At 65.0% G+C, this 46,134-nt stretch carries 39 protein-coding genes; 26 read left to right on the top strand and 13 right to left on the bottom strand.

Translation table 11 applies throughout. The features are described from left to right. The 3 genes from BUA29_RS07085 to BUA29_RS07075 form a co-directional block, all read left to right on the top strand. Window positions 1-183 (top strand): transposase (locus tag BUA29_RS07085; protein ID WP_178137902.1); only part of this gene is annotated, 183 nt, incomplete at its 5' end. Window positions 184-347: 164 nt separating this feature from the next. Next, complete coding sequence (locus BUA29_RS07080; RefSeq protein WP_245770524.1) at window positions 348-3,635, top strand: hybrid sensor histidine kinase/response regulator; 3,288 nt, start codon at window positions 348-350, stop codon at window positions 3,633-3,635. Window positions 3,636-3,692: 57 nt separating this feature from the next. After that, window positions 3,693-4,742: an NAD(P)-dependent alcohol dehydrogenase gene (locus BUA29_RS07075; protein ID WP_072755909.1), complete on the top strand. Its 1,050-nt coding sequence runs from the start codon at window positions 3,693-3,695 to the stop codon at window positions 4,740-4,742. 42 nt (window positions 4,743-4,784) lie between these two features. Here the strand turns inward: BUA29_RS07075 and BUA29_RS11990 are convergent, their stop codons facing one another. From BUA29_RS11990 to BUA29_RS07065, 3 genes are all read right to left on the bottom strand, one after another. After that, complete coding sequence (locus BUA29_RS11990; RefSeq protein WP_143148843.1) at window positions 4,785-5,120, bottom strand: hypothetical protein; 336 nt, start codon at window positions 5,118-5,120, stop codon at window positions 4,785-4,787. Window positions 5,121-5,181: 61 nt separating this feature from the next. Next, a complete protein-coding gene (locus BUA29_RS07070) occupies window positions 5,182-5,847 on the bottom strand; it encodes a response regulator transcription factor (RefSeq protein ID WP_072755908.1) in 666 nt (221 codons plus the stop codon). A 4-nt stretch (window positions 5,848-5,851) separates the two neighbouring features. Further along, window positions 5,852-6,661, bottom strand: coding sequence for a 3-hydroxybutyrate dehydrogenase (locus BUA29_RS07065; protein ID WP_072755907.1), 810 nt, complete (start codon window positions 6,659-6,661; stop codon window positions 5,852-5,854). Window positions 6,662-6,776: 115 nt separating this feature from the next. On the opposite strand from BUA29_RS07065, the gene BUA29_RS07060 reads away from it, so the two are divergent. The 4 genes from BUA29_RS07060 to BUA29_RS07045 all read left to right on the top strand — a co-directional run bounded on the left by BUA29_RS07060 (window position 6,777) and on the right by BUA29_RS07045 (window position 11,207). Further along, on the top strand, window positions 6,777-8,573 hold the full coding sequence (locus BUA29_RS07060) for a 3-hydroxybutyrate oligomer hydrolase family protein (protein WP_072755906.1): 1,797 nt from the start codon (window positions 6,777-6,779) through the stop codon (window positions 8,571-8,573). Between the two features lie 74 nt (window positions 8,574-8,647). Then, window positions 8,648-9,694: a poly(R)-hydroxyalkanoic acid synthase subunit PhaE gene (locus BUA29_RS07055; protein ID WP_072755905.1), complete on the top strand. Its 1,047-nt coding sequence runs from the start codon at window positions 8,648-8,650 to the stop codon at window positions 9,692-9,694. A 3-nt stretch (window positions 9,695-9,697) separates the two neighbouring features. Then, window positions 9,698-10,762, top strand: a complete 1,065-nt coding sequence (gene phaC, locus BUA29_RS07050) for a class III poly(R)-hydroxyalkanoic acid synthase subunit PhaC (protein ID WP_072755904.1) — start codon at window positions 9,698-9,700, stop codon at window positions 10,760-10,762. Beyond that, complete coding sequence (locus tag BUA29_RS07045) at window positions 10,740-11,207, top strand: hypothetical protein (RefSeq protein ID WP_072755903.1); 468 nt, start codon at window positions 10,740-10,742, stop codon at window positions 11,205-11,207. Before phaC ends, BUA29_RS07045 begins: the two co-directional genes overlap by 23 nt. Window positions 11,208-11,240: 33 nt before the next feature. On the opposite strand, the gene BUA29_RS07040 is transcribed toward BUA29_RS07045, so the two are convergent. Next, window positions 11,241-11,690: a c-type cytochrome gene (locus BUA29_RS07040; protein WP_072755902.1), complete on the bottom strand. Its 450-nt coding sequence runs from the start codon at window positions 11,688-11,690 to the stop codon at window positions 11,241-11,243. Between the two features lie 7 nt (window positions 11,691-11,697). Continuing rightward, on the bottom strand, window positions 11,698-12,069 hold the full coding sequence (locus BUA29_RS07035; RefSeq protein WP_072755916.1) for a c-type cytochrome: 372 nt from the start codon (window positions 12,067-12,069) through the stop codon (window positions 11,698-11,700). 345 nt (window positions 12,070-12,414) lie between these two features. Here BUA29_RS07035 and BUA29_RS07030 point away from each other — a divergent pair, with 345 nt between their 5' ends. The 3 genes from BUA29_RS07030 to BUA29_RS07020 are packed head-to-tail and all read left to right on the top strand — an operon-like array spanning window position 12,415 to window position 20,105. After that, window positions 12,415-13,533 (top strand): efflux RND transporter periplasmic adaptor subunit, encoded by a 1,119-nt coding sequence (locus tag BUA29_RS07030; protein ID WP_072755901.1) that lies wholly within the window; start codon window positions 12,415-12,417, stop codon window positions 13,531-13,533. Continuing rightward, on the top strand, window positions 13,530-17,027 hold the full coding sequence (locus tag BUA29_RS07025; RefSeq protein WP_072755900.1) for an efflux RND transporter permease subunit: 3,498 nt from the start codon (window positions 13,530-13,532) through the stop codon (window positions 17,025-17,027). Before BUA29_RS07030 ends, BUA29_RS07025 begins: the two co-directional genes overlap by 4 nt. A 6-nt stretch (window positions 17,028-17,033) precedes the next feature. Next, complete coding sequence (locus tag BUA29_RS07020; protein WP_072755899.1) at window positions 17,034-20,105, top strand: efflux RND transporter permease subunit; 3,072 nt, start codon at window positions 17,034-17,036, stop codon at window positions 20,103-20,105. Window positions 20,106-20,170: 65 nt separating this feature from the next. On the opposite strand, the gene BUA29_RS07015 is transcribed toward BUA29_RS07020, so the two are convergent. From BUA29_RS07015 to ykgO, 5 genes are all read right to left on the bottom strand, one after another. Beyond that, window positions 20,171-21,388 (bottom strand): TraB/GumN family protein, encoded by a 1,218-nt coding sequence (locus BUA29_RS07015; protein WP_072755898.1) that lies wholly within the window; start codon window positions 21,386-21,388, stop codon window positions 20,171-20,173. Then, on the bottom strand, window positions 21,381-22,265 hold the full coding sequence (locus BUA29_RS07010) for a carbon-nitrogen hydrolase (protein WP_072755897.1): 885 nt from the start codon (window positions 22,263-22,265) through the stop codon (window positions 21,381-21,383). Before BUA29_RS07010 ends, BUA29_RS07015 begins: the two co-directional genes overlap by 8 nt. A gap of 33 nt (window positions 22,266-22,298) precedes the next feature. Then, window positions 22,299-23,333 carry an agmatine deiminase family protein gene (locus tag BUA29_RS07005; protein ID WP_072755896.1) on the bottom strand — a complete coding sequence of 345 codons (1,035 nt, stop codon included), beginning with the start codon at window positions 23,331-23,333 and terminating at the stop codon, window positions 22,299-22,301. A 36-nt stretch (window positions 23,334-23,369) separates the two neighbouring features. Next, window positions 23,370-23,714, bottom strand: coding sequence for a hypothetical protein (locus BUA29_RS07000; protein WP_072755895.1), 345 nt, complete (start codon window positions 23,712-23,714; stop codon window positions 23,370-23,372). Between the two features lie 114 nt (window positions 23,715-23,828). Next, window positions 23,829-23,954, bottom strand: a complete 126-nt coding sequence (ykgO, locus tag BUA29_RS06995) for a type B 50S ribosomal protein L36 (RefSeq protein WP_005913193.1) — start codon at window positions 23,952-23,954, stop codon at window positions 23,829-23,831. Between the two features lie 194 nt (window positions 23,955-24,148). On the opposite strand from ykgO, the gene cmk reads away from it, so the two are divergent. The 5 genes from cmk (at window position 24,149) to galU (ending at window position 29,805) form a co-directional block, all read left to right on the top strand. Then, a complete protein-coding gene (gene cmk, locus BUA29_RS06990; RefSeq protein ID WP_072755915.1) occupies window positions 24,149-24,829 on the top strand; it encodes a (d)CMP kinase in 681 nt (226 codons plus the stop codon). A 168-nt stretch (window positions 24,830-24,997) separates the two neighbouring features. After that, a complete protein-coding gene (rpsA, locus tag BUA29_RS06985; RefSeq protein ID WP_072755894.1) occupies window positions 24,998-26,695 on the top strand; it encodes a 30S ribosomal protein S1 in 1,698 nt (565 codons plus the stop codon). A gap of 237 nt (window positions 26,696-26,932) precedes the next feature. Next, on the top strand, window positions 26,933-27,235 hold the full coding sequence (locus BUA29_RS06980; RefSeq protein ID WP_072755914.1) for an integration host factor subunit beta: 303 nt from the start codon (window positions 26,933-26,935) through the stop codon (window positions 27,233-27,235). A 184-nt stretch (window positions 27,236-27,419) separates the two neighbouring features. Continuing rightward, window positions 27,420-28,598 carry a lipopolysaccharide assembly protein LapB gene (lapB, locus tag BUA29_RS06975; protein WP_072755893.1) on the top strand — a complete coding sequence of 393 codons (1,179 nt, stop codon included), beginning with the start codon at window positions 27,420-27,422 and terminating at the stop codon, window positions 28,596-28,598. A 301-nt stretch (window positions 28,599-28,899) separates the two neighbouring features. After that, complete coding sequence (gene galU / locus BUA29_RS06970) at window positions 28,900-29,805, top strand: UTP--glucose-1-phosphate uridylyltransferase GalU (protein WP_072755892.1); 906 nt, start codon at window positions 28,900-28,902, stop codon at window positions 29,803-29,805. Window positions 29,806-29,871: 66 nt separating this feature from the next. On the opposite strand, the gene BUA29_RS06965 is transcribed toward galU, so the two are convergent. The 3 genes from BUA29_RS06965 to BUA29_RS06955 all read right to left on the bottom strand — a co-directional run bounded on the left by BUA29_RS06965 (window position 29,872) and on the right by BUA29_RS06955 (window position 34,236). Beyond that, window positions 29,872-31,077, bottom strand: a complete 1,206-nt coding sequence (locus BUA29_RS06965; protein ID WP_072755891.1) for an acetyl-CoA C-acyltransferase — start codon at window positions 31,075-31,077, stop codon at window positions 29,872-29,874. A 141-nt stretch (window positions 31,078-31,218) separates the two neighbouring features. Continuing rightward, window positions 31,219-33,588, bottom strand: a complete 2,370-nt coding sequence (locus BUA29_RS06960) for a 3-hydroxyacyl-CoA dehydrogenase/enoyl-CoA hydratase family protein (RefSeq protein WP_072755913.1) — start codon at window positions 33,586-33,588, stop codon at window positions 31,219-31,221. Between the two features lie 21 nt (window positions 33,589-33,609). Further along, a complete protein-coding gene (locus BUA29_RS06955) occupies window positions 33,610-34,236 on the bottom strand; it encodes a TetR/AcrR family transcriptional regulator (RefSeq protein ID WP_072755890.1) in 627 nt (208 codons plus the stop codon). Window positions 34,237-34,454: 218 nt separating this feature from the next. Between BUA29_RS06955 and ndk the strand changes: the two genes are divergently transcribed. The 11 genes from ndk to BUA29_RS06895 form a co-directional block, all read left to right on the top strand. Next, the gene (gene ndk, locus BUA29_RS06950) at window positions 34,455-34,880 is read left to right on the top strand and encodes a nucleoside-diphosphate kinase (protein WP_072755889.1); all 426 of its coding nucleotides are present in this window, start codon (window positions 34,455-34,457) and stop codon (window positions 34,878-34,880) included. A gap of 13 nt (window positions 34,881-34,893) precedes the next feature. Then, window positions 34,894-36,120: a dual-specificity RNA methyltransferase RlmN gene (gene rlmN / locus BUA29_RS06945; protein WP_084602388.1), complete on the top strand. Its 1,227-nt coding sequence runs from the start codon at window positions 34,894-34,896 to the stop codon at window positions 36,118-36,120. Continuing rightward, a complete protein-coding gene (locus BUA29_RS06940; protein ID WP_072755888.1) occupies window positions 36,110-36,937 on the top strand; it encodes a tetratricopeptide repeat protein in 828 nt (275 codons plus the stop codon). The genes rlmN and BUA29_RS06940 overlap by 11 nt, the downstream gene beginning before the upstream one ends. Continuing rightward, on the top strand, window positions 36,934-37,779 hold the full coding sequence (locus BUA29_RS06935) for a helix-turn-helix domain-containing protein (RefSeq protein ID WP_072755887.1): 846 nt from the start codon (window positions 36,934-36,936) through the stop codon (window positions 37,777-37,779). Before BUA29_RS06940 ends, BUA29_RS06935 begins: the two co-directional genes overlap by 4 nt. Window positions 37,780-37,870: 91 nt before the next feature. After that, window positions 37,871-38,518 (top strand): YfgM family protein, encoded by a 648-nt coding sequence (locus BUA29_RS06930; protein ID WP_072755886.1) that lies wholly within the window; start codon window positions 37,871-37,873, stop codon window positions 38,516-38,518. Further along, window positions 38,518-39,702, top strand: coding sequence for an outer membrane protein assembly factor BamB (gene bamB / locus BUA29_RS06925; RefSeq protein ID WP_072755885.1), 1,185 nt, complete (start codon window positions 38,518-38,520; stop codon window positions 39,700-39,702). Before BUA29_RS06930 ends, bamB begins: the two co-directional genes overlap by 1 nt. A 114-nt stretch (window positions 39,703-39,816) precedes the next feature. After that, window positions 39,817-41,217 (top strand): ribosome biogenesis GTPase Der, encoded by a 1,401-nt coding sequence (der, locus tag BUA29_RS06920; protein ID WP_072755884.1) that lies wholly within the window; start codon window positions 39,817-39,819, stop codon window positions 41,215-41,217. 386 nt (window positions 41,218-41,603) lie between these two features. Next, complete coding sequence (folD, locus tag BUA29_RS06910; RefSeq protein ID WP_072755882.1) at window positions 41,604-42,467, top strand: bifunctional methylenetetrahydrofolate dehydrogenase/methenyltetrahydrofolate cyclohydrolase FolD; 864 nt, start codon at window positions 41,604-41,606, stop codon at window positions 42,465-42,467. A 172-nt stretch (window positions 42,468-42,639) separates the two neighbouring features. Next, complete coding sequence (gene guaB / locus BUA29_RS06905) at window positions 42,640-44,100, top strand: IMP dehydrogenase (RefSeq protein WP_072755911.1); 1,461 nt, start codon at window positions 42,640-42,642, stop codon at window positions 44,098-44,100. A gap of 68 nt (window positions 44,101-44,168) precedes the next feature. After that, window positions 44,169-45,743 (top strand): glutamine-hydrolyzing GMP synthase, encoded by a 1,575-nt coding sequence (gene guaA / locus BUA29_RS06900; RefSeq protein ID WP_072755881.1) that lies wholly within the window; start codon window positions 44,169-44,171, stop codon window positions 45,741-45,743. A gap of 189 nt (window positions 45,744-45,932) precedes the next feature. Then, a partial coding sequence (locus BUA29_RS06895; RefSeq protein WP_072755880.1) for a FitA-like ribbon-helix-helix domain-containing protein occupies window positions 45,933-46,134 on the top strand: 202 nt, incomplete at its 3' end.

The following is a 46,134-nucleotide window of genomic DNA, read 5'->3' as shown; positions in this document are numbered from 1 at the left end:
TATGCGATCAGCCTGCGGACGCGCGCCTGGATCGAAACGCACTTCGGATGGCTCAAGGCGGCTGCTGGAATGCGTCAGGTCAAGCAGCGCGGCCTTACGAAGGTCGAGGCGCTGTTTCAGCTGGCGATGGCGGCGAGCAACCTCGTCCGCCTGCCGAAGCTGATCGCCGCGGGGGCCGCGTGATGGCGGCCCCGGCGGGGAAGGTGCGCCCGGAAGCCCGAAATCGGGCTTATTCAGAGCGCGGGACGCGCTTGCGAAGCGCCTGAGCAGCGAGAAATCCGCGCTGCCGACCGAGTCGGGGGCTTCGCCGGGTCGAATTTCAACAGGCTGCTAGCGCCCTGCTGTGGTTGGCGCTGCTGTTTGCGGTTGCGCTTCATGGTGAGCGTCATCCGGGCGTCCTGGCGCGCCATTGGCAGCACGTTTATGCGCTGTCATTGGCGGTGCACTGCACGTCCTGGACGTTCTATGGCACGGTGACCCAGGCCGCCCGCTATGGTTGGCCGCTGCCGCCGACTTTTGTCGGCGCCATCCTGTTCTACCTGCTGATGGTGCGCTTCATGGTGCGGCTGGTTCGGCTGGCGCATGAAACCAACGCCACATCCCTGGCCGATCTGATCGCCACTCGACTTGGCAAGGACCCCTGGTTAGCCGCAACAGTCACGCTGGTCGCGGCGCTCGGGTTGATCCCATATATCGCCTTGCAGTTGCAAGCCATCACCATGAGCCTGGCAACCCTCACCGGAGGTGCCATTGGCAGTGTGGGGCGGATGGAACCCCCATGGCGGGATGGCGCGCTCGTGGTGGCGCTGGCGATGGCCGCCTTTGCCATCCTGTTCGGGACGCGTCGGGTCAGTGCCGCCGGACACAATCGAGGTCTGGTGCTGGCGCTGGCCTTTGAGTCGGTGTTCAAGCTGGTGGCCATGCTGGCGCTGGGGGCTTATGTCTGGTTGAAGCTGGATGTTGCAGAGGTGCCGATTCCGGCCCAGGCATCTGGCGGCGGCTTCATGCCGCTGGCGTTGCTGGGTGCGTTGGCCATGTTCGTCATGCCCCACCAATTTCACGTCGGTGTAGTGGAATGCCGAAGCGAGCGTGATATTGGCACTGCCCGTTGGCAGTTTCCGCTGTATCTGCTGCTGATTGCACTGCCAACCTTGCCGCTTGCGAAAGCGGGGCTTGCAGTGCTGGGCGATACCGTCCCGACTGACATGTATGCATTGGCCTTGCCGCTGTCGCAGGGCCACAGGGCACTGGCGCTGCTGGTCTTTCTCGGTGGGCTGAGCGCAGCTACGGGGATGGTCATTGTCAGTACCCTGACGCTGAGCCTGATGATCGGCAACCACTGGTTCGCCCCTGGATTGCTGCGCAGTACGTGGGGACAAGGACAGGCCAGTGACCGCAGTGGCGAGCTGCTACGCCTGCGGCGTGTCGGAATCGTGCTGCTGATGCTGCTGGGGTGGGCCTATAGCCGCCTGTTGAGCAGCAATCAGGCGTTAGCGGATGTCGGGGCGGTGTCGTTTTCGGCATTGGCAACATTGGCACCGGCGTTGGCGTTTGCAGTCTGGCGCCCGGCCACGCCGGCGTCGGCTGCCACGGCGGGTGTGCTGGCCGGCTTTGCCGGCTGGGTCTGGGTGATGCTGGTGCCCTTGCTGGCCACGGTGTCTGGTCATGCCCCGGACTGGCTGGTGGATGGACCTGGAGGCCTGACCTGGCTGGCGCCTGATGCCATGTTCGGGCTGACCGGCTGGAGCCGACTGGCGCGTGCGGTCGGGGTCAGTCTCTTCCTCGGTACCGTCGTTACCCTGGCCTGGGCCAGCCTGCGCCGGCCTGTCACGCAGCGGGCACAAGGTGATATCGACCGGCAGACTCTGCGTGCGGCCGCGCTGCGGTTCCTGCCGGTGACTCGTGTCGATTCCCTGCTGCAGGAAGCCCCATCCGAAGGCCCGGTTCCGGCCCAGGTGGTGGCGCGGATGGAGCGTGAGCTGGCAGCGGTACTCGGAACGGCGTCGGCCCGGTTGCTGCTGGATGCTGCGCGGCGTGCGTCCACCGGGGCCGATCTGGAGACAGTGGCCGCAATCGTCGGTGAGGCGTCGCAGGATCTGCGTTTCAACCAGCGTGTGCTGGAGGCCGCATTGGAAAACATGAGCCAGGGCATCAGCGTGGTCGATGCCCAGTTGCGCCTGGTGGCCTGGAACCGACGGTATGAGGAACTGTTTGACTACCCGCCGGGAATGCTACGGGTGGGGTTGCCCATTGAGCAGGCGGCACGCTGGGCGCTGCGCAAGGTGGCCGGTGTCGCGCCTGAGCATGAACTCGAGGCGCTGCAGCGCCGGCTTGCGCATATGCGGGCCGGTACGCCGCATTTGTCAGAACGGGTCTTTCCGGATGGAAGCATCGTCGAGATCCGCGGCAACCCCATGCCTGGTGGCGGGTTTGTGGCGACGTTCACCGATGTCACAGCGTTTCGACAGGCAGAGGCCAGTCTGTTACGCATCAATGAAACCTTAGAGCAGCGCGTGGCTGAGCGAACGGCGCTGCTGGAGAGCGCCAAGCGCGAAGCCGAACTGGCCAACGAGGCCAAAAGCCGATTCTTGGCGGCGATCGGTCATGATCTGATGCAGCCGTTGCACGCGGCGCATTTGTTTGCAGACGCCTTGCAGCAGCGCGGTGATGCCAAGCAGCGCGAACTGGCCGGGCAGATTGGTGCCGCACTGGATGCCACCATCGATCTTCTTGGCACCTTGCTCGATATGTCGCGTCTGGAAGCTGGCGGGCTGGTGCCTGAACCACGTGAGCTTCCACTGGCAGACGTGTTGGAACCGTTGGTGGCGCAGTTTCGAGTCCTGGCGGAAGAGAAAGGCCTGCAGCTGCACACAGTCGCGACACGGCAGTGGGTGTTCACCGATCCGCAGTTGCTACGGCGGGTGCTCCAGAACTTTCTTGCCAATGCGGTGCGCTATACCCCGCATGGGCGAATCCTGCTTGGTGTGCGCAGATGCGGTGACCGGCTGCGCATCGAGGTGCATGACACGGGCCCGGGCATCGATCCAGATCAGCAGGATCTTCTCTTCGAAGAGTTCCGGCGAGGTGAAGGTGCTCCTGGGCAGGGATTGGGGCTTGGGCTTGCGATTGCGCGCAGGATCGCCGGTCTGCTGGATAGCCCGCTCCACTTGCATTCACAGCCGGGGCGCGGGAGCTGTTTCTCAATTTCGGTGCCGCGGGTCGCAGTGGCCAACATTCCGTCGTTGCCACAGCGGCCTTTAGCCGGGCTGCAGGTGCTTGTGGTTGACAATGAGCCTGCTGCCCGCGAGGCGCTCTGTCAGCTGCTTGAGGGGTGGGGGTGTCTGCCGCAGGCGGTGGCCACGGGCCAGGATGCAGAACGATTGCTGTCGGGTAGGACGTTTGATGTCTGGCTGTTCGACTACCACCTCGATGATGGCGATGATGGGGTTGCCTTGTACACACGTCTGGCGGCGCACTATCCCGCTGCACCGTGCGTCGTGCTCAGTGCCGATCAGACCGATGTGGTCCGGCAGGCTGTCCATGAAGCCGGTCTTGCGCTGTTGGCCAAGCCGCTTCGACCCCTGGCGCTGAAATCCGTGCTCGATCGCTTGCGGGTGTCGCGCTCGCAGCGCTGATGGACGCGTCGTCTGGATCGGTGCAGACTTGCGCACGCTCATTCGAGGAGTGTCGTCATGACTGCTGTCAAAGCCCGCGGCGCTTATGCCGCTGATCAACCCGTCGTTCCGCTCACCATTCAGCGCCGTACACCTGGCCCCTGCGATGTCCAGATCGAGATCGCCTACTGCGGGATCTGCCACTCGGATCTGCACACGATTCGCTCAGAGTGGCCCGGCACTCTGTATCCCTGCGTGCCAGGTCACGAGATCGTCGGCTATGTGAGTGCGGTCGGTCAGAACGTCACCCGATTCAAGCCGGGCGACATCGTCGGTGTCGGCTGCATGGTCGGCAGTTGTCGGCAATGCGATGCATGCACGCATGGGCTTGAGCAGTATTGCGAGCACGGCATGATCGGAACCTACAACGGCCCGACGGCGGATCCGCCGGGGCATACTTTGGGTGGCTATTCCCAGCGCATTGTGGTGGATCAGGAGTTTGTCCTCCAGATTCGCCATCCGAAGGACATGCTGCCCGCGGTGGCACCGCTGCTGTGCGCTGGCATTACCACCTATTCACCGCTGCGGCATTGGCAGGTGGGGCCCGGCAAGAAAGTCGGAGTCGTGGGGATCGGCGGGCTTGGCCATATGGCCGTGAAGTTGGCGCATGCGATGGGCGCGCATGTGGTGGCCTTCACTACACAGGAATCCAAACGAGCCCAGGCGCATGCGCTGGGGGCGGATGACGTGGTGATTTCGAGTGATCCGGCGCAACGTGCCGCCCATCGCGGCAGCTTTGACTTCATTCTCGACACCGTGGCTGCACCGCATGTGCTCGATGACTACATCGGGCTGCTCAAGCGCGATGGCACGCTGTGTCTGGTCGGGGCGCCTGCCAGCCCGCACCCGAGTCCTTCGGTGTCGGGCCTGATCTTTGGCCGCAAGGCGATTGCCGGTTCCCTGATCGGCGGTATTGCCGAGACGCAGGAAATGCTCGATTTCTGCGCACAGCACGGGATCGTGGCGGATATCGAGCTGGTGCATGCCGATCAGATCGAGATGGCCTACGAGCGGATGCTGCGCGGTGATGTCAAGTACCGTTTCGTGATCGATGCGGCCACTTTTTGAGTCAGCCGTGAACTGGCGGGGGTGTTGTCATGAGCACCCTCGTCAGCCACCTGCGTTTCTCCACAGCATCTGTGGATGAGTTTCGGATAACGATGTGGACAACGCGCTGCGCGCCTTGCGTGGCGCGGCTGTCAAGCGGTTTGGTGATTTTTTCGCCAGGCCTCTGGGGCGGTTGTTGGCGATGGGCGACGCGTTCTCCACAGCATCTGTGGATGAGTTTCGGATAACGATGTGGACAACGTGCTGCGCGCCTTGCGTGATGCGGGTGTCAAGAGGTGTGGCGAAAAAATCGCCAGCCAGTTTTGGGGTGAGATAGCCTGATTCCGACGCGTTTCTCCACAGCATCTGTGGATGAGTTTCGGATAACGATGTGGACAACGTGCTGCGCGCCTTGCATGATGCGGCTGTCAAGAGGTGTGGCGAAAAAATCGCCAATGCTTCATGGCTCGGTGCGTCGGCTCGGATCCGGCAGCATCAATGCCCGCAGCACACCACTGGCTTGCGTGCGATTGCGTACGCCCAGCCGCTCGAAAATCGCGGTCAGGTGCGCCTTGACGGTGCGTTCCTGCACACCCAGGCGATCGGCGATCTGCTTGTTGAGTAGGCCCTCGGCTACCAGTGTGAGGACCCGGAACTGCTGCGGCGACAGGCTGGCTAACCGCGCTGCCAGTTCGGTGTCGGCCGGTGTGCTCTGGGCACGCGCGACACTGGCGCGCAGTGCCGGCGGCAGCCAGGTCTCGCAGGCCAGGACGGCCAGAATCGCCGCCCGTAGTTCATCCAGCCCGGCGCTCTTGGGCAGATAGCCGGCGGCACCGTGGTCGAGTGCGCGACGGACCACCCGTGGATCGTCATTGGCCGACACCACCACCACGGCCACGCCCGGGAACTGTGCACGGATCGCGGCAAGCCCGGCCAGGCCATGGTTGTCCGGCATGTGTAGATCAAGCAGGACGAGATCGATTTGAGGATGCTGCTCAAGCAGGCTGAGTGCCTGCTCCAGCGTGCCTGCTTCCAGCACATCCACCCCAGACAGTGCGTCGCGTGCGGTCTGACGCAGCGCGGCGCGGAACAGCGGGTGGTCGTCGGCAATCAGCAGGCAGGGCATGGCGTCATTGTGCAGTCCAGCCGCCGTCCACGGGCAGGGCGGCACCGGTGATGTTGTGCGCTTCACGGCGGCACAGGAATACGGCTAGCGCAGCGATTTCTTCCGGCAGGGTCATCCGCAGGCTGGGTTGCTTCTCTGCCAGCAGGGCGCGGATGCCATCGTCACGGCTGCCGCCGCCACGACGTGCTTCGATTTGCGGTTCGATCAGTGGTGTTTCCACCCATCCCGGGCAGATGCAGTTGACGGTGATGCCACCGCGGGCACGATCGCTTTCTGCCGCATATTCCAAGGCGGCGACCTTGCTCAGACCCACCAACCCGAACTTGCTGGCCACGTAAGGGGCTTTGTCGCGTGACGCCACCAGTCCATGCACGGATGCAATGTTGATGACCCGGCCATAGCCGCGTGCAGCCATGGCTGGCAGTGCCAGACGCATGGTGTGAAAGGCTGCCGACAGGTTGATGGCGAGGATGTCGTTCCATTTCTCCACCGGCATGTGCGCCAGCGGCACGGCGTGCTGGATGCCGGCATTGTTGACCAGGATATCGACGCCACCGTCCGACCAGTCGGCCAGCGCCGTCATCATTGCTGCGATGTCGGTCGGGTCGCGCAGATCGGCAGAGAAATGTTGGGTGCCGCCATTGCCGGCAGTATCGACCGCCTTGATTGCGGCGGAAATCTGTTCGTGACTGCCCAGCCCATTGATTGCGACCCGCGCACCGGCAGCCGCCAATGCCTGTGCAATCGCCAGGCCAATCCCGGACGTGCTGCCAGTGACCAGGGCAGTTCGGCCATGCAGGAAACGATCACTCATAAGGGTTCTCCGCGTTGGCGTGAATCCCAATACGCTAGCAGTCCGGCCTGCAGACTGGGGGGCGATCAGACCAAAGTACGATGCCTGCGGTTGCCACACACGCTATGGTCGGTGCATGCAAACTGTCAGACTCTGCGCCCTGATCGCGCTGATCCTGCTGCTGAGCGCCTGCGCCAGCATGTCCACCGCATCTCGGGAGGTGCCTGCCGTGTTCACTGCCGTGCGTGTGACCGAGCATCGGGGTCAGGACGATCTATTGACTGGCGGCCTGGGGCTGGCCGGCCTGCAGTCAATGCTGCCGCCTGCATTTGCTGATCCGGCCAACCCGACACCCGCAGAGCTGCGCCGGCGTGCGTTGTGGAGCAACTGGCGTGGCATCGCTGATCTCGCACCCGGCGGCGGATATGGCGCGGTGTACGGTTCGCTGGCGCCGGTGCCGGGCCGCGAGTTCAGTGCCTATGCCCGCCTGCCGGGGCGGCAGCAGCCGCATCGTGTGCTGGTGCAGGTGCCCGATACATTCGACACCCGCAAACGCTGCGTGGTGGTCACGGCGTCTTCCGGCTCACGTGGCATTTATGGCGCCATCGCGGTGGCCGGTGCCTGGGGGCTGCCGAAAGGCTGTGCAGTGGCCTATACCGACAAGGGGGCCGGCACCGATTATTTCGATCTGGACGCTGGTATCGGATTTGCTGCTGATGGTCGGCAGGCCACAGCCGATTCGGCGGCATTGGCCTTTGTCCCGACCCCGGCAAGCGGGCAGGGGGTGGCCTTCAAGCATGCGCACTCGCTGGATAACCCCGAGGCGGACTGGGGCCAGCATGTGCGTCAGGCTGCGGAGTTCGCACTGAAGATGCTGGAAGAGGCGTTCCCTGGCCAGGCCCCTTTCACGTTCGACAATACCCGCATCATCGCCGTCGGCATTTCCAATGGCGGTGGTGCGGTGTTGCGTGCGGCCGAAGACACGACCCCGTGGCTGGATGCGGTGGTTGCCGGCGAACCCAGCGTGCTGGCCGCGGCTGCCGGTGCCCGTCCGTTGTATGACTACGCCACCGAGGCTGCGCTTTGGATGCCCTGTGCCCTGCCAGCACTGGGGCTGCCACCGGCACCCGGAAGCGACCTGCGCTGCGCCGCCATGGCCGCGCGCGGCTTGCTTTCCGGCATGACCCCTGTGCAGTGGCAGCAGGACGCATTGGCGCGACTGCATGCAGCCGGCTGGACGGATGCCGCCTTGCGGGCGGGCGCGATCAGTGTCGGCTTTGATTTGTGGCGAACGGTGGCGGTGGCCTATGCCTCGGCCTATGGGCGTTACCCGCACGATGCCCATCCCTGCGGGTATCGCTACGCCGCGCTGAATCCCGATTTCAGTCCGCGTGCGGCCAGTGCGGTGGAACGGGCCGCCTGGTGGGCCGATGCCAGCGGCATCCCACCGGGGGGCGGGGTGGGGATCGTCGATCCGCAGCCGCTGGCTGATCTCGGCCTGACCGGTCTGCAATGCCTGCGTGCGCTGTGGGACGGGCAAAGCGCTGATGCCAGGCGGGTCCGGGATGGTATCGAGGCAACCCGGGCACGGCCGCCACGCCCAGGTCTGCCGGTGGTGGTGGTTCACGGCACCGATGACGGGCTGGTACCACCCGCCTTTTCCAGCGCCCCGTATGTGGCGATGGCGCGCCAGTCTGGACGCACGGTGAGGTATTGGCAGGTGCACCATGCGCAGCATTTCGATGCCTTCCTCGGGCTGCCGCAGCTGTCCTCTGCCTATGTGCCGCTGCTGCCATATGTGTATGCCGCGCTGGATCGGGTCGATGCCTGGTTGGACCACCGCGCCGCACTGCCCGATGATGCGGAGATCACCCCGACCTTGCGCGCACCAGGCGCGGTATTGAGCGCGGACAACCTCGCCATCCCACGCTGAACCCGGGTGTCTGATCGGGCTGTCATGGTCATGCCGCACCGGCATTGCTAGCATGCCGGGGCAATGGAGGCGACATGAGTACCCAAGACACCGACCCGATGGCGCTGGCGCGCCAGTACTGGACCCTCTGGCGCGATGCATTGCAGGCCGCGTTGCCCGGCCAGGATGCCAATGCCGCGACGGCAGGGCTTGAGCAGGCCCTCAATACCTGGCGGGCGCAACTCGATGCCCTGATGGCTGCACAACCGGCACTGGCTGCGTTGCGTCTGCCGTTGGCCGACTGGCTGGTCAAGATGCAGCAGGTGGCGCTCAGGGTCGGCAGTGGCGCGCATTCCACCCAGGACGTGGTGCAGGCCTGGCGCGAGATCGTGGGGGACAACCCGTTTGCCGCGATGATGCAGGGCATGCCGGGGTCTGGTTTGGACATGGCCGGACAGTGGAGCGCGCTGGCAGCACCGTGGACGCAGGCAATGCGTGAGCAGGCCGGGCTAACCCTGGGGCTGCCAGCGTTCGGTTTTACTCGTGAGCATCAGGCCCGCTGGCAGGCGTTGGGCCGTGCACAGTTGCGTGTCCAGGCGGCGCAGGAGGCATGGCTTGCGTTGCTGGGCCGGATTTCCCAGCAGGCCTTCCGTCGGTTCGAGGCAAAACTCAGTGAACATGAGGCGCCGGGTCAGCAGCTGACCAGCGTGCGGGCGCTGTTTGATGTCTGGGTGGATGCCGCCGAAGACGCCTGGAACGATGCCGCGTTGTCACTGGAGTTCCGGCAGGTATTGGGCGAGCTGATCAATGCCCAGATGCAGCTACGCAGTGCGGCGCAGGCGATTGGCGAGGCGCTGGCCACGCTTTTGGGCGTGCCCGGACGGACCGAGCTGGACAGTGCCTACCGCAAGATCGCCGATCTCGAACGCCGCTTGCGTCAGGGTGCCGGCACCGCTGCTTCCGCGCCTGCCGCCCCGGCCGAGGGCGCGCAGCCGGCCCGGTCCAAATCGCGGACAACGGCTGCCCGCGCCAACAAGACCCCTTCCAGCAAACGGGCTGCACCCGCCAAGGCCAAACGGCCGAGTGAGTCTGCCGCCCGCACCCGATCCTCCAAGGCCACGCCCAAAACCAGGAAGCGCTGACCTATGCCCAGCCCGCTTGCCATCACTCCCGAAACGCTGACGGAGGAGGCCCTCCGGCTGCAACGCAAACTGCTTGCGTCGATCAGCACCCTGCGCGAGCTTCAGGACGTGCAGGTGGGTGCCACCCCGCGCGAAGAGGTCTGGCGCGATGGCAAGGTCGTGCTGTATCGCTTCCGCGGCAAACAGCCGCCGACCGCACGTGTGCCGCTGCTGATCTGCTACGCGCTGGTCAACCGCCCCTACATGGTCGATTTGCAGGATGACCGCTCGCTGGTCAAAGGCCTGCTGGCACGCGGCGAAGACGTCTATGTGATCGACTGGGGGTACCCGGATCGCTCCGACCGCTATCTGACGCTGGACGACTATGTCGAGCGCTTCCTCGGCGGGGCGATCGACCATCTCTGTGCTCACCATCAGGTTCCCGCGATCAACCTGCTGGGCATCTGCCAGGGCGGGGTGTTCTCGCTGTGTCATGCGGCGCTGCGTCCCGAGCGGGTGCGTAATCTGATCACCATGGTCACGCCGGTGGATTTCCACACCCCGGACAACATGCTGTCGAACTGGAACCGCGCGGTTGACGTGGATCTTCTGGTTGACACCCTGGGGAACGTGCCGGCCGACCTGATGAACTTCACCTACCTGATGCTCAAGCCCTGGCGGCTGTTCGTGCAGAAGTACGTGGGGATGCTGGAGCAGCTGGACGATCGCAAGGCGATGGGGGATTTCCTGCGCATGGAGCAGTGGATCTTCGACTCGCCCGACCAAGCTGGTGAGGCATTCCGCCAGTTCAGCAAGCAGTTTTTCCAGGAAAACCGACTGGTCAAAGGCGGCGCGAAGATCGGTAGGCGAGAGGTGCATCTGGGCATGTTGGAGATGCCCATCCTCAACATCTATGCCGAGCAGGATCACTTGGTGCCGCCCGATGCTTCACGCGCACTGCGCAGGCTGTGCGGAAGCAGTGATTACACCGAGCTTTCGTTCAAGGGCGGTCACATCGGCATTTACGTGTCCTCGCGTGCCCAGCGCGAGGTGCCCGACACCATCCATGCCTGGCTGGCGAAACGCTGACGCCTGGCCGCGCCCGCTGGTGTGGCTGGCGCAGGGGCTGGGCATGGTGTGGGCGCTGCCGGTGAGCGTGCTGGGACTTGCGGTGGGGGCGCTGGCACTGACGGCGGGTGCCCAGGTGTACGTCAGCCGCCGGGCGCATGCGCTGGTGTTTTCCCGGGTGCCTTGGGGGCCGGGCGGGGCCCTGACCCTGGGAAATGTGATTCTGGATACCGGCGAGTGTCTTACCCGCCTATGCCATACCTATGCCCATGCCGCTGGGCATACACAGGATCCGCCCATCGTGCTGGCCGACCACGAACGCGCCCATGTCTACCAGACCATGCTACTGGGGCCGCTGATGCCGGTGCTGTATTGGCTGTCCGGCGGCGTGTCGGTGCACAACCCGTTCGAGCAAGCAGCTGACCGCTACGCCCTGAGTGGGCGTGGCTGGTGGCCATGGGCGTGACCTGCCACGGCACGCCGTGGACAGGTTGTGCGATCAATCGACGGCGTGCAGGTCGCGCAGCCGGGGCGGCACGCTCTGGAAATACGCGGCCAGGTCGGCGATCTGCTGGTCGCTCAAGGCCTTGGCCTGGGCTGCCATCACGTCGGCGGTGCCACCGGCGCGAGTGCCGTTGCGATAGGCCTGCAGGGCGTGTTCGATGTAGTCGGCATACTGGCCGCCGATCATCGGATACATGCCGTCGATTGGAGCATTGCCCTCGGCACCATGGCAGGAGGTGCAGGCCGCGATGCCGTTGCCGCCCTTGGTGGCCAGCTCCATGCCGGCCTGGGCGTTGCCCTTGGGCAGGCCGGCGGACGAGGAGGTGGTGGCCGGGGCGTGTTCGCCCTCGGCGGCCGTGGACGGCGTGGTTTCGGACGGGCCACCGCAGGCACTGACGGCCAGCGTGCAGGCCAGGGCCAGCAGAATCGGGGAACGCTTGGTCATGGTCGGCTCACTTCAGGCTGGACAGGTAGGCGGCGATGTCGGCGATATCCTGCTCGGAGAAGCTCTGCGCCTGCGCCTGCATGGTCGGATGCTTGCGGTTGCCGTTGCGGTATTCGTTCAGGGCATTGCGCAGGTAGGTTTCCGACTGCCCCCCGATCATCGGCACGTGATAACTGGGATAGGCATTCTTGTAACCGGTGATGCCGTGGCAGCCACGGCAGGTGTAGGTCAACCCCTTGCCACGCACCGGGTCCCCCTTGAGCGCGGCGGGGCTGCTGTCCGGCGTCGGGCTGGCAGCAGCAGGGGCAGGATCCTGGGCGATGGCGGTGGCAGCCACCATCAGCAGGGCGAGGCTTGCGGCAATCGACAGCGGTCGCATCATCGGGCGGTTCCCGTAGTCAGGTGTGTTGGGCGAACGGGCCCTCAGCGGGCGTTCATGTGGCGAGTATAACGACGAATGTTGCCTGTCACATGCGTCAGGGGGGCGCTTGCATCCAGCCGGCGGGAACGCCGGTATGCCACATCTGGTGCATACGCATCACTCGCTTGCGCTTCCTGCCTGTTTGGCTATCCGCCACTAACGGCAATCGTCCGTGTTGTTCGGAGAGTGCGGGTGCGGCAGGCTGGAATGCCGGCCTGTCAACCATGACCTTCGGCGGATGCGGGGTTGATGGAGTGGTGCAATACTTGACTACAACACCATCATCTGGTTTACGCATTCATCATGCATCGCCTTGTTCGCTCGATCCCGCATTCAGTTCGTCCCTTGCCGGTTATTCCGGCCTTGCTGGTGCTGGCGCTGCTGCCGGGCCTGTCGGCCTGCCGCGCCAGCGGCGGCCCGGACGCCCAGCCCGATGCGGCCAAGGCGCAGGCGCCGGAGGCGGTGCCTGTGGAGGTGGTCAACGCCCAGCGGCGGTCGATTTCGGCCAGTTACCACGGTAGTGCGCCGCTGGAGGCCCGCGCTGAGGCGCAGGTGGTGGCCAAGACGTCCGGTATCGCCTTGCAGGTGCTGGCCGATGTCGGTCAGCACGTGGCAGCGGGGCAGACCCTGGTCGTGATCGACCGTGATCGTGCCAAGTTGCAGGTCGCTCAGGCCGAGGCCCAGGTGCGCAAGCTGGAGGCGAACTACAACCGTGCCCTTCAGCTGGCTGAGCAGAAGATGGTCAGCGCCAGCGATTTGGATCAGTTGCGGTTCGATCTCGATAACGCCCGCGCAACTTTGCGTCTGGCCAAGCTCGAGCTGTCGTATGGCGAGGTGAAATCACCGATTTCCGGGGTCGTGGCCAGTCGTGAGATCAAGCCTGGCAACTTCGTGCAGATCAATACGCCGATCTTCACCGTGGTCGATACGTCGCGCCTGGAGGCCACGTTGAACGTGCCTGAGCGCGAAATCGCCACACTCAAGCCGGGCCAGAAAGTGGAGCTGACGGTCGATCCGCTGCCAGGCAAGACGTTCATTGGTCGTATTGACCGGGTGTCGCCGGTGGTCGATGCCGGCAGCGGGACGTTTCGGGTGGTGTGTGCATTCGAGTCCGAGGGCGGCCTGCAGCCGGGCATGTTCGGACGGATGCGCATCGATTACGACCAGCGTGCCGATGCCTTGGTGATTCCGCGGGCAGCCCTGCTGGAAGACAGCGGCCAGCCTGCGGTGTACGTGGTGCGCGACGGCAAGGCGCACCGGGTCACGCTGGAGCTTGGCTATGAGGATGGGCCCTGGGTCGAGGTGCGCAAGGGGCTCAAGGATGGCGACCAAGTGGTAGTCGCCGGCAAGGCGGCGCTGCGTGAAGGCAGTGCGGTGCGGGTGCTTCGATCCACGGCGGTGACAGCGCAGGCAGCCCAATGAGCACACCCTCATCGCACGTGTCGCCGCCCCGGCCCGACCGGGCCGGCAGTCTGGCCGAGTTTTCGACCCGCCGTCGCGTCACCATTGCCATGTTGACGCTGACGCTGGTGCTGTTCGGGTTGATCTCGCTGGGTAGCTTGAAAGTGAGCCTCTTGCCCGAGCTCAGTTATCCCACCCTGACGGTGCGCATCGACTACCCCGGTGCCGCGCCCGCCGAGGTGGAGACGTTGATCTCGCAACCCGCGGAAGAAGCGCTGGGCGTGGTCAAGGGTTTGCGCAAGCTCAAGTCGATTTCCCGCACCGGTCAGGCCGACGTGGTGCTGGAGTTTGCCTGGGGCACCAACATGGACCAGGCCAGCCTGGACGTGCGCGACAAGATGGAGTCGCTGCAGCTGCCGCTGGATGCCAAGCCGCCGGTTTTGCTGCGCTTCAATCCCTCCACCCAGCCGATCATGCGGCTGGCACTGACGCCGCGCCAGTCAGGCGAGGGGGCGGATGCTTTGCGCCAGTTGATGGAACTGCGTCGCTACGCCGACGAGGATCTCAAACGCCGTCTGGAACCCGTGGCGGGTGTTGCGGCCGTCAAGGTGGGCGGTGGTCTCGAGGATGAAATTCAGGTGGACGTGGACCAGCGCAAGCTGGCGCAGCTGGGGCTGTCCATTGACGCCGTGATTCAGCGTCTGCAGCAGGAGAACGTGAACCTCTCCGCCGGTCGACTGGAGGAGGGGACACAGCGGTTTCTGGTGCGCACGGTCAACCAGTTCGCCAGTGTCGATGAAATCCGCAACTTGCTGCTGACCACGCGCCCGGCCACGACTGGCAATGCCGCCACCCAGGCAGCGATGCGGGTGGCCGCCGCCAGTGGCAATGCCAGCGTGATGGCGGCGCTGGCCCAGGGCGGTGGGAACGGCAACGCCGGTGCCGGCCCGCAAGCGCTGCGGCTGGGCGATGTGGCGGAGGTGCGCCAGGGGTACAAGGAGCGCGACACCATCATCCGTCTGAACGGCCGCGAGGCGGTGGAGTTGGCCATCTACAAGGAAGGCGACGCCAACACCGTGGCCACGGCCGATGCCGTGCAGGACAGGCTTGCCAAGATTCGCACGCAGCTGCCGCGGGATGTCGAACTGACCGTCATCGAAGACCAGTCGGTCTTCATTCGCAATGCCATCCGCGACGTGAAAGTGGATGGTGTGATCGGCGGTGTGCTGGCGATCCTGGTGATCTTCCTGTTCCTGCGCGATGGCTGGAGCACCTTTGTGATCAGCCTGTCGCTCCCGGTGTCGATCATCGCCACCTTCTTCGTCATGGGCCAGCTTGGGTTGAGCCTCAACGTGATGTCGCTGGGCGGCCTGGCCCTGGCCACCGGGCTGGTGGTGGACGACTCGATCGTGGTGCTGGAATCGATTGCCAAGGCGCGTGAGCGTGGGCTGGGCATCGTCGAGGCCGCGATCGAAGGGACCCGCGAAGTCAGCATGGCCGTGGTCGCCTCGACCCTGACCACCATCGCCGTGTTCCTGCCGCTGGTGTTCGTGCAGGGCATCGCCGGGCAGCTGTTCCGGGATCAGGCCTTGACCGTGGCGATTGCCATCGCGGTGTCGCTGCTGGTGGCCATGACCTTGATTCCGATGCTGAGCTCGCTCAAGGGCCGGCCACCGCTGGGCTTTCCCGAAGAACCCCCGGTGGTTTCAGCGCCACCCGTGCGCGGCTGGCAGGCCCCGCTGGTTCATGTCGGACGGCGACTGGGGGCGTTGCTGCGCGTTATGGTGTATGCCGTGGTGTGGCTCATCGTGCGTGCCTGGCGGGTCTTGGCGGCCCTGATCGGGCCGCTGATGCACCGGGCCAGCGAGCTGGCGATGCGGCCCTACGCGCGTGCCGAGCAGGCCTACCTGCGGCTATTGCCCAAGGCACTGGCAAGACCGGCGCCGGTGCTGCTGACCGCCGCCCTGGCCTTTGCCGCCACGCTGGCCGTCCTGCCGCTGCTGGGGACCGACCTGATCCCGCAGCTGGCGCAGGACCGCTTCGAGATGACCGCCAAACTGCCGCCTGGCACGCCATTGGCGCAGACCGATGCGCTGATTCAGACGGTGCAGACCACACATGCCCGCGATCCGGGCGTGCGGGTGCTGTACGGCGTATCCGGAACCGGCACCCGGCTGGATGCCAACCCGACCGAGAGCGGCGAAAACATCGGCCGTCTGTCGGTGGTGATGACCGACACCCGCCGCGAGGCACCGCTGATCGAGGCGCTGCGCCGCACCATGGCCGGTTATCCGGATGTGCAGGTCAACTTCAGCCGCCCCGAACTGTTCTCGCTGGCGCCGCCGCTGGAAATCGAAGTCGCCGGCCAAGATCTCGACGCCATCCGTGCGGCCGGCAACCGCCTGGCGGAGATGCTGCGCGCTAATCCGCACTATGCCGACGTCAAGTCGTCGGTGGAGCAGGGGTTTCCGGAAATCCAGATCGTGTTCGACCAGGAGCGTGCTGCGGCGCTGGGTCTGACCACCCGCCAGATCGCTGATGCGGTGACTCGCAAGATCGCCGGTGAAGTGGCCACTCGGTACAGCTTCCGCGACCGCAAGATCGACGTGCTGGTGCGGGTGCGCGAGGCCGATCGCGCCTCGGTGGAGGACATTCGCCGGCTGATCGTCAATCCCGGCAAGGGCGCACCAGTGGAGCTGGCGTCGGTGGCACAGGTGATCGCCACCTCCGGCCCCAGCGAGATCCATCGCGCCGATCATCGGCGGGTGGCGATCGTCTCGGCCAATCTGCGTGATATCGACCTGGGAACCGCGATCAAGGAGGTGCAAAGCATGGTGGCGGCCAATCCGCTTGGCACCGACATCAGCATTGCCATCGGCGGTCAGGGGCAGGAGTTGGGCGAGTCGATCCGCTCGTTGCTGTTTGCGTTCGCGCTTGCGGTGTTCCTGGTGTACCTGGTGATGGCCTCGCAGTTCGAATCGCTGCTGCACCCGTTCGTGATCCTGTTCACCATCCCGCTGGCGCTGGTCGGCGCGGTGGCGGCGCTTTTGCTGACCCGCTCGCCGGTATCGGTGGTGGTGTTCATCGGCTTGATTCTGCTGGTCGGGCTGGTGGTGAAGAACGCCATCATCCTGATCGACAAGGTCAACCAGCTGCGCGAGGCCGGCGTGCCGAAACGGCAGGCGCTGGTGGACGGCGCGCGTTCGCGTCTGCGGCCGATCATGATGACCACGCTGACGGCGGTGTTCGGTTTCCTGCCGCTGGCGCTGGCCATTGGTGATGGCGCTGAAGTGCGCAGTCCGATGGCGGTGACGGTCATTGGTGGCCTGCTGGTGTCCACCCTGCTGACGCTGGTGGTCATCCCGGTGATGTACGACCTGCTGGATCGCAAACCCGACGAGGCGTATGCCGAACGTGGCCGGCGCGTGCGTCGCGATGCGCAGGCGGTAGCCGAGGCGCTGGCGCACGAACAGGATCCGTTGGCCACGCCGGGTGGGCACGGAGCCGGGGGCTAAGCGCCGATGAACATCACCGAGCTGTCCATCCGCCGGCCGGTCACCACCATCATGCTGTTCGTATCGATGGTGGTGATCGGGTTGATCGCCGCATTCCGCCTGCCACTGGAGTCGCAGCCGGAGGTCTCGGCGCCGTTCATCTTCATCCAGCTGCCGTATCCAGGGTCGACCCCGGAAGAGGTCGAACGCACCCTGGTGCGCCCGGTCGAAGAAGCCTTGGCGACCATGACCGGCATCAAGTCGATGCGTTCCAATGCCGGCGCCGAAGGCGGTGGTGTGTTCGTGCAGTTCACCGACTGGGGGCGCAATGTGGCGGTGGCCGCCTCGGAAGCACGGGAACGCATCGATGCCATCCGCGACCAGCTGCCCACCGACTTCAAGCGGTATTTCGTTCGGCGCTGGAGCACGGGGGACCAGGAAGCGATCAGCCTGCGCCTGACCAGCCGCGACGATCTGACCGCACGCGGCGAGCTGATCGAGCAGAGCATCAAGCGCCGTCTGGAACGGCTGCCGGGTGTGGCGCGGGTGGAAGTGGAGGGCGTGCCGGTTCAGGAAGTGGTGGTGGCCATCGACCCCGACCGCCTGACCGCCAACGGCATCGTGCTCAACGAGCTGGTTGCGCGTCTGCAGGCGGCCAATTTTTCCGTCTCCGCCGGGCAAATCACCGACGCCGGCCGGCGTTTGCGCATCCAGCCCAAGGGTGAGCTGACCAGCTTGCAGCAGCTACGCGACCTGCCGGTCAACGCACGTGGTCTGCGGCTGGGCGACATTGCCGAGGTGGCACTGCAGCCGCAGCGCATGAACTACGTGCGCCAGATCGATGGTCGTCCCAGTGTCGGTGTCGATATCTACAAAGAACGGGCCGCCAATCTGGTTGATCTGTCGCGGGCAGTGCGGGCGGAGCTGGCCGAGTTGCAGCGCGACCCGGCGCTGGCCGGGATCAAGATCGACATCGTCGATGACCAGGGCGATGCGGTGGTCAGCTCACTGGCGGCGCTGGCCGAAGCGGGTGCAATCGGTCTGTTGCTGTCGCTGATCGTGCTGTATGCATTTTTGCGGCACTGGCCGTCCACCCTGATGGTCACGACCGCGATCCCGATCTGCTTCATCATGACCTTGGGGTTCATGTACTTCGCCGGCATCACCCTCAACGTGCTGTCGATGATGGGCCTGCTGCTGGCCGTGGGGATGCTGGTGGACAACGCGGTCGTGGTGGTGGAGAGCATCTATCAGGAGCGCGAGAAATATCCGGATAACCCGCGTCTGGCCTCGATCATCGGCACCCGCCACGTGGCAATCGCGCTGTCGGCCGGCACGTTGTGCCACTGCATCGTGTTCCTGCCGATGATGTTTGGCGAGAAAAACGTGCTGACCATCTACCTGACCCAGCTGGCGGTCACCATTTCCGTGTCGCTGCTGGCATCGTGGCTGGTGGCCATCAGCCTGATCCCGATGCTGTCGGCACGGCTGAAGACCCCACCGGCGGTCAAATCGCCCTTCATCACCCGCCTGCAGGCGCGGTACGCCCGTTTTCTGCGCTGGACCCTGCTGCATCGTGGCTGGGCGGTGGCGGGCATTCTGGCCATCAGTGCGGTCAGTCTGATTCCGATCCACTACTCCAAGGGCGATACCGGCGATGATCAGGAGCCGGGCAAGATCGCCCTGTTCTACCAGTGGAAAGGCTCGTATTCCAAAGAAGAAATGGGCCGCACCGTGGCCGCGGTGGAGCGCTATCTCAACGACAACCGGCAGCGGTTTGGCATCCGCCAGCTGTACTCGCGGTATGCCGAGCAGGGCTGGGCCATGACCGAGCTCACCCTCGACAGCAAAGATCCGGCGCGGGCCATGCAGGTTGAGGAAATCCTGCGCAAAGAGCTGCCGCCATCGGCGCGTGCCAACATTGGCATTGGCCGCCAGGGCGGGATGGGTGGCAACGAGAAGGGTATCGAGTTCAGCCTGGTCGGCGATTCCACGCAAACCCTGCGTGATATCGCCGATACCCTGGTTCCGGTGCTTGCGCGTAGCAAGACCCTGCGCGACGTGCGGGTGGACCTGGGCGATGCCAGCAGTGAGCTGAAAGTGCGGGTGGATCGTGAGCGTGCCGCCGCCTACGGGTTTTCCGCTCAGCAGGTGGCGCAGTTCGTCGGGTTGGCCTTGCGTGGCGCGCCGCTGCGCGAGTTTCAGCGCGGCGAGGTGCAGCTTCCGGTGACCGTGCGCTTCAAGGGCGCCGAGCACTTCGGTGCGCAGGATCTGCAATCGTTCATCGTGCGCACGCCGGACGGGCGCAGCGTGCCACTGCTGGCGATGGTGCAGGTGCAGACCACACCGTCTGCCAACACGATCCAGCGCGTCAATCGCCAAACCATGCTCAAGGTGCAGGCCAACCTGGCACCCGGTGCCACGCTTGAGCAGGCCCGCAAAGACATCGAAGCCACCGTGAAGTCGCTCGACCTGCCACCCGGCTATGGCATCACCTTCGAGGGCGGCGGCTTTGGCATGAACATCGACATGAACAAGCAGATGCTGCGCAACGTGGCGATTGCGCTGGTATTGATGTTCATCGTCATGGCCTCGGTGTTTGAGTCGCTGCTGTTTCCGCTGGCGATCATGAGCTGCGTGCTGTTTTCGGTCTTCGGCGTGTTCTGGCTGCTGTGGCTGACCGATACCCCGTTCAACATCATGGCCTTCATCGGCATCCTGGTGCTGATGGGCGTGGTGGTGAACAACGGCATCGTCATGATCGAACACATCAACAACCTGCGCCGGCGCGGCCTGTCGCGTGTCGATGCGTTGGTCGAAGGCAGCCGCGAGCGTTTGCGGCCGATCCTGATGACGATGGGCACGGCGATCCTGGCGATGATCCCGATCGCCCTGTCCAATACCCAGGTGGCCGGCGACGGCCCGCCGTACTACCCGATGGCGCGCGCCATCGCCGGTGGGCTGGCGTTTTCGACCGTCGTGACGCTGCTGTTCCTGCCGACCATCTACGCCCTGCTGGACGATCTGCGCGCCGGCATGGGGCGGCTGATCGCCAAAGCCCGCCAGTCGGGGCGTAGAGATCAGGTCGTTGTCGGGTGAGTGCGCCTAGAGAAGGCCTGACGACGGCTTTTCCCTAGGCGCGGCGTCTGGCGTGAGCACAGGGTCTAACCCAGCAGCTTGCCAAGGATGCGGGCGCCCGCCAGCCATTCGCCGGCCACGGTGCCCAGATTGGTCAGCATGAACACCAGCAGCACCCGCGTCACCCGGTTGCGATACCAGCCCTTCAGTGTTTGCGCGTCATCGCGCAGGGCCAGGAAATCCGGATAGGCGGGCCTGCGCAGATGGGTTTCCACCAGCGCGCTGAACATGCCCGAGGGTAGTCCGGGCCGGAATGGCTTGAACGGGGCGGCAATGGCACCCGCCAGCAGGCTGAACGGGTGCGCGCCGGCCAGCAGGGCGCCGAGCGCGGTCAAGCCGACGGTCCAGCCGACCCATTGCAGTAGCAGAGCGCGTCCAAGCGCCAAGCCGCCGTGGAGATAGCCCCAGACGATGCCGGCCGCAATCAGGGTGGTCAGGGTGAGGGTGATCCAGGGGATACGCCGCTTTGGGGTCACCTCAGACAGTTCCGCCAGCAGCGCCTCGGGGGCACGTGTGTCGTTAGCGAGATAGTGGGCCATGCCTTTGAGGTGGCCGGCACCGACCACCGCCAGCACGCGCCGCGCGCCGTCGTTGCGCTGGCGCAGCTTGGCGGCCATGTACTGATCGCGTTCGTCGATCAGGGTGACATAGAGCGAGGGGGTTTGACGGGCGAACTCGCCAAAACTGGATTCGAGCAGGTCACCTTCTTTCAGGCGCTCGATATCGTCCTCGGACACGTCAGCGCGTTCGAACAGGCCGGTAATGACGCTACTGACCAGTTTGAGCCGGTCCCAGAAGCGCAACCGTTGCAGGATGCGGCGGAAGGTGATGCCGACATCGCGGTCGATCAGTTGCAGCGGCAGCCCGCGTGCGGCTGCTTCGGTGGCAGCCGCCTTGAGTTCCGCACCCGGCTCGATGCCCAGCTGCTCGGCCAGCCGGCGCTGGTAGGCGGCCAGGGCGAGGTTGGCGGCAAACGGCGCGACTTTCTTTTCCCGGATGACCTTGACCAGATCCAGCTCGGCCATGGCATTGGGCTGGGTCAGCGCCTTGTGCCGCTGTGTGTCCAGCTCCACTGCCACTGCATCGAACTGGCCGCTGTCGATGGCCTGACACACCGCATCGACACTGGCACGCGAGACGTGCGCGGTGCCCAGCAGGGTGTAGTGAACGCCGTCGCGTTCGACTTCGATCACAGGCTGGCCGGCAAACCCCGCCGCCGGCATGGGCGTGGCGGTGTCAGTCACGGTAACGCTTCACCAGATCGCCATAGGCATCGATGCGGCGGTCGCGCAGGAACGGCCAGATCCGGCGGACCTGTTCGCTGCGCTGCATGTCCACCTCGGCCAGCAGCAGGGTGGGTGTGGTGCCAGCTTCGGCCAGGAGTTCACCCTGCGGGCCCAGCACGATGGAGTTGCCCCAGAAGTCGATGCCAGCGGTGCCCAGCGGCGAGGGTTCGTGCCCGACCCGGTTGCAAGCCAGCACGGGCAGGCCGTTGGCGACCGCGTGACCGCGATGCGACAACACCCAGGCGTCGCGCTGGCGGGTCTTCTCGTCCTGGGCATCGTCCGGATCCCAACCGATGGCGGTGGGATACAGCAGCAGCTCGGCACCGGCCAGCGCCATCAGGCGTGCGGCTTCCGGATACCACTGATCCCAGCACACCAGCACGCCCAGCCGGCCCACCGAGGTGTCGATCGGGGTAAAGCCCAGATCGCCCGGGGTGAAATAGAACTTCTCGTAGAAGCCGGGATCGTCCGGGATATGCATCTTGCGGTATTTGCCAGCGAGCGTACCGTCACTGTCAAACACCACCGCGGTGTTGTGGTACAGCCCGGCGGCGCGTTTTTCAAACAGCGAGCTGACCAGCACTACGCCGTGGCGCTTGGCCAGCGCCGATAGGCGCGTGGTGCTGGGGCCGGGGATGGGCTCGGCACGGTCGAACTCGGCCACCGACTCGTGCTGGCAGAAGTACGCGCCGTTGTGCAGTTCCTGCAGCAGCACCAGCCGGGCACCGGCGGCCGCGGCCTCGGCGACGCGGGTTTCGATCACTGCGAGGTTGGCGTCGGCATCGCCGTGATTGCGTTCCTGCACCAGCGCGACGGGGAGTGTTTTGAGCGTCATGGCAGCATGTCGATGAAAGGAATACCCGCGGACTCAGACCGCACCTTGCGGCAACTGCATGGTGATGCAGTGCAGGCTGCCGTTCTGCCAGATCAGCGGTCGGCAGGGCACCGGGATGATGTCCCGCCCTGGATAGGCCGCCGCCAGCACCGCAGCGGCCTGGGTGTCGGCTGGGTCACCATAGGCCGGCATCAGCACGGCGCCGTTGATGATCAGGTAGTTGGCATAGCTTGCGGCCAGGCGTCGACCCGCATCCAGAATCGGGCGTGGCCAGGGCAGGGGAAACAGCCGGTATGGCCGGCCATCGCGCGTGCGCAGGGCCGCCAGCTCCGCCGCCATCGCCTGCAGCGGGGCATGATGGCTGTCGGCCGGGTCATCGCAGGCCTGGTACACGATGGCATCGTCTGGCGCGAAGCGGGCCAGGGTGTCGATGTGGGCGTCGGTATCGTCGCCTTCCAGCGCGCCGTGCTCCAGCCACAGCACCCGATCCTGATGCAACCAGGTGCAGAGGGCCTCGGTCAGAGCCTGCCGTGAGGCATCTGGGTGGCGTTCGTGCAGGCACTGCCAGGTGGTGAGCAAGGTGCCGGCACCGTCGGTTTCAATGGCCCCGCCTTCCAGCGCGAAGTCGATGCGCCGGCGCTCGGCATTGCCAAACGCGCCTTGCGCATGCAGCACTTCCACCAGACGGTCGTCGCGGCTGGCCTGGAACTTGCCGCCCCAGGCCGTGAACCGGAAATCCAGCAGACAGAGCCGGCCATCCGCCGCACGCAGGGTGATCGGGCCGGAGTCGCGCAACCAGGTGTCGTCGTAGTCCACGCGCAGGAATTCGACCTGCGAGCGCGCGACGTTGGCCGCATCCAGCAGCGACCGTGCGCGAGTTTCGACAGTCGCATCCGGCACGCAGATGCGCAGGCGCTGGTGCCGGGTCACGGCGGCCGCCAGCGCCACGTAGGTGGTTTCGACCTCATCCAGACGGTCTGCCCAGTCAGTACCGGCGTGCGGCCAGGCAATCAGCACCGCCGACTGGGGCTCCCACTCGGCGGGGAAACGGAAGGAATCTCGAGACATTCGATGTGTGTTGGATCAGTCGGATGGCCGCGGGTATCAGCGGCTGGCTGGCTTCGGGCCGAGCTCGTCCGGGCTGGCCTTGTTGGCCACCGCATCGACCACCCGGTTCTTTTCGAAATACACGGTGAACTGCGGATAGACCCAGCGTTCGATCACCGGCCACGCACGCTTCTGGCCGCCGACCGGCTGCAGACGCTGCGCGGGTGCGCCGTAGCGTGCCTCGACCTGGGGTGCGGTCATCCCGCGTGCCGGCAGATTGGCCGGTTCCTGGCGGATGCGCTGGATCAAAAGCACATCCCCGGTCTGGGTGTCTTGTGCCAGGGCATGGCTGGCAGGCGCCAGCAGGGCGGAAGCGAGGACAAAGCGCAACAGGCGATCCATGACAGTGCTCCGTGACGATGCGGGTGTGGAAGCCGCGATTCTATGTCGATCTGCCCAGGATACGAAAAAGCCGCCTTGCGGCGGCCTTTCCGAACACGACAGGCAGTCGGCGGATCAGCGCTGACGGGCCTTGAAACGCGGGTTGGACTTGCAGATCACGAAGACCTTGCCGCGACGGCGAACCACCTTGCAGTCGCGGTGACGGGTCTTCGCCGACTTCAGGGAGGACAGGACCTTCATGACGAAACCTCGGCAATTGAAAAATGGGTGGAACGCGAAGCCGCGCATTCTAACGGCTTGGCTGCCCTGCAAGCAACACCTCGTATGCGTCCATCTTCTTTTGGCGCTCGGGTTGGTATGGGTGGAGGACGTGTAACGGGGCATTCGCCAAGGGCTGGGTGCGGGATTGGCTGTCGCCGGCCATAATGGCCGACATGAATGCCTCGGTTCCCGTTCTCACCATCGATGGCCCGTCCGGCTCCGGCAAGGGCACGGTCAGCCGCCTCGTTGCTGCCCGCCTGGGTTGGCATTATCTCGATTCCGGTGCGCTGTACCGCGCCGTCGGCATTGCCGCCGGCTGGTCTGACATCGACTTGTCAGACGCGTCTGCCCTGGTGCGCTGCGCGTTCGACACCGATATCGCCTTTCGGGACGATGGCAGCGGCGAGCTGCGGGTGATCGTCAACGGCACCGACGCCACCGATGAGCTGCGAACCGAAACCGCAGGCGCCGCCGCTTCGGCCATTGCCGCCATCCCCGAGGTCAGGGCGGCGCTGAAGGAGCGTCAGCGCGCTTTTCGCAGGCCGCCTGGGTTGGTGGCCGACGGGCGCGACATGGGGACGGTCATCTTCCCGGATGCGCCTTATAAGGTGTTTTTGACCGCCAGCGCCGAGGAGCGTGCGGAAAGGCGCTATAAGCAGTTGAAAGAAAAAGGGGTTTCGGTAACAATGGATGGTCTGCTGCGAGAGATCCTCGCCCGCGACGCCCGCGACGCCAGTCGTGCGGTGGCGCCGTTGCGGCCGGCCAGCGATGCCGTCCTCATCGACACCACCGGGCTGCCCGTCGAGGCGGTGGTCGCCCGGGTGCTGGACCTGGTGTCCCGTCCCACGGCCTGACGGTCGCGGTTCCCTCGTTGGCAGATTCAAGGCCCCGCTGGCACATCCGTGCCTGCGGTTTCCCATCCACCACACATGGCAAAGGTGCGTTCTGCACTGGCGCCAACCCACCCGGTGGGCAGCATCACGGTCTCGTGCGCTGCCTGTGTATTCCACCCGAGATTTTTCATGAACTCCGCAGCTACCGAATCCTTCGCCGAACTGTTCGAAGCCAGCCAGGCTGATCTGGCCAAGCTCAAGCCCGGCGCCATCGTCAAGGGCACCGTGGTCGACATCCGTAACGATGTTGTGGTCATCAATGCTGGGCTGAAGTCGGAAGGCGTCGTGCCGATCGAGCAGTTCCGCAACGAGGCCGGCGAAATCGACGTCAAGATTGGTGACGAGGTCAAGGTCGCGCTCGATGCAATCGAGAACGGCTTTGGCGAAACCGTGCTCTCCCGTGAGAAGGCCAAGCGTGCGATGGTCTGGGACGAGCTCGAGGAAGCCCTCGAGAAGAACGCCACCGTGGTTGGCCGCATCAGCGGCAAGGTCAAGGGTGGTTTCACCGTCGATATCAAGGACGTCCGCGCGTTCCTGCCGGGTTCGCTGGTCGATGTGCGCCCGGTGCGCGATCCGGCCTACCTGGAAGGCAAGGAGCTGGAGTTCAAGCTCATCAAGCTCGACCGCAAGCGCAACAATGTCGTGGTCTCGCGTCGTGCGGTGGTCGAGAGCGAGTATTCCGAGGAGCGCGAGGCGCTGCAGGAGAAGCTGGTCGAAGGCGCCGTGCTCAAGGGCGTGGTCAAGAACCTGACCGATTACGGTGCGTTCGTCGACCTCGGCGGCATCGACGGTCTGCTGCACATTACCGATATGGCGTGGAAGCGCGTGCGCCATCCGTCCGAAGTGGTCGAGGTCGGGCAGGAGCTGGAAGTGCGCGTGCTCAAGTACGACCGCGAGCGCAACCGTGTCTCGCTGGGCCTCAAACAGCTGGGCGAGGATCCGTGGGACAACATCGCCCGCCGCTATCCGCCGAACAGCCGCGTGTTCGGCAAGGTCTCCAACGTCACCGAATACGGTGCGTTCGTCGAGATCGAGCCGGGCGTGGAAGGCCTGGTGCACGTCTCCGAGATGGACTGGACCAACAAGAACGTCAACCCCGCCAAGGTGGTGCAGGTGGGTGACGAAGTCGAGGTCATGATCCTTGATGTGGACGAGGAGCGCCGCCGCATCTCGCTGGGCATGAAGCAGTGCACCCAGAACCCGTGGGAAGTGTTTGCGGCAACCCACAAGAAGGGTGACAAGGTGTCCGGCCAGATCAAGTCGATCACTGACTTCGGCATCTTCATCGGCCTGGAGGGCGGGATCGACGGTCTGGTGCACCTGTCCGATCTCAGCTGGAATTCCAATGCCGAAGACCTCGCCCGCAACTACAAGAAGGGTGACACCTTGGAAGCCGTGGTGCTGGCGGTGGATCCGGAGCGCGAGCGGATCAGCCTGGGCGTGAAGCAGCTTGAGCAGAACCCGCTGGGTCAGTTCGTGGCCGCCCATCCCAAGGGCAGCAAGGTGACCGGCACCGTCAAGGAAGTGGACGCCAAGGGCGCGGTGATCGATCTCGGCGACGGTGTCGAGGGCTATGTCATGGCCCGCGACATCAGCGACGAGCGTGTCGAGGACGCAAGCCAGGTGCTCAAGGTCGGTCAGCAGATCGAGGCCAAGTTCGTTGGCATGGATCGCAAGGGCCGCACCCTGCAGCTGTCGATCAAGGCCAAGGACGAAGCCGAGACCGCCGAGGCCATTGCCGAGTACAACAAGGCCAATGCCGAAGCGGCCAGCGGAACCACCCGGCTGGGTGCGCTGCTGCGTGAGCAGCTGAATAAGGCCGAGTGATCCGCGGTCGTCCGTAGGAAGTAGAAAAGGTCTGAACAACGCCATCTGGGCGTTGTCAGTCCGCCGCCGAGCCCGGGCCGTGCCTGGGCTCGGCACACCCGAATCCGTCGCTTGCGCGGTGGATTCGTGGTCGGCCATCAGAAGCCGACGGGGGATCTTCGACGTATTCGGAGATTCCTGAGCAGCGGCCCGGCATTCAGCCGGGCCGTCTGCATGGATGGACATCAAGCCTTTGTCATGAACAAGTCCGAACTCATCGAACTGCTTGCGCAGCAGCAACCACATCTGAAGGCTGAGGATGTTGACCTTGCGGTCAAGACCCTGCTGCAGATGATGAGCAGCGCGCTGGCTCAGGGGCAGCGCATCGAAGTGCGTGGGTTTGGCAGTTTTTCGCTGCATTACCGCCCGCCGCGGACTGGCCGCAACCCCAAGACCGGGGAGGCGGTGGCGCTGCCGGGCAAGTACGTTCCGCACTTCAAGCCGGGCAAAGAGCTGCGCGAACGCGTGGCGGATGTCGTCCCACTGACAGACAGCGAGTGAGCGCCGGCACCTGCGGGTGCGGGCCGCACGATGGTCGTACCGGGACGGGAAAGTTCGCTACTCTTTAAGGTGCGCGAAAACACCCACGTACGTAAGCGTTTTCGCGGGCCGATGACACTTGGCCTTGGCGCACACGCAGACCGCTGCCGGTATGGCAGCCCCAACCAGAACGTTCAGGCGGGCTATGGAGCTACTCGACCAGTGGATGTGGTTCATCATCGCGGTGCCACTGGCGGCGCTGGCGGGCTGGGTGATCGGGCGCCGGGGTGGTGAACGCCATAGCGGCCATCAGGTCAGCAAACTCTCCACCACCTATTTCCGCGGTCTGAACTATCTGTTGAACGAACAGCCCGACAAGGCGATCGAGCTGTTCCTGCACGTGGCCGAACTCGACCGGGATACGTTCGAAACCCAGGTGGCACTGGGGCATCTGTTCCGTCGTCGGGGCGAGGTCGATCGCGCCATTCGTCTGCATCAGGCCCTGGCACAGCGTCAGGATCTGACTGATACCCAGAAAATCCAGGCGCTGTCGGCACTGGGCGAGGATTACATGCGCGCCGGTCTGCTGGACCGTGCCGAAACCGTGTTCAACGATCTGGCCCAGCTGGATCAGCGCGCCCCGCAGGCATTGCGGCATCTGATCGAGATCTACCAGTCCGAGCGTGACTGGGAGAAAGCCATTGCCAATGCCATCCGGTATGAAGAAGTCACCGGCCAGCCGATGGGCAAGCTGATTGCCCATTTCGAATGTGAACTGGCCGAACGGCATCGGAGTAATGGCGATGTCGAGGCCGCCCGTGCGGCCATCGTGCGCGCCTATGCGGCGGATCCCACGTCAGTGCGGGCGGGCATCGCCGAAGGGCGCCTGGAAGCCGAGGCTGGCAACACCCATGCCGCCATCCGTGCGCTGGAGCGGGCCGCACGCCATGACCCCGACTTTCTGCCGGTGATCCTGCCGATGCTGCTTGCGCAGTACGAGAAAATCGGTGAGCGCACCGGCGCCCGCGCCTTTCTGTCGGCCATGTGCGAACACTATCGCGGGATTGCCCCAGTGCTGGCGTTGGCGCGAATGGTGGAGGCCGAGGAGGGCATTGCCGCTGCCCGTCAGTATCTGGCCGAACAGTTGAAAGATCGCCCCTCGGTGCGTGGAGAGGCGGCGCTGATCGATCTGAGCCTGGCCGCAGGCGCGGATGCACTGGCCACCCTGCACGACCTCAAACACATCACCGACCAACTGTTGGTGCGCAACCCCAGCTACCGCTGCAATCGGTGCGGTTTTGGCGCCCGCAGTCACCACTGGCAATGCCCGAGCTGCAAAGAGTGGGGCTCGGTCAAGCCGCTGCTCAACTATGCGGTGGTCTGATCTGCTGATGGGTGCCGCGCAGGGGCGGTGTACAGTCTCGACATGGGGCCTGCGGTTTCCATCCTATACCGGAGGCCAGCACTGCAACCGGGCTGCTGCGCGTCGATGCATATGATGGCAGGCCGAACGATGCCGGGCTTCTGGCCATACTCGCGCGTCTGCGGCAGGCCGTGGCCGCATATGACTTGCCGACCTTGCGGGACTGCCTGCACGATGCCGTTCCTGACTATGCATCGCAGACCGGGCCGGCAGTGTCGCCGCCAGGGTGTTCCCTTTCATTGCACGTAGAGGATGTCAACGGATGACCGTGTCGTTTCCAAGAATCCGCAAGGCCGTTTTTCCCGTCGCCGGACTCGGTACCCGGTTCCTGCCGGCCACCAAGACCGTGCCCAAGGAGATGCTGCCAATCGTCGATCGGCCGCTGATCCAGTACGCGGTGGACGAGGCCATCGCGGCCGGCTGCGACACGCTGGTGTTTGTCACCAACCGCTACAAGCATGCGGTCGCCGACTACTTCGACAAGGCCTACGAGCTTGAGCAGAAGCTGGAAAGGTCGGGCAAGCAAGAGCAACTGGCACTGGTCCGCAACGTGTTGCCCGAGGGCGTGCGGGCGGTGTTCGTGACTCAAGCCGAGGCACTGGGGCTGGGCCATGCGGTGTTGTGCGCCCGGCCGGTGGTGGGGAATGAGCCCTTTGCCGTGCTGCTGCCGGATGATCTGATCTGGAGTCGCGGCGATGGTGCGCTCAAGCAGATGGCCGACCATGCCCAGGCCACCGGTGCCAGTGTGGTGGCGGTGCAGGACGTGCCGCGCGAGCAGACTGGAAGCTACGGCATCGTAGCGACCGACGGGTTCGCCGGGCAGGCCGGGCGGATCCGCCAAATCGTCGAAAAGCCCAAGCCCGAGCAGGCCCCCAGCACGCTGGCGGTGGTCGGGCGCTATGTGCTGTCGCCGACGATTTTCGATCTACTGGAAAGCACTCCCAAAGGCGCCGGCGGCGAGATTCAGCTGACCGATGCCATCGCCGCACTGCTGGATCGCGAGCGTGTGGATGCCTTCCGTTTCCACGGCACCCGGTTCGACTGCGGTACCCATCTTGGCCTGGTCGAGGCCACCATCCGCTATGCGCTGGACAACGAGAAACTCAGCGACGCGGCGCGCCGACTGATGCAGGATGCACTGGGCGAAATGGGTGTGGTCGAAACGTAAGCCAGCGCGCACCCTGTCAACGAAAACGGCGCCTTGACGGCGCCGTTTTCGTTTCTGGCACTTCGCTCAAAGCGCCTCAAAGATACCGGCGGCGCCCATGCCGGTACCGATGCACATGGTCACCATGCCGTACTTCTGCTTGCGCCGGCGCAGGCCATGCACCAGGGTGGCGGTGCGGATGGCCCCGGTGGCCCCCAGCGGATGGCCGAGCGCGATGGCGCCGCCCAGCGGATTGACCCGGGTCGGATCCAGGCCGAGGCTGCGGATCACCGCCAGCGCCTGCGCGGCAAAGGCCTCGTTGAGCTCGATCCAGTCCAGCTGATCCTGGCGCAGGCCGGCCTGCGCCAGCGCCTTGGGAATGGCCGCCACCGGGCCGATGCCCATCACTTCCGGACGCACGCCGGCCACCGAGAAACTGACGAAGCGGGCCAGCGGAGTCAGCCCGTAATCCTTGATCGCCTGTTCGGACGCCAGCAGCACCGCGCCGGCGCCATCGCTCATCTGCGAGGCGTTGCCAGCGGTGACGGTGCCGCCGAACTGGCCGTTACGGAACACCGGGCGCAGTTTGGCCAGGCTTTCCAGCGAGGTGTCGGCACGCGGGCCTTCGTCGTTTTCCACCCGCACCTGCTTCACCTGCACGGTGTTGCCGGCAAGATCGGGCAGCCGGGCGACCACATCGTACGGGGTGATCTCGTCGCGGAACTCGCCAGCCGCCTGTGCCGCCAGCGCTTTCTGGTGTGAGGCCAAGGCAAAGGCGTCCTGATCCTCACGCGAGACTTTCCACTCTTCGGCGACCTTCTCGGCGGTAATGCCCATGCCGTAGGCAATCGCCACGTGATCGTCACGGAACACCTTGGGCGACAGCGCCACCTTGTTGCCCATCATCGGCACCATGCTCATCGATTCAGTGCCGCCGGCCAGCATCAGGTCGGCATGGCCCAGCTGGATCTGCTGGGCGGCCAGGGCCACCGCCTGCAAACCGGACGAGCAGAAACGATTGATGGTCTGCGCGGCAATGGTATTGGGCAGGCCGGCCAGCAGCACGCCGATGCGCGCCACGTTCATGCCTTGCTCGGCTTCCGGCATGGCGCAACCGATGATGGCATCGTCGATGCGGTTGACGTCGATGCCCGGTGCCTGTGCGACGACGGCTTTCAGCACGTGCGCCAGCATGTCGTCCGGGCGGGTATTACGGAACACGCCTTTGGGCGCCTTGCCAACCGGGGTGCGGGTGGCGGCGACGATGTAGGCGTCCTGAATCTGCTTGCTCATGGATGAACTCCGATGTCTGGAAAGGAGACGGCACACGGCTGTGCCGCCGCGGCAACGCACCCGGTGCCGCGCAGGCGGGGGCAATCCGCATCGGTTGCCTGCCGCGGAAATGCCTGAGTGCGCTGCCTGGTCTGTTGCATGTCAGTTACGCAGCGGTTTGCCGGTCTTGAGCATGTGAGCGATGCGGGCCTGGGTTTTTTCCTGCTGTGCCAGCTCGACGAAGTGCTTGCGCTCGAGCTTGAGCAGCCAGTCCTCGTCCACGATGGCGCCGCGATCAATGTCACCGCCGCACAGGACGGTGGCGATGCGGTCGGCGATCTCGTAGTCGTACTCACTGATGAAGCGGCCTTCCAGCATGTTGACGAGCAGCATCCGGAAGGTGGCGATGCCGACATCGCCTGCCACCTGGATACGGCGTGCCGGCAGCGGCGGCCGATAACCCGCCTCGGCCAGGGCGCGTGCCTCCGACTTGGCGATATGCAGCAGCTCGTAGGCGTTGAAGGCGACCGTGTCGCCTGCGCGCAGCAGCCCAAGCTCCTTGGCGTTGACCGCCGAGTTGGAAACCTTGGCCATGGCCACGGTCTCGAACACTTTCTTCAGTTCGGCGAACACGTCACCACCCGGGCCGACCGCTTGCGAAGCGCGCACTGCCAGTTCCTTCAGGCCGCCACCGGCCGGCAGCAGGCCAACCCCAGCTTCGACCAGACCGATGTAGCTTTCCAGATGGGCCACGGTCTTGGCACTGTGCATCTGGAACTCGCAGCCACCGCCCAGCGCCAGGCCGCGGACTGCTGCCACCACCGGCACCAGCGAATACTTGATCCGCTGGCTGGTGGCCTGGAAGTTGGCCACCATGGCCTCGAACTCGGCCAGCTTGCCGGCCTGCAGCGCACCCAGCGCGCCGGCCAGGTCGGCACCGGCCGAGAACGGTTCTTTCGGCTGCCAGATCACCAGGCCGGCGAAGTCACGCTCGGCGCGGGTGATGGCCTCCTGCAGCCCGTCCAGCACGGCGCCGGAAACGGTATGTATCTTGGTCTTGAAGCTGACCACGGCGATATCGTCGCCGTCGTGCCACATGCGCACGCCGTCGTTCTCGAACACGGTCTCGCCCGGCGCGAACCGCTCGCCCAGCACCGGGTCGGGGAAGCGCTGGCGGCGATAGACCGGCAGCGACGAACGCGGCAGCACGGCGTTCCGGGACGGGCTGTAGCTGCCCTCTGCCGTATGCACGCCATCGCGTGCAGACACCCAGGCCGGTAGTGCGGCACTGCTCATCGCCTTGCCGGCGGCGATGTCTTCACTGATCCACTGCGCCACCTGCGACCAGCCCGCCGATTGCCAGGTCTCGAACGGGCCTTGCGCCCAGCCATAGCCCCAGCGGATGGCCAGATCCACGTCGCGCGCGGTGTCGGCGATGTCGGCCAGATGGTAGGCGCTGTAATGGAACAGATCGCGGAAGCAGGCCCACAGGAACTGCGCCTGCGGATGGGGGCTCTCGCGCAGCTTGGCGAACTTCTCGGCTGGGTTCTTCAGCTTCAGGATCTCCACCACCTCCGGCGTGGCGCCACGATCGGCCACGCGGTAGTCCTGCTTGTCGAGGTCAAGGACCAGGATGTCCTTACCCACTTTGCGGAAGATGCCGGCGCCAGTCTTCTGGCCCAGCGCGCCCTTGGCGATCAGCGCCTGCAGCCAATCCGGCGACTGGAAGTAGCCATGCCAGGGGTCCTGGGGCAGGGTGTCGGCCATGGTCTTGATGACGTGCGCCATGGTGTCCAGGCCGACCACGTCGGACGTGCGGTAGGTGGCCGATTTGGGCCGGCCCAGCAGCGGCCCGGTCAGCGCATCCACCTCGTCAAACCCCAGCCCGAACTGGCGGGTGTGGTGGATCACCGACAGGATCGAGAACACGCCGATGCGATTGCCGATGAAGTTGGGCGTGTCCTTGGCACGCACCACGCCTTTGCCCAGTTGGGTGGTCAGGAAGGCTTCCAGCTGATCCAGCACCGCCGGCTCGGTGGTGCTGGCCGGGATCAGCTCGGCCAGATGCATGTAGCGCGGCGGGTTGAAGAAGTGCACGCCGCAGAAGCGGTGGCGCAGTTCTTCCGGCAGCACCGAGGCCAGCGCATCGATGCCAAGGCCAGAGGTGTTGGACGCCAGAATCGCATGCGCCGGCACGTGTGGAGCGATTTTCTTGTAGAGGTCCTGTTTCCAGTCCATGCGCTCGGCAATCGCCTCGATGATCAGGTCGCAACCTGCAAGCAGCGTCAGATCCTGGTCGTAGTTCGCCGGAGTGATGGCGTCGGCCAGCGTCTTGCTGGCCAGTGGCGCGGGGCTGAGCTTGCCCAGGTTGGCGATGGCCTTGCGCACGATCCCATTGGGGTCGCCGTCCTTGGCCGGCAGGTCGAACAGCACGGTGTCGATGCCGGCATTGGTCAGGTGGGCGGCGATCTGGGCGCCCATCACACCGGCACCGAGCACAGCGGCACGGCGTACTAGCAGTTTCTGAGACATATTCTCCATCTCCTTGAAAAATCAGGCTTCTTCCGCACGGAAGCCGGCCGCCGCGAAGCGGATCAGCATGTGCGCGGCATGCCTGCGGTGGGTCGCCTCGGGGACATTGAGGGGACGTTTAATCAGGCCGAAATCGGCCATGGCATAGGTCAGCGCGCCAGACAGAAAATCCAGGCGCCAGTACAGCGTTTCTTTACTCAGGCCGGGCAGGCAGTCGGCCAGCGCATGAGCGAACTCGCGCAGCACATGGCCGTACTGGTCGGACAGGAACTTACGCAGCTTTTCGTTGTTTTCCGCATAGGTGCGGGCAATCACCCGGATGAAGGCGCCGCCGCCATGACGATCCTGCGCCATCGCCAGCGCCGGCTCGATGAAGGCCGCCAGGATCGGCTCCAGCTGGCCCGGTGCGGTTTCCACCGCCTGCCGCAGCGCCGCCAGCCGCTCGGCGCTCATCACGTCCATGCGGCGACGGAACACCTCGTTGATCAGGTTGTCCTTGCCGCCGAAGTGGTAGTTGACCGCGGCGATGTTGACGTCGGCCAGGCTGGTCACCTGGCGCAGCGAGGTGGCAGCAAACCCTTGCCGGGCAAACAGCGTCTCGGCGGCCTGCAGGATGCGGTCCTTGGTCGAGAAGTTCGGCAGGGTCATGATGACGCGCTCCGGCGCGGATCAAACAACTGTTTGAGATTACGACCGTACGCACCCGTACGTCAATCGCGGAGCGCACGTCCTGGCTGACGCGGCGCAGCAAATCCGCTAGAATCTTCCGCAGCCTTGCAGGCCAAACCCGCGCCAGATCGCGGGTTTTTTCTGTTATCCTCGGGCGCTTCCGGCAGGGACGCCCGCTCACACATTCGGAGGTTCCCATGGCGCTGGAGCGCACCCTTTCCATCATCAAGCCCGATGCCGTTGCCAAGAACGTCATCGGCCAGATCTACACCCGTTTCGAGCAGGCTGGCCTGAAGATCGTGGCGGCCCGGATGAAGCACCTGTCGCGCGCCGAAGCCGAAGGCTTCTATGCGGTGCACCGTGAGCGGCCGTTCTTCAATGCGCTGGTCGAGTTCATGATTTCCGGCCCGGTGATGATCCAGGTGCTGGAAGGTGAGGACGCGGTGCGTAAGAACCGCGAACTGATGGGCGCCACCAACCCGAAGGAAGCCGCCCCGGGCACCATTCGCGCCGACTTCGCCGAGAGCATCGACGCCAACGCCGTGCATGGCTCCGATTCGCTGGAGAACGCTGCGATCGAGATCGCCTACTTCTTCCCGGCAACCGACGTCTATTCGCGTTGACGAGGCCGTTGCCATGACGCACCCGCGCTCCTCCGCTCTCGACATCGCTCTGGTGGGCGAGGGCGGGGGTGCGTCTGCCGTCACGCCGGTCGAGGCCGGCGCGGACGGCCGCACCAACATCTTTGATTTCGATCGCCCCCGCCTGGAGCGTTTCTTCGAAGAGGTGCTGGGCGAAAAGAAATTCCGTGCGCATCAGGTGATGAAGTGGATCCACCACCGCTACGTCACCGACTTTTCCCAGATGACCGACCTCGGCAAGGCGCTGCGGGCAAAGCTCGAATCGCATGCCGTGGTCCGCGCACCGCAGGTGGTGTTCGATAAAGCCTCCGCCGACGGCACCCACAAGTGGCTGCTGGGCATGGATGCCAAGAACGCCATTGAGACGGTGTATATCCCGGACAAGGGGCGCGGCACCCTGTGTGTCTCCTCGCAGGTGGGCTGTGCGCTCAACTGCATGTTCTGCTCCACTGCGACCCAGGGCTTCAACCGCAACCTCACTACCGCCGAAATCATCGGTCAGGTCTGGGTGGCGGCGCGCCATCTCGGCAATGTCCCGCATCAGCAGCGCCGTCTCACCAATGTGGTGATGATGGGCATGGGTGAGCCGCTGGCCAACTTCGACAATGTCGTGCGGGCGATGAGCATCATGCGCGACGACCTTGGCTACGGCCTGGCTAATAAGCGGGTGACGCTCTCCACCGCCGGCATGGTGCCGATGATCGACCGGCTGGCGCAGGAAAGCGATGTGTCGCTGGCGGTGTCGCTGCATGCGCCGTTCGATGAGCTGCGCGACCAGCTGGTGCCACTCAACCGCAAGTATCCGATCGCTGAACTGATGGATGCCTGCGTGCGCTATGCGTTGCGCAAGAAAGGCGAGTCCGTCACGTTCGAATACACCCTGATGAAGGGGGTCAACGACCAGCCCGAGCATGCCCGGGCCTTGATCGCGCTGATGCGCGATTTCGATCGCCGGGTGCAGATGAAAGATGCCGCCAAGGTCAACCTGATCCCATTCAATCCATTCCCAGGCACCCGGTTCGAACGGCCGGACGAACAGGCTATCCGCGCGTTCCAAAAGCTGCTGAACAACGCCGGCATGATCGCGCCAGTGCGCCGCACACGGGGCGATGACATCGATGCCGCCTGCGGCCAACTGAAAGGGCAGGTGCTGGATCGCACCCGGCGGTCGGCTGAACACCGTAAACGGTTGCAAGCCCAAGGAGACGTGCATGCGGCATAGCGGAGGAAGGTGGGCGCGGACGGTTGCACTGGTGTTGGCAGCGGGCTGGCTGCTCGCCGGCTGTCAACAGATGGAGCGCTTCACCTTCATCCGGCCCAGCGCGCAGCCGCGCGGGTATACCCAGGTGGCGCCTACCTACGATGTCAGCGGCAAGAAAGGGCGCGCAGAAAACGATCCCGTTCTGTTGCTGCTTTCCGCCAACGCCCAGTACCAGCTCGGTGAGTACGCCAAGGCCGAGTCGCTGGCACGGCGGGCGCTCAAATTGCAACCCGAGTCCGGCGATGCGCTGACGTTGCTCGGCATGATCGCCACTGCCCGTGGTGATACGGTCGCAGCCGGCAAGGCCTACCAGGAAGCGGCCATGCGGGCGCCTGCAAACGGCGTCTATGCCAACAACTACGGCAGTTGGCTGTGTGCAAACGGCAAGGCGGCCGAGTCGCTGGACTGGTTCGATCGCGCCCTAGCCGATCCGGCCTATCCAACGCCGCTGGCTGCCCTGATCAATGCCGGAACCTGTGCGCTTGCTGCCGGCGCACCGGAACGCGCCGAACCGCGGCTACGCAAAGTGCTGGAGCTGGATCCGCAGAACCTGCCGGCGTTGTCGGGCATGGCTCGGCTGGAGAATGGCCGAGGCAACTTCCTGGAAGCCCGGGCGTTCGTTGAACGCTGGCTCGCCGTGGCGCCTGAGGATCCCGCCGGATTGCAGCTGGCGGCCGAGGTCGAGCAAAAACTGGGCGACAACGCGGCCGCTTCGCGCTATCTTTCACGTTTTAAAGCCCTTTCTTCTGGCCAACCTTCGGTCCCGCGCCCGCAATGACCACGTCCCAGGCCCAGGATCCCACCCACGCAGCGCTGTCTGGTTGCGGTGCGCGCCTGCGTGCCGCCCGCGAAGCCGCCGGCCTTCGCATCGAAGATGTGGCTGCACGTCTGCACATGCCGGTGCGGGTCGTGCGGTGGCTGGAAGAGGAGGACTGGGACCGGCTGGGCGCGCCGGTGTTCGTTCGCGGCCAGGTACGTAGCTATGCCCGCCTGCTGGGCCTGGGCACGACCACCATGATGGAGGCGCTGGATGTTGCGCCGGTGGAGCCCACTCGGCTGGTCAGTCGGACCCATATTCCCAAGCTGCAGTGGTGGACCGAGCAGATCGGTCGGCGTCTGGTCTATATCGTGCTGACCTTGTCGCTGGCGGTTCCGGCCTGGGTGGCGACCCGCCATCATTTCGCGGCCGCACCGGCGGTCGCGGCACTGGATGGCCGCCCGACGGTTCCCAGCAAGCCGCACGACCAGATTCAAGATCAGGCCCAAGATCAGACCGAGCCACGCACCGTGGTGGCATCGCTGGCCCCGTTGCCCGCACCCACTGTGGCCCATCCGTCCGCGTCGGAGTCTTCCTCCGCTGCGGACATCCTGTTGCGCACGCATGGCAAGACCTGGCTGAAGGTGACCGATCGCTCGGGTGCGACGCTCGAGCAAGCCTTGCTGTCCGCCGGCGAGCAGCGGCGTTTCAGCACGGCTCAGGTCGGGCAGCTGATCATCGGCGATGCCCAGGCCGTGCAACTTGAAGTGGGCGGCCAGCCCGTGGATGTCAGTGCGCATGCACGGGCGAATGTCGCCCGCTTTGCGGTATCCTCCGACGGCTCGCTGGTAGCGGCCGATTGAGCCCCGTGACGGGGCCGATGCTGGCACCGCTGGCGTTCCACCTTTGACCTTACGCAATGACGCCCACCGGGATGGCGGGCGAGAGACGAGCATGGCGATCGACGAAATTCTTCTCAACGAACACGAACAAAGTGAACGCGTCCGTTCGTGGCTGCGCAGCAACGCCCCGGGCATCATTGGGGGCATCGCGCTCGGGCTGGCGGCGATCGCCGGCTGGAACTGGTGGCAGGGTCAGCGCGAACAGGCAGCGCAGGCCACCAGTCAGACTTACATGCAAGCGGTACAGGCGTTTGAAGCAGGCAAGCTGCCCGCTGACCAGGGGCGTGCCATCTTGAGTCAGCTGCAGCAGGGCAATCCGGCGTTGGCTACGCTGGCCGGGTTGCAACTGGCCAAAGCGCAGCTGGAGGCAGGCAAGCGGGACGAGGCGATTGCCACGCTGCGCGGTTTGCGCGATATCCCGGCGGATCTGCAACCGCTCTGGCAGGAGCGGCTGGCACGTCTGCTGATCGATGCCGGCAAGCCGCGTGAGGCCTTGCCGTTGCTTGGCAATGAGCGCGAACCGGCGATCCTGGATGCCCTTGGCGATGCCCGTTTTGCCTTGGGCGACAAAACCGGCGCCCAGGCGGCCTACCGCAAGGCGCTGGCACTGCTGGATGTGGCCGCGCCGCAGCATCGTCTGCTGGAAATGAAACTGATCGAAGCCGGTGGTACGCCGCCGCATACCGAGGACAAGTCCTGATGACCCTGCGCCAACCTCGCGCCCTGCCTTTCATCGCTGCCGCTCTGATTGCGGCCGTGGCCCTGTCCGGTTGCAGCAGCGTCAAGCACCTGTTCGGCGGGCGTTCCAAAGACAAGACCGGCGAACCGGCCAAACTGGTCGAGTTCACGCCTACGGTCACGGTGCGCCAGCTGTGGACCGCCCAGATTGGTAAGGGTGAGAAAAATCTCGGTCTTGGCCAGCATCCGGTCATCGTCAATGGCGTGGTCTATGCGGCTGCCGTGGATGGGGGCGTCACCGCGCTTGACCTGACCAGCGGGAAAACCCTCTGGCATTACGACTCGAAGTCACGTCTGAGTGGCGGCCCCGGGGCCGGTGATGGACTGGTGGTGGTGGGTGGCCTGAAAGGCGAGGTCATCGCCCTGGACGCTGGCACCGGCCAGGAAAAGTGGACGGCCAAGGTCAACAATGAAGTCATCTCGGCGCCGGCGATCGGTGGCGGCATGGTATTCGTGCATGCCAACGATGGTCGCGTCACCGCCTTTGATGCCAACACCGGCGAGCGGCGCTGGTTCTACAGTGCCGACGTGCCGCCGCTGACCGTGCGCGGCAACGGTGGCATCACCCTGGGGCCGGGCCTGCTGTTCGTGCCGGGCGATGATGGCAGCGTGGTGGCGCTCGGTATGGCGGATGGCAGTGAACGCTGGCGGGTGGCCGTGGCCGAGCCCGAGGGGCGCAGCGAACTCGAGCGAATGGCCGACGTGGATGGCGACGTGGTGCTGGAAGGCATCGTGCTGTTTGCCACCAGTTACAAGAATCACACCGTGGCCATCGACGGGCCGCGTGGACAGGTATTGTGGGATAGCGAACACGGCGGCCCGCGTGGCCTGGGCGTGAGCAATTCCGCAGTCGTTGTCACCGACCGCAACGGCAATGTGATTGGTCTCGACAAAAACACCGGCGGCAGCCTCTGGCAGCAGTCCGGCCTGCTCAATCGCAACGTCACCGCACCGACAGTGCAGGGCGACTATGTGGTGGTGGGCGATTACGAGGGCGTCGTGCACTGGATCCGTCTGATCGATGGCGCCTTTGCTGCCCGCAGCAAGGCCGGCAAGGCGGTCACCGGCAAGCCGGTCGAGTCCGATGGCATCGTGGTGGTGCAAAGCGTCGATGGCAAGCTGACCGCGTTTTCGCTGCAACCCTGATCTGGCCCGGACGGGCGGATACGCGTGTCGCATGCGGCTCCGGCGAATGCCGGGGCCGCCACTGTCTCCGCATGCCGGTGCCGGGCTGTTTTCCTCTTTCTGAAGGTGTCTTTCATGCTTCCCCTTGTCGCCCTGGTCGGGCGTCCCAATGTCGGCAAATCCACGTTGTTCAACGCGCTGACCCGCAGCCGTGACGCGCTGGTGCACGACGCGCCGGGCGTCACCCGCGACCGCCATTACGGCGTGTGCCGGCTGAATGCCGAGCGCCCGTTCGTGGTGGTGGACACAGGCGGTATTGCGGGCGAGGACGAGGGGCTGGCCGGCGCCACCGCGCGGCAGGCCCGTGCGGCCGCCGAGGAAGCCGACCTGGTGCTGATGATCGTCGATGGCCGCGAAGGCACCTCCGGGCTGGACGATGACATCCTGCGTTGGCTGCGCAAGCTAGCCAAACCCACCCTGCTGGTGGTGAACAAGACCGATGGCATCGACGTGCGGGCGGCACTGGCCGACTTTGCCCGCTACGGAATCGACCCGATGCTGCCGGTTTCCAGCGCCCACCGCACCGGCCTGGACACGCTGCTGGCCAATGTCCTTGCCAGGCTGCCGGAACACGGCCAGGCCAGCCTGCCGGACGACGATCCCGAGCGCATTCGGATTGCCTTCGTCGGGCGTCCCAATGTCGGCAAGTCCACGCTGGTCAACCGCATCCTCGGCGAGGAACGGGTGATTGCATCCGACGTGCCGGGCACCACCCGCGATTCCATTGCCATCGATCTGGAACGCGATGGTCGTAAGTACCGGCTGATCGACACCGCCGGTCTGCGCCGCCGGTCACGGGTCGAGGAGGTGGTGGAGAAGTTCTCTGCGGTCAAGACCCTGCAGGCGATTGAACAGTGCCAGGTGGCGGTGTTGATGCTGGATGCCAGCGAAGGCGTGACCGACCAGGACGCCACCGTGCTTGGAGCGATCCTGGATGCGGGCAGGGCGCTGGTGATCGCGCTCAACAAGTGGGATGGCCGCAGCGAGTACGAACGTCAGCAGGCTGAGGCGCTGGCTGATCGCAAGCTGGCCTTCGTGGACTGGGCCGAACGGGTGCGGATTTCCGCCCTGCATGGCTCGGGCCTGCGCGAGCTGTTTCGCGCCATTCACCACGCGCACGCATCTGCGACCCGCGAGTTCGGCACAGCCGAGGTGACTCGTGCGCTGGAGGCCGCCTATGCCGCCAACCCGCCGCCGGTGGTGCGCGGCCATGTCGCCAAACTGCGGTTTGCCCATCCCGGCGGCAGCAGTCCACCGACCTTCGTCGTGCATGGCACCCGTCTGCGCACGCTCAGCCAGAGCTACCAGCGCTATCTGGAAAACTTTTTCCGCAAGCGGTTCAAGCTGGTCGGTACGCCGATCCGGTTCGTGTTCAAGGAAGGCAGCAACCCCTTCGAGGGGCGCAAAAATGAACTGACCGAGCGCCAGATCGCCCGGCGCCGGCGTCTGCTGCGCCACGTCAAGCGCGGCAAGTAACTGGCCTGACGACGGGCAAGGCCGTTTCAGGCGCTTGACTTGGCCGCTGTTCGCCGCGGACGTGGCTTGGCCCGGCTGTCGAGCTGTACGCCGAGCACGGCGTGACAGTGAATGCAGCTGAGGCTGATGCAACGAGCCTTGCTGACCCCGTCAACGATGCCCACGATCTGCTCGACGTTCACGTGTAGCAGGCGTTTGCCGCACTGCGGACAGGTGCCCTGGATCGTCATATCGAACCTCGCTTCGGACAGGCAAGACCACGCGTGTTGACGTCTGCAACGTCGCCGGGGGCCGCAAGCGGCCAGACAAGGGGATCGCCGCACGCTTCGGGGATTGGCGTTCCCTGGGCGATAATACGCGCCCGTTTGCTGCCACGTTCCCGCCAGATGAGCGCCAGGATCCTTGATGGAAAACGCATTGCCGACGAATTGCTGGACGGGCTGAAAGGCCGGGTCGAAGCGCGCCTGGCGGCTGGCAAGCCGCGGCCTGGGCTGGCGGTCGTGCTGGTGGGGGACGACCCCGCCTCGACGGTCTATGTGCGCAACAAGAAGCGGGCGGCGGAAAAGGTCGGCATCCGTACCTTCGACTATGACCTGCCGGCGGGCACTACCGAAGCGGAACTGCTCGCCCTGATCGACCGGCTGAATGCCGATCCGCAGGTTCATGGCATTCTGATCCAGTTGCCGCTGCCGGGCATTCGCGACGCCAGCGCCCTGATCGAGCGCATCCATCCGGCCAAGGATGTGGACGGATTCCACCCGCAGAACGTCGGCCATCTGGCCCTGCGCCAGTTCGGCTTGCGCCCGTGCACACCACGCGGCATCACCACGCTGCTGGCCTGGACCGATCGCCCGGTACGCGGACAAAGCGCCACCATTGTCGGTGTGTCCAATCACGTCGGTCGGCCGATGGCGCTGGAGCTGTTGATTGCCGGCTGCACGGTGACCTGCTGCCATAAATTCACCCCGCCCGACGTGCTGCGTCGCCATGTCGGTGAGGCCGACATCCTGGTGGTGGCCGTTGGCAAGCCCGGGCTGATTCCCGGCGACTGGGTGAAGCCGGGGGCCGTGGTCATCGACGTCGGCATCAACCGCCTGGACGATGGTCGTCTGGTGGGCGATGTCGGCTTTGAGGAGGCCGCAAAGCGCGCCAGCTGGATCACCCCAGTGCCGGGCGGGGTGGGGCCGATGACCGTGGCCACGTTGATGCAAAACACCCTGGAAGCCGCAGAACTGGCAGAACACGCATAGTCCAGGGGAAAACGCTGCGGCTGGTGCGGCGGACGGGGCAGGCTGCATCAGTTCACACACCTTTGGCGCTCCCTCGAAGCGGAAGGATCGCCGCGGGTGCAGACAGCCTGGCCCGGATAGGCGAGAAAAACGGTAGAATGAAGCGCTTCCCCACCTCCGCATGGGTTTGCCGATGCTCCGCATCCAGGCTGAAGCACTGACCTACGACGACGTCTCGCTCGTCCCGGCGCACTCCACTGTCCTGCCCAAGGACGTCTCCCTCGACACCCGTCTCACCCGCGACCTGCGCATCCGTCTGCCGATCGTCTCGGCCGCGATGGACACGGTCAGCGAGGCGCGCCTGGCCATCGCCCTGGCGCAGCTCGGCGGTATCGCGATCCTGCACAAGAACATGTCGGTGCAGGCGCAGGCCGCCGAAGTCACCAAGGTCAAGACCTTCGAGGCTGGTGTGATTCGAGATCCGTTGACCGTCGGCCCCAACACCACGATCGGTGAGGTGCTACGGTTGACCCGTGCCCGCAACATTTCCGGTGTGCCGGTGGTGGATGCGCAGGGCCAGCTGGTCGGGATCGTCACCGGTCGTGACATGCGCTTCGAGAAGAAGCTGGATGACCCGGTACGCAACATCATGACCCGCCGGGACAAGCTGGTCACGGTCAAGGAAGGCGCCAGCGATAGCGAGGTGTTGGAGCTGCTGCACAAGCACCGGATCGAGAAAGTGCTGGTGGTCAACGATGCCTTCGAACTGCGCGGGCTGATCACCGTCAAGGACATCCAGAAAAAGTCGGACAACCCCAATGCGGCCTATGACGCCAGCGGCCGATTGCTGGTGGGCGCTGCCGTGGGCGTGGGAGGCGATACCGAACAGCGCGTCGAGGCGCTGGTCGAGGCCGGGGTGGACGTGATCGTGGTCGATACCGCGCACGGCCACTCGCAGGGTGTGCTGGATCGGGTGGCCTGGATCAAGAAGCACTACCCGAGCATGCAGGTGATCGGTGGCAACATCGTCACCGGTGATGCAGCGCTGGCCTTGATGGATGCCGGCGCCGATGCGGTGAAGGTGGGCGTGGGGCCTGGTTCGATCTGCACCACTCGGGTGGTGGCCGGTGTGGGCGTGCCGCAGATCACCGCCATCGACATGGTGGCCTCGGCGCTGCAGGACCGCATTCCGCTGATCGCCGACGGTGGCATCCGCTACTCCGGTGACATTGGCAAGGCGATTGCCGCCGGCGCGTCATCGGTCATGATCGGCGGGCTGTTTGCCGGCACCGAGGAAAGCCCGGGCGAGATCGAGCTGTACCAGGGGCGCAGCTACAAGAGCTACCGCGGCATGGGCTCGCTGGGGGCGATGGAAAAAGGCTCGAAGGACCGGTATTTCCAGGACGCTTCCGACGCCGACAAACTGGTGCCGGAAGGCATCGAAGGCCGGGTGCCCTACCGCGGCCCGCTGAGTGCGGTGGTGCACCATCTGGTCGGCGGCCTGCGCGCCACCATGGGGTATGTGGGGTGCGCCACCATTGAGGAAATGCGCCATAAGCCGAGCTTCGTCAAGATCACCGGCGCCGGCCAGCGCGAAAGCCACGTCCACGACGTGCAGATCACCAAGGAACCGCCGAACTACCGCGCGGGTTGAACCAGGCATGCCACGGAAGGGAGACGCGAGTTTCCCTTCTTCGTTTCGGAAACACGCACAGCACTCCCATGACCCCATCGGCACACGGCGACATCCATTCCGACAAAATCCTCATCCTCGACTTCGGCGCGCAGTACACCCAGCTGATTGCCCGCCGTATCCGCGAGATCGGCGTGTATTGCGAGATCTGGGCCTGGGATCATGACCCCGACGAGATCGCCGCATTCGGTGCCAAAGGCATCATCCTGTCGGGCGGCCCGGAATCCACCACGCAGCCCGGCTGCCCGACGGCGCCGGCGCAGGTATTTTCGGCTGGTGTGCCGATCCTGGGCATCTGCTACGGAATGCAGACATTGGCCAAGCAGCTGGGGGGGCAGACCGAAGCGGGCGATCAACGCGAGTTCGGGCACGCCACCCTTGAGATCATCGGCAACGATGCCCTGCTGGCACCGGTGATCACCACACCCGAGTTGCGCAACGTCTGGATGAGCCATGGCGATCACGTCTCGGTGGCGCCGCCGGGGTTCGTCGTTACTGCCCGTACCGATCGCCTGGGCATTGCTGCCTTCGCGGATGACACGCGGAAGATCTACGGTGTGCAGTTCCATCCGGAGGTCACCCATACCGCGGCTGGCGAGGCACTGCTGCGCCGCTTCGTGGTGGACATCTGCGGCTGCGCCACCTTGTGGACGCCCGCCAATATCATCGACGACCAGATCGCACGTATCCGTGCCCAGGTGGGCAGCGATGAGGTGATCCTGGGCTTGTCCGGTGGGGTGGACTCTTCTGTGGTCGCGGCACTGTTGCACCGCGCCATTGGCGATCAGCTCACCTGTGTGTTCGTAGATACCGGCTTGCTGCGCTGGCGCGAAGGCGATCAGGTCATGGCCATGTTTGCCGAGCACATGGGCGTCAAGGTGATCCGGGTGGATGCCGCTGCGCGTTACTTTCAGGCGTTGGCCGGGGTGACCGACCCGGAAGCCAAGCGCAAGATCATCGGGCGGCTGTTCGTCGAGATCTTTGAGGAAGAGTCGGCCCGACTGAAAAACGCCAAATGGCTGGCACAGGGCACCATCTACCCGGATGTCATCGAGTCGGCCGGCAGCAAGACCGGCAAAGCCCACGTCATCAAGAGCCACCACAACGTCGGCGGCCTGCCCGAGCATATGAAGCTGGGGCTGGTGGAGCCGCTGCGCGAGCTGTTCAAGGATGAAGTGCGTCGGTTGGGTGTGGCGCTCGGCCTACCGCATGAAATGGTCTATCGCCATCCGTTCCCAGGGCCGGGCCTGGGGGTGCGCATCCTCGGTGAGGTGAAGCCGGAATATGCCGAGCTGCTGGCACGGGCCGATGCCATTTTCATCGATGAATTGCGCAAGGCCGGCCTGTATGACAAGGTGAGTCAGGCATTTGCGGTATTCCTGCCGGTCAAGTCGGTGGGCGTGGTGGGCGACGCGCGCGCCTATGAGTGGGTGATCGCCTTGCGGGCGGTCGAAACGGTGGATTTCATGACAGCCCACTGGGCGCACCTGCCGTATGACTTCCTCGGCACGGTGTCCAACCGCATCATCAACGAACTGCGCGGCGTCTCGCGTGTGGTGTATGACATTTCCGGCAAGCCGCCGGCTACGATCGAGTGGGAATGATTCCGCGTCCGGCGGCGGCCGGCAGGATCAGGCACCAGACACACCCAAGCCCGCGTCACTGCGGGCTTTTTTGAGCTTCTTGGCCGGCCCGGAGAAGAGGGAGGCCCTGAGGGTACCGTAGCGGGTTGTGGTAGCACTGCAGTCATTTTGATATATTTGCTGTCAACACCCTGATGGAGGTGTTTGGTCATGGCTGTCCTGACGATCAGAAATGTGCCTGAAGACGTGCACCGGGCCTTGCGGGTGCGGGCCGCGCAGCATGGCCGCAGCACGGAGGCCGAGGTGCGCGAGATCCTGGCGGCGGCGGTCAAGCCCGAAAGCCGCGTGCGCATGGGCGATGCCCTGGCTGCCATCGGGCGGAAGATTGGCTTGACCGACGAAGACTTTGCCG

The sequence above is a fragment of the Thermomonas hydrothermalis genome, assembly GCF_900129205.1.
Taxonomy (GTDB): Bacteria; Pseudomonadota; Gammaproteobacteria; order Xanthomonadales; family Xanthomonadaceae; genus Thermomonas; species Thermomonas hydrothermalis.
Note: the sequence above shows the minus strand (reverse complement) of the source record. Positions and strands in the feature narration are given on the sequence as shown.

Bases quoted from the DNA above. Each gene is read 5' to 3' on its own strand.
- BUA29_RS07075 (WP_072755909.1), top strand. From the start codon at position 3,693: ATGACTGCTGTCAAAGCCCGCGGCGCTTATGCCGCTGATCAACCCGTC.
- BUA29_RS07070 (WP_072755908.1), bottom strand. From the start codon at position 5,847: ATGCCCTGCCTGCTGATTGCCGACGACCACCCGCTGTTCCGCGCCGCG.
- BUA29_RS07065 (WP_072755907.1), bottom strand. From the start codon at position 6,661: ATGAGTGATCGTTTCCTGCATGGCCGAACTGCCCTGGTCACTGGCAGC.
- BUA29_RS07060 (WP_072755906.1), top strand. From the start codon at position 6,777: ATGCAAACTGTCAGACTCTGCGCCCTGATCGCGCTGATCCTGCTGCTG.
- BUA29_RS07055 (WP_072755905.1), top strand. From the start codon at position 8,648: ATGAGTACCCAAGACACCGACCCGATGGCGCTGGCGCGCCAGTACTGG.
- phaC (WP_072755904.1), top strand. From the start codon at position 9,698: ATGCCCAGCCCGCTTGCCATCACTCCCGAAACGCTGACGGAGGAGGCC.
- BUA29_RS07045 (WP_072755903.1), top strand. From the start codon at position 10,740: ATGCCTGGCTGGCGAAACGCTGACGCCTGGCCGCGCCCGCTGGTGTGG.
- BUA29_RS07040 (WP_072755902.1), bottom strand. From the start codon at position 11,690: ATGACCAAGCGTTCCCCGATTCTGCTGGCCCTGGCCTGCACGCTGGCC.
- BUA29_RS07035 (WP_072755916.1), bottom strand. From the start codon at position 12,069: ATGCGACCGCTGTCGATTGCCGCAAGCCTCGCCCTGCTGATGGTGGCT.
- BUA29_RS07030 (WP_072755901.1), top strand. From the start codon at position 12,415: ATGCATCGCCTTGTTCGCTCGATCCCGCATTCAGTTCGTCCCTTGCCG.
- BUA29_RS07025 (WP_072755900.1), top strand. From the start codon at position 13,530: ATGAGCACACCCTCATCGCACGTGTCGCCGCCCCGGCCCGACCGGGCC.
- BUA29_RS07020 (WP_072755899.1), top strand. From the start codon at position 17,034: ATGAACATCACCGAGCTGTCCATCCGCCGGCCGGTCACCACCATCATG.
- BUA29_RS07010 (WP_072755897.1), bottom strand. From the start codon at position 22,265: ATGACGCTCAAAACACTCCCCGTCGCGCTGGTGCAGGAACGCAATCAC.
- BUA29_RS07005 (WP_072755896.1), bottom strand. From the start codon at position 23,333: ATGTCTCGAGATTCCTTCCGTTTCCCCGCCGAGTGGGAGCCCCAGTCG.
- BUA29_RS07000 (WP_072755895.1), bottom strand. From the start codon at position 23,714: ATGGATCGCCTGTTGCGCTTTGTCCTCGCTTCCGCCCTGCTGGCGCCT.
- ykgO (WP_005913193.1), bottom strand. From the start codon at position 23,954: ATGAAGGTCCTGTCCTCCCTGAAGTCGGCGAAGACCCGTCACCGCGAC.
- cmk (WP_072755915.1), top strand. From the start codon at position 24,149: ATGAATGCCTCGGTTCCCGTTCTCACCATCGATGGCCCGTCCGGCTCC.
- rpsA (WP_072755894.1), top strand. From the start codon at position 24,998: ATGAACTCCGCAGCTACCGAATCCTTCGCCGAACTGTTCGAAGCCAGC.
- BUA29_RS06980 (WP_072755914.1), top strand. From the start codon at position 26,933: ATGAACAAGTCCGAACTCATCGAACTGCTTGCGCAGCAGCAACCACAT.
- lapB (WP_072755893.1), top strand. From the start codon at position 27,420: ATGGAGCTACTCGACCAGTGGATGTGGTTCATCATCGCGGTGCCACTG.
- galU (WP_072755892.1), top strand. From the start codon at position 28,900: ATGACCGTGTCGTTTCCAAGAATCCGCAAGGCCGTTTTTCCCGTCGCC.
- BUA29_RS06965 (WP_072755891.1), bottom strand. From the start codon at position 31,077: ATGAGCAAGCAGATTCAGGACGCCTACATCGTCGCCGCCACCCGCACC.
- BUA29_RS06960 (WP_072755913.1), bottom strand. From the start codon at position 33,588: ATGTCTCAGAAACTGCTAGTACGCCGTGCCGCTGTGCTCGGTGCCGGT.
- BUA29_RS06955 (WP_072755890.1), bottom strand. From the start codon at position 34,236: ATGACCCTGCCGAACTTCTCGACCAAGGACCGCATCCTGCAGGCCGCC.
- ndk (WP_072755889.1), top strand. From the start codon at position 34,455: ATGGCGCTGGAGCGCACCCTTTCCATCATCAAGCCCGATGCCGTTGCC.
- rlmN (WP_084602388.1), top strand. From the start codon at position 34,894: ATGACGCACCCGCGCTCCTCCGCTCTCGACATCGCTCTGGTGGGCGAG.
- BUA29_RS06940 (WP_072755888.1), top strand. From the start codon at position 36,110: ATGCGGCATAGCGGAGGAAGGTGGGCGCGGACGGTTGCACTGGTGTTG.
- BUA29_RS06935 (WP_072755887.1), top strand. From the start codon at position 36,934: ATGACCACGTCCCAGGCCCAGGATCCCACCCACGCAGCGCTGTCTGGT.
- BUA29_RS06930 (WP_072755886.1), top strand. From the start codon at position 37,871: ATGGCGATCGACGAAATTCTTCTCAACGAACACGAACAAAGTGAACGC.
- bamB (WP_072755885.1), top strand. From the start codon at position 38,518: ATGACCCTGCGCCAACCTCGCGCCCTGCCTTTCATCGCTGCCGCTCTG.
- der (WP_072755884.1), top strand. From the start codon at position 39,817: ATGCTTCCCCTTGTCGCCCTGGTCGGGCGTCCCAATGTCGGCAAATCC.
- folD (WP_072755882.1), top strand. From the start codon at position 41,604: ATGAGCGCCAGGATCCTTGATGGAAAACGCATTGCCGACGAATTGCTG.
- guaB (WP_072755911.1), top strand. From the start codon at position 42,640: ATGCTCCGCATCCAGGCTGAAGCACTGACCTACGACGACGTCTCGCTC.
- guaA (WP_072755881.1), top strand. From the start codon at position 44,169: ATGACCCCATCGGCACACGGCGACATCCATTCCGACAAAATCCTCATC.